This window comes from Microbacterium aurantiacum, from assembly GCF_031625015.1.
In the GTDB taxonomy this organism is placed as follows: Bacteria; Actinomycetota; Actinomycetes; order Actinomycetales; family Microbacteriaceae; genus Microbacterium; species Microbacterium aurantiacum.
This window is the reverse complement of sequence record NZ_JAHWXH010000001.1, coordinates 738739-795274: the sequence shown is the minus strand read 5'-3', so window position 1 is coordinate 795274 and position 56536 is coordinate 738739. Positions and strand designations below refer to the sequence as shown.

The following is a 56536-nucleotide window of genomic DNA, read 5'->3' as shown; positions in this document are numbered from 1 at the left end:
CGGCGTGCGGTTCGAGAACGTCATCGGCGGATATCGTCGAGCGGCCGTTCGTGCGGCGGACGAGCTGGGGATCACGGCGGAGCTCATCCTGTGCTTCCTGCGCGACTTCTCGGCCGAATACGCCATGGCCACCCTCATGGAGGCGCTGCCCTATCGTCGGTGGATTGTCGGCGTCGGTCTCGATTCGGACGAGCGCGACAACCCGCCCGGGAAGTTCGCGGCGGTCTTCGCGCGCGCCAAGGCCGAGGGGTTCTTCCTCACGATGCACTGCGACATCGACCAGGTCGGATCGATCGACAACATCCGCGCCGTCATCGACGAGGTCGGGGTCGATCGCATCGACCACGGCACCAACATCGTCGAGGACCCCGCACTCGTCGCGATCGCGAAGGAACGCGGTCTCGGGTTCACGACGTGCCCCGTGTCGAACTCGTTCGTGACGGAGCAGATGAAGTCCGACGAGATCGTCGGGCTCCTCCGCGAGGGCGTGCGTGTCACGATCAACTCCGACGACCCCGCGTACTTCGGGGCGTACGTCGGCGACAACTACGTCGCGCTCGCCGAGCAGGCGGGCCTGTCGCACACCGACCTCGTGCAGCTCGCGATCAACTCGTTCGAGGTGTCGTGGATCACGCCCGCCCGGCGCGCGGCGTACGTCGCCGCCGTCGAGGAGTACGCCGCCGCCCACGACGTTCCGCTCCCCGACTGAGGCCGGGAACCGCGCGTCGATGAGCGATTCCACGATCACCGACGACGCCGCCGCCGCGCGACGGCTCGGTGCTCACGTGCGGCGGCTGCGCCACGCGCGCGGGCTCACGCTCGTGCAGCTGGCCGAGCGGATCGACCTGTCGCATCCGTTCCTGAGTCAGCTCGAGCGCGGGCTCGCGCAACCGAGCCTCGGATCACTCCGCCGCCTCGCGGTCGCGCTCGAGACCAGTCCGATCGAGATCATCGCCGCCGCGGACGAGGATCCCGACACGACTCCCGCCGTGCAGGTGGTAGGCCCGGATTCCGGTGCGGTGCCCGAGGGATTCGCCTCCGGCACCGCACGGATGCTCGCGCACCGCCCCGGCACGTTCCGGCCGATGGAGATCTCCGGCGACGCGGTCGAACCGGGGGAGCACTTCGTGCACGCGGAGGACGAGTTCGTCTACGTCCTCGCCGGTCGCGTGCGCATCGAGCTCGACGGGCGCGTGCACGACCTCGAGCCCGGGGCGTCGGTCTCCTCGCCCGGAGGGACGTCGCACCGCTGGTGGTCGGCGGACGGTGCGCCCTTCCGGCTGCTCGTGGTCAAGCAGGCGTGGTGACGCGGGACCCCTGGCGCGGGACCTGGCCTCAGCTCTCGCCGCGGGCGTTGTAGACGACCGCGTCGCTCGCGCCGTATGCGCGATACACCTCGAGCGCTTCGTCGCGGAGGATGTCCTCGGTGACGCGGATGCCGCGCGCGGCGAACTGGGCGGCCCAATCGGCGACCATCGGGCCCTCGTCGAAGCCGCTGAGCTCCTCGAGCTCCGGTCCGGAGCCTGCGACGACCAGATGACGGATGCCGCTCCACATCGTCGCGCCGTAGCACTGCACACAGGGGCGCCAGTTGACCACGAGCGACAGCTCGGCGCCGGCGCCGAGGTCCCAGCGGCCGAGAGCGGCCTGGGCGAGGCCGAGGGCCATCACCTCGGCATGGCCGGAGGTGACCCCGGTCGACAGCACGACGTTCACACCGACGGAGACGAGGGTGCCGGTCGCGTCGTCCACGACGATCGCGGCGAAGGGTCCGCCGTTGCCCTCGCGCCAGTTGCGGTCGGCGAGGCGGTTGACCAGCGCCATCCGGTCTTCGAGGGTCGGGAGGGTCTCGGGCAGGTCGTCGATCTCGGCGACGAGCCAGTCGGGAAGGCTCATGGTGAAGGTGGTGGCAAGCGACATGGCTACTCCGAGGGGGTGCGGGTGGGGGTCGGGACGCCCTGCGCGGTGCGCCAGACGCGCTGCCGGGTGAAGGGCTGGTGGAAGACCCGGGCGCCGAGGGCGCGCGAGATGGCGTTGCCGATCGCGGGGGCGACGGGGTTGTAGGGCGACTCGCTCATCGACTTCGCCCCGAACGGACCGACCCGGTCCGAGGTGTCGGCGAGGAGGATCTCCGTCTCGGGGACGTCGGCGAACTGCGGCACGCGATACAGCCGGAACATCGGGTTCTGCACGCGCCCGTCCTCGACGAGGACCTCCTCGTAGAGCGCACTGCCGACGCCCTGCGCCACACCGCCCTCGATCTGGCCGCGCAGCTGGGCGGGGTTCATGACGGTGCCGGCATCCGCCGACTGCACGGACTGCAGGATCCGCACCGAACCGGTCTCGGGCTCGACCGCGACCCGGACCGCGTGGACGTTGAAGGCGACCGAGCGGAGGTCGCCGTCCTCGCCGCCGAGCGCGAACAGGCCGTTCTCGTCGCGCTCGTCGTCGCCGGCACGGGCGACGACGTCGGCGAACGACACGACGCGCGCCGGGGTCGAGACGCCCGCGTCGGTGAGGGTCGCGTCGGCGACATCGACGCCCGCGATCTCCGCGGCGAGGGTGCGCATCCGTTCGGCGAGGGCGTGGCAGGCGGCGGTGAGGGCCTTTCCGGCCACGGTGATGCCGGTCGACGCGAAAGCGCCGGTGTCGTGCTCCACGGCATCCGTGTCGGCGTTCCACAGCCGCAGCCGCGAGAACGGGGCGTGCAGAACGGATGCCGCGATCTGTCGCAGGACGGTCGTGGTGCCGTTGCCGAACTCGGCCGTGCCGACGCGCACGACGTAGTCGCCGTCGGAGCGGAGCGAGACGCGGGCGCGGGAGAAGTGTCCGCGCGGAGCCATCGTGGCGATCATCGCCAGCGCCATGCCCTCACCGACGCGCCAGCCGTCGGGAGCGGTGACGCCGTTGCCGCGGCGAAGGGCGTCTTGCGCGAGGTCGAGGCACTGGTCGAGCCCGTAACTGCCGATGACCAGGTCTTCTTCGTACGGGTCGTCGTCGGGGTGCAGTCGGTCGTCGGCACGGATGACGTTGCGGCGGCGGAGCTCGAACGGGTCGATGTCGAGGCGCTCGGCGAGCATGTCCATGGCCGATTCGACGCCGAGCATGACCTGTCCGAGCCCGTACCCGCGGAACGCACCCGAGGGGATGTTGTTGGTGTAGACGACCTCGGCGTCGATGCGGCGATGCGGCACGCGGTACACCGTGGTCGACTCGGCCACGCCGTGGAACATGACGCCGATGGCGTGGTTGCCGTACGCGCCGGTGTCGCTCAGGACATCGAGGCTCATCGCGGTGAGCGTGCCGCCGGCGTCCGCGCCGAGGGTGACCCGCACGCGCATCGGATGCCGGAGCGAGGCGCGCGTGAACTGCTCGGTGCGCGAGAACTCGTAGGTCACGGGTCGGCCGGTGCGGAGGACGGCGAGCATGACGAGGTCTTCGGTGAAGATCTCCTGCTTCCCGCCGAAGCCGCCGCCGACGCGCGCGGCGAAGACGCGCACGCGCTCCCGCGGCATGTCGAAGACGTGGGCGAGTTCGTCGCGCGTGAGGAAGGGCACCTGGGTGGAGGAGCGGATGACGACACGTCCGTCGCCGTCGAGCCAGCCGACGCTCGCGTGGGTCTCGAGCTGCGCGTGCGTCACGCGCGAGGTCTGCCATTCGCCGGAGACGACGGCGGCGCTCGCGGCGAAGGCGGCGTCGACGTCGCCGGTGGTGTCGTGCATCGAGGCGATGACGTTGCGGTCCGCCTCGGACACGCGGTCCTCGGGGGTGCGCTCGGGGTGGAGGAGCGGAGCGCCGGGCGTGCGGGCCAGTTCGGGATCGAACACCGCCGGGAGTACGTCGTACTCGATGCGGACGAGGCGGGCTGCGGCATCCGCTGCCGCGGCGGTCTCGGCGACGACGGCGGCGACGCGCTGTCCGATGTGGCGGACGACGTCGTCCAGGACGCGGGTGTCATCGGGGTCGTCTTCGCGGTGTTCGTGGCGGCCTGTGGAGTAGCGCGTGGCGGGGGCGTCCTCGTGGGTGAGGACGGCGACGACGCCCGGGACGGCGAGGGCCGCAGTTGTGTCGATGGAGAAGATGCGGGCGTGGGCGTGCGGGGAGCCGACGACGCGCAGGACGAGGGTGTCGACGGGAGGCCCGGCGAGGCCGGTGTCGTGGTCTCCGCCGGTGTCGAGGGTGAAGGGCTCGAGGCCCTGGACGATGCGGCGGGCCGCCTCCGGGATGACCGAGGACCCGATGCCGCCGCTGGTGCTTCCGGTCTCGCGGACGGCGCCGAGCGTCGATGCGCAGCCGTCCGGGGGAGCGCCGACGGAGGCCTCGATGGCGTCGCGGATGGGGCGGTATCCCGTGCAGCGACAGAGGCTTCCCTTCATGCGACGGTCGAGCTCGGGGAGGTCGTCGGGGGTCAGAGTCGAGGCGGTGACGGCCATGCCCGGTGTGCAGAAGCCGCACTGGAAGCCGAAGCGTGCGACGAGTTCTTCCTGGACCGGATGCAGGTCGCCCTCGGGGGCGAGGCCGGCTGCGGTGGTGACGACCGAACCGTCGACGCGTGCGGCGGGGACGATGCACGAGTGGACGGGTTCGCCGTCGAGGATCACCGCGCAGGCGCCGCAGTCGCCGGCGTCGCAGCCCTTCTTCACCGAGATGGTGCCGGTGGAGCGGAGGAGCGTCTGGAGGCACTGGCCGGGGGCGGCGTCGCCCTCCCATTCGCGGCCGTCGACGGTGAGTCTCATCGGTGTTCCTCCAGGGCGCGGCGGACGCGCTCGGCGAGGACGGCGGTGATCTCACGCCGCCAGTCGGCGTCGCCGAGGGCGTCGGTGAAGAAGTCGTCGGGGCGCCGGACGTCGGTGGCGAGCACGTCCGGGTCGGGGAGGGTGTCGTAGGCGAAGACGTGCGGTGTGAGGGTGGATGCCGTCACGGCGATGGTGGTGGCGCCGTCGGTGTCGCGGCGGCCGACGACGACGATCCCGGAGCGGCCGAGTTCGGCGAGGGCCATCTTGTGGAACGACACCTTCGCTTCCAGGGCGGACGCCGGTACCTCGATCGCTCGGAGAACTTCCCCGGGCGCGAGGGTGTTCGTCATCTGTCCGGTGACGAAGTCCGCGACGGGCTGCCGGCGTTCGCCGCCGTCGGGGGTCCAGATGATCGCGTCGGCGTCGAGGGCGGTGAGGAGGGAGACCATCGCGGCGGCGGTGAACGACTGGCAGACGTTGCCGCCGACGGTGGCGGTGTTCCACACCTTGAACGACATGAGGAGGGCGTGCGCGGCATCCGTCACGGCGGCGAGGGCGGGCCAGGTCGGTTCGTGGGTGTCGATCGCGTCGCGTGAGAAGTCGACGAATCGGCGGATGGTGCACGTCGCGGCGATGCGCAGACCGCCGGGGTGCACTTCGAGGTCGGGCCAGTCCATGCGGGTGATGTCGACGAACCCGGTGATGTCCGGCTGGGGTTCGCTCATGAGCCAGGTGCCGCCTGCGAGGACGCGCTCGCCGGGGGCGAGCGCGAGGTCGGCCCGCGTGCGCGCGAAGCGGTAGGAGGTGACGGAGGTGATGTCCATGCGCCTTCCTTCCACGGATGCCGGATCGGGGACTCCCCGAGTGAACCAGGCCCGGATTTCGCGGGTGTTAAGCGCGCGAGGGACAGGCTAAACCCCCGCAATTTTCGCCTCGGGGTTGCGTGTGGACTTTGGATTCACTTACTTTGAGCACACGATCACATGTGTAAATGCTGAGAAGACGCGCACATGGTGCCCGCCTCGGGGGAAGTCCTCGGCGCTCCCCGACCTGGACTCTCAATGATTGCGCAGAACCTCGCCGCTCGCCCCCGTTCCGGGGGGCGTCGGTCGTGGGTTGCGGCGATCGCGATCATCGTGCTTCTCCTCGGATTGCTGAACGGGCACGGAGTAGGCATCGCCCGCGCGGCGGAGGCGAGCACGGTCGACGAGGCGGAGGAGGAGTCCCCATCACCCGCGACGCCGAGTCCGAACCCGGCTGATTCGCCGATTCCCTCGCCCCCCGCCGGCGAGTCCGCGACACCACAGCCGGCCGAGACGCCGGCCCCGGCCGAGACCGCGTCGCCCAGCCAATCCCCCGTGCCGCCCGAGAGCCCGACGTCATCCCCGACCGCGTCGCCGACGCCGACGCCGACGCCGACGGCTCCCGTGACCACCGCGCCGGAGGCACCTCGGACGAAGGCTCTGAACGAGGCACCCGACGAGGAGTCGATGTCGGGTCCGGAGAGTCGATCCGCGGTGTCGATCCTCGCGGCCGGTGTCCCCGCCGACCCCGGCGAAGTGTGGATCGAGACGTTCGAGCAGGGCCTCAACACCACCGCGCCCTCCGGGATCGCGACCTACGCCGGTGGGCGGTATACGGCGTCCTCGAGATGGGCTGCCGGAACGAACTGCACTGGAGTCCTGGTGAACTACACCGCCACCTATCCGAACGCGCAGTTCTGCCCCAGCCAGGCCTCGGGCACGAACACCTCGGCAGCACGCGAGGTCCGCCGGCTCGCCGACATCCTCGGTCAGCTCAACGCGGGTACCCCAGGCTCCACGTCTGCGTCAGCGCCCGCGAGCGCCTCGAGCGACGTGACGCGGGGTAACCACGCGCTCGTCGCGCGCCCCTACGCCCCGATCGGCACCGGGACGACCGTCGTGCAGAGCGCGTCGACGCTCGGCATCACCGCGAGCGGCTCGCGCTACTACACGCTCCGCTTCGACGCGGCGGCTAATCCGTGCGGGACGGGTGCCCCCGCTCTGTCTCTGAGCCTGTTTTCCGGCGGGACGACGCTGCTCACTGCCTTCCCCACGGCGGTGACCCCGTGCACGGCGACAGGCGCGGTCTACTACACCTCCACCCCCGTCCTGACCCCCGCGGCCGGCGACCCGGCCCTCTCGACGTCCGCGCGCGCGATCACCTACACCGGTACGGCTGCGACCCTGCTCACGTCCGCGCAGATCGCCGCGGCGCGGATCCGCCTGACGAACAGCGCCACGGCCACCGGAAGCGGGTTCGGCGTCGACAATCTGCGGGTGCTGGACGTGACTCCGAGCCTCGATTGGGCCTTCGGCCCGGACAGCGTCCCCGAGGGAACGCCCAGCACGCTCACCTACACCATCACCAACACAACGGACCTGATCGCGAAGAACGACTGGTCATTCACGAACACCCTTCCCGTCGGCATCGTCGTGGCCCCGACCCCGGCCGTCGGAGGAACCTGCACACAGGTCGCCGGAACCGCGTTCGCGGTCACCGCGGCCGCAGGGGGGTCGAGCATCGCCGCGGTGGGCGGCGACCTCGCGACCGGGGCGACCTCGTGCACGATCACCGTCGATGTGGTCGCGACGGTCGAAGGCTCCTTCACGAACGCGCCGGACGATGTGGTCACGGTCCTGGACCCGCCGGAGGCGACGTCGCTGACCGCGACTCCCGCTTCGCGTCTGACGGTGCGCAAGGACCTTCCGGCCCGCGCGGCCTCGACCGATCAGTTCACCCTGTCGGTGCGCAGTGGCTCGACGGTGCTCGCGTCGGCGACGACGACGGGGACGGCGACGGGTATCCAGCCCGCGCAGGTGTCTCGGCTGATCGTCACCGCCGGGCAGACCTACACGATCAACGAGACGCCCACCTCCGGGGCGGCGATCGGCTACGCCAGCTCGTACGACTGCGTGCGGGACGGCACGGTCGTCGCAACGGGCACGTCCCGCTCCGGTTCGATCACGATGCCCGAGGAGGACGGCGCCGAGATTGTCTGCACGTTCCGGAACACCCTGCAGCAGCAGCGCTTGGCGTGCGACAGCGGACTCTTCTACGGAGTGACCACCAACGGAGCCCTGATCCAGGGCGACATCGTCGGCGGTGGCCAGGCGACGGTCGGCTCGTGGTCGAACGTGACCGGCGCCAACTCGCTCGGCGTCGGTGCCGGGGGGACGCTCGCCTACGCACTGAACAGATCGGGTGATGCCGCCAACGTGCTGTCGATCCTGAAGTGGTCCACGACCGGCGGGTTCGAGACGCTTCCGGGTACCGGGTACACCACGGTCGGTGCCGGCGGCGCAGCCGTGCCGGGCAGTCTGGTCGCCGGCGCCGTCGACCTGACCACGGGGCGCTTCCTCTTCGGCAAATTCAACGGCGGGGTCTTCCACCTGTGGAGCTTCACGGAGTCCGCCCCCACCGCGAGTCGCTTCGCGTATGTGGGCTCCTTCAACGCCGGCACCGCACCGAACGGCAACGGCGACATGGCCTTCGACTCTCGCGGCAACCTGTACGTCCTCGGTGCGGCGACGGTGAACAACGCCAGCAGCGTCGCGATCTTCACGGTGACTGCGCAGACACTCGCCGCAGCGAGCGGCGGCACCCTTGCCGTGAGCACGTCGACGCCGCGTGCGCTGACGGGCCTCGACGGCTCGCCGGCGTTCGGGAGCGCCAACGGGCTGGCCTTCTCGCCGCGGGGCACCGTCTACGTCTCCAGCAACACCAGCACGTACGAGTTCGATCCGACCTCGTGGGTCCGCATCGCAGGGTCGCCCCGGCTGGACTTCGCTTCCACCGACCTGGCCACCTGCACGTCCCCGGGCACCGTGACGGTGCAGAAGAACGTGGTCGGGCGTGCTGCTGCCGCCGATCAGTTCACGCTCACCCTGTCGGGTGAAAGCGGGACCGTCGGCACGGCAACGACCACAGGCTCGACGACGGGGCGGCAGACCGCTCAGGTCGGGCCGTTCCCCGCTCGCGTCAACACGGTTCTGACGGTCTCGGAGGCCATGGCGGCCGGCTCCACGTCGGCGATCGGCGCCTACACCGTGCGGCTGGAGTGCTGGACGGACGGTGTGCGCATCGTCAACACGACGACGATCTCGGCGAGCGTCACGATGCCCGACCGCCTCGGAGCGAACGTCGTCTGCACGTTCTTCAACTCCCCCAGTCCCGTTGCGACGGTGACCGTCACCAAACGGGTGCTCGACCCGGCGACCGGCCAGAGCGCGCCCGCGGCCGGGTGGAGCCTCGGCGTCGCGGGGACGGCGACGGTGGGGACCGTCACGGTGCTGCCGAGCGAGGCGCCGCGACAGAACAGTGACGCGTCCGGTAATGCGGCGTGGACCGTGCTGTTCGGCTCCGCCGCCTCCCGCGCGACCCTCATCGTCTCGGAGGTGCAGCAGACGGGGTTCTCCTTCGTGAGCGGCGCGTGCACCGTCAACGGCAGTGCTGTGGCGGCATCCTTCACCACGGTCGGTGGCCTCGTCTCCGCGTCTCTGCCGGGCATCGCTCCCTCCGCCACGGTGGCCTGCACGCTGACCAATCAGCCGATCACCACGCTCACCCTCGTGAAGTCGGTGTCTTTCGGGACCGCGGCGCCGACGGCCTGGCTCCTGTCCGCGCAGGCGCCCCAGGGTGCTCTGCCGGGGCCGAGCGGCACCACCGGTGTCGCGGCGACGACCAACGTTCCGGTCAGCCCGGGGCGCCCGTACCGCCTGAGCGAAACCGGCGGAACGGCCGCGTACGTCCAGGTCGGCGCGTGGCGATGCGTCGAGTCGACCGGCGCGGAGGTTGCCGTCACTCCCGCGGGGGATGTGACCGTGCATACCGGCGCGGCTGTCACGTGCACGGTGACCAACGCGACGGCGACGATGACGCTGCTCAAGGATGTCGTCACACCGAGCCCCGGGTTCGAAGCGTCGACCTGGACCCTCACCGCCACACCCGCGATCCTGCCCGGGGCGTCTCTGCCGGTACAGAATCGCGTCGGCGCGACGTACACCGTTGCGGGCAATCCGGCCAACACCTTCGAAGTGCGACCCGGTCACGAGTACACCCTCTCCGAGGCGCCCACGGTGCCGGGAACTCGGCTGGCGTATCAGACCCTCCGGCTCGAGCGCCTCGACGGCACGACGTGGACGCCGGTGCCCAGCAGGACCATCACCGCGCCTCCCGCGGGATCGAACGTCGTCTACCGCTTCGTGAACGCGCCCGTGGTGGGCCCCGACCTGCCCTTGACGGGCGGTCTCGGCGCAGACGCCTTCGTCATCGCCGGCGGCCTGCTCCTCGCCCTGATGTTCGCGGGTGCGCTGATGAACGGGAAGCGGCGTCCGACGCGGCTCCGTTTCGGTTTCGTCTCCGTCTTCTCGCGTTCTCCCGCCTCCTCCACCCCTTCCGCCTCTTCCGATCCTCATCGCAGTGCAACTCCTTGAAAGGAACACAATGTCCATCCGCAGAAAAGCAGCCGCTGTCTTCAGTGTGCTCACATTCGGGGTCATCGCGGCCGTCGGAGCCGTCGCTCCGGCATCGGCCGTCACCCTCCCCGGCAACATCGATTCCGCCCAAGACCGTTCGCTGACGATCCACAAGCACGCGCTCGGCCCGTCCACCCCGTTGAATCCGTTCTCCACGGGTCAGGAGCTGGCGAACCCGCCCGCGGACCCGCTCCCCGGTGCGCAGTTCACGGCCACGCTGGTCTCGGGTGTCGACCTGACGACCCCTGAGGGGTGGACCACGGCCGCTCAGCTGACGCCCGCACAGGCGGCGCAGCGTCCGAACACGGTCGTCTTCACCTCGACCGTGACCGACAGCGCGGGCATCGCGACGTTCCCGGTGGACGCCGCGACCTACCCCGACGGACTGCCGATCGGCCTGTATCTGGTCACCGAGACGCAGCTCCCCCCGGGGGTCACGAACCCCGCCGCACCGTTCCTGGTGACGCTCCCGCTTCCGACCGGAGTGGCCGGCGCGCCGGCGAACCAGTGGATCTACGACGTCCACGTCTACCCGAAGAACGCGGTGACGCAGCTGACGAAGACGCGCGTTCCGGCGCCGGCGGGCTCGGTGGAGCGTCGGAACCCCGACCTGATCCGCTGGGCCGTGGCCTCGACGATTCCGACGCTCGCAGCCGGAGACGCGATCGATGTCTTCAGCCTCACCGACCAGCTCCCGAGCGAGCTCACGTACCTCGACGCGGTGACGACCCCCGAGGGTGTGACGCCGTCGAACGTCTACGTGACGAACGCGGCGGGGGTCCGCCAGAGCTTTGCTGAGGGGGCGGACTACACGATCGTCAACCAGGACGGGACGGTGACGGTTTCGTTCACCTCCGCGGGTCTGATTCGCCTCACGGCTCTGCAGGGCGGAACGGTCACTTTCGAGGTCCTCACGCGGGCCACCTCGATTCCGGGGTCGGGTGTCATCGTCAACAACGCGTCGGCCAACGTCAACGGATCCACCGAGACGGTTGTCGGCAGCACGCCGATCGGTCAGCTGACGATCAACGCGTACGCGACCAGCGACGGCGCTCGCAGCCCGCTGGCGGGTGCGGTGTACCAGGTGTTCCTGACCGAGCAGGACGCGATCAACGGGGCGAACCCGATCTCGATCAACGGTGAGACGACCTGGACCACCGGGCCCGACGGCAATGTCGTCATCCCGATCGTCACCCCCGGCAACTACTGGGTGCGCGAGATCACACCCCCGGCCGGGTTCCAGCTGCCTTCGCCGGATCGCGTCCTCACCGCGGTCGTTCCGGGGCCGACCTCGACGGTGGCGCCGGTGCGCAACTATGTCGAGTTCGCGCACAACCAGGTGCCCGCGTTCGTCCTGCCGATCACCGGTGGTGACGGCGGCGTGTGGTTCGCCGCGGGTGGCGCTGCTCTGCTCTCGGTGATGCTGGGCTCGGCGCTGTTCGTGGCGCGCCGCAACGCCCGCACGGCGCGTGCCGAGACCGCTGCCGTCTGAGTTACCGTCGCACCGTGAGGAAGGGGTCGACGATGCGGGATTCTCCCGTGTCGTCGACCCCTTCCGTGCTTCCATTGCGCAGGGATCGACGGCGGGCTCGGTGGCGTCTTCCTCGCCTTCCTCTCTTTTTCGCGGTCGGAGCGCTGCTCGGAGTGGGGCTCCTGATGTATCCGACGGTCGCTGCGTGGTTCGCCCAGTACGTGCAATCGCAGGAGATCGACTCGTACTCCGATCAGGTTCGCGATCTCGGGGCGGACAGCCTCGAAGCTCAGCTCGAGGCGGCGCGGGAGTACAACGCCGGGCTCGTGGACGGGGGCGCGGAGATCGCCTCGAACGAGCGGCTCCCGTTGGCCAATGTTCCCGATCAGTCGAGCGTGTATGCCGAGCAGCTGCGGTCGGATGCGACCGGCATCATGGCGCGGCTGAAGATCCCGGCGATCCGCGTCGATCTGCCGGTCTATCACGGGACGAGCGAGCAGGTCCTGTATGAGGGCGTGGGGCATCTGGAAGGAACCGCGTTGCCGGTGGGCGGGGCAACGACGCATTCCGTCCTCACCGCTCATCGCGGTCTTGCGACGGCGGAGCTGTTCACGAACCTGGACCAGGTCGAGGTGAGGGACACTTTCACGATCGAGGTGTTCGGCGAGGTCCTCTCCTATCGTGTGATCAACACCCAGGTGGTCGAGCCCGAGGACACCGAATCCCTGGTTCCCGTCGTCGGTGAGGATCTGGTCACGCTCGTGACCTGCACGCCGTTGGGCGTGAACAGTCACCGCATCCTGGTCACCGGAGAGCGGATCGTTCCGACTCCCCAGGGCGATCTCGATGGTGCCGGTGCACGTCCGGAGATCCCGACGTTCCCGTGGTGGATCGTGATCCTCGCCGGATCGTTCGTCCTCGCCGCGGTGTACGTCTGGTGGTCGGGTCGACCGCGCCGCAATTCACTCTGACGCGTCTGCCGGAGCACAACAAGGGGGGTCAGAAGGGTGCGGGGTCGGGCGGCGGTGCGCCGCCACCCTCGTCCGGCGGTGGTGCCCCACCTCCGGAGGGCATGAATCTCACCAGTGGCGCCGGGGGATGGTCGATGTAGACCCGTCCCGTCGGTGAGGTCCATTCCAGGACTCCGCCGCCGAGCTGTCCGACACCCCAGGACGTGAATTGCTTCATCGAATGGTGTCGTTGGCATAGATGGCAGAGATTGCGGATGTCGGTGGGGCCACCCAACGCGTAGTCGAGGGTGTGGTCGAGCTCGCAGCGGATGGCGGGGCGGCGGCATCCCGGGAACCGGCAGTGCCGGTCGCGGGCTTTCAGGAATCGCGCCATCGACGCCGTCCGCCGGTAGGAATCGGTGCACAGCACCTGCCCCGACACCGGGTGGACGACGAGACGCTCCCACGAGGCAGTGACGCCGGCCAAAGCCCGGGCGGTGGCGGGGTCGATCGGCGCCGATCCCACGAGATCGACCGTCGTCGCGTCACTCGCCGGGTCATCGTCTTTGCCCAACAGTGCGAGGGCGGGGACGACGACCTGCACCTTGGCGCGGATCATCCCCAACGTCCCGTTCCCGTCATCATCAATGGTCGGGTCCGCCAACGGCGAGCCCGTCAGGAGCATGTCGCAGAACACGTCCGCGCGGATCTGATCCCGCGTGCGTCCGTCGGGGTCGGCGTCGATGATCGTCGAGGCCTGTTCGTTCAACCGGTCATCGATCGCCGCGGCGAGGATCGCGGGGACGCGGGCGATGACATCCGACATTCCGTCGCCGGCGGGGATCGACCCGACGCGGCGTTCGCATCGCGCGTCCCGGTGCCGCTCCGCCAACGTGCGGGGGTGCAACTCCTGGGCGAGATGGTCGAGGCGGTCCTTCACGCGCCCCAGAGATTGCCCGACACACAACTCCGCGGCGGCCGCGTCGAAGTCGGCCCGCGCGTCCCGGGGCAGTACGGTCCCGCACCGCAACACGGCGGTGGCGTGCCCGCGGGTGATCCGCCCCGCTTCCCACGCGGTCAACGTCGCCGGGTAGCACTCGACCCACTCCACGGCCTGGGTGATCTGGGCCTGCATCGACCGGTCGGTGGTGAACGTCACCCCAGCGAGTTCCGCGGCGACGGAGCGGTAGACCATCTCCTGAGACCGCACCGACGCGGGCTGACGCCGCGACACGCGTTCCGCGATCGCGCCGGCGCGATCGCGGTTGCGGACGTTCTCGACCTCCATCGCCCCCAATGCGGGGGTGATCCGCTCGGCGGCGTGCTCGATCAACCGGCTCGTATTCATGTTCGAAGACTAGCGACAGCCTCCGACATCCAAGAGGAAGATCTCACCGATATGGAAAACAATCCGAGAAAAAGTCGCCGCCTTCAGAGCTCCAGCTCGACAGCGGTCTCCAGCGCCGCCTCGATCGACCGCATCCAGCCGTCCGACAGGGCCGGCTTGACGCCCGAATAGAGCGACGCACCGTCGATGAGGTTGCTGGAGCACGCGCAGACCATTGCGGCGCGGAGGCCCCGCAGACGCGCGACGATGAACAGGGCCGACGCCTCCATCTCGACGTTCAGGATGCCCATGCGGTTGAGCTGTTCGATCCACTCCGGCGTCTCGGCGTAGAACGCGTCGTCGCTCACGCTGATCCCGCGGTGCGAGGTGGTTCCGGCATCCGTCGCGATCCGTTCCGAGTGCCGCGCGAGTGCGGTCGTCAGCTCGAGGTCGGGGACGGCGGGGAAGCCCTTCGGGAGGTAGGCGTCGGTGGTGCCGTCGTTGCGGAAGCTGCCCTCGCTCACCAGCAGATCGCCGGGGACGATGCCGGGCTGGACCGCCGCCGAGCTGCCGACACGGATGAACGAGGTCACGCCCACGCGCGCGAGCTCTTCGACCGCGATCGCCGTGGAGGGGCACCCCATTCCGGTGGAGGTCGCGGTGATGTGGCGGCCTTTGTACCAGCCGGTCATGGTGCGGTGCTCGCGGTTGTGGGCGACTTCCTTGACGTCGGTGAGGAACTCCGCGACGAGCGGCACGCGGAACGGGTCCCCCGGCAGCAGCGCGACCGACGAGACCTCTCCGGGTGCGAGGGCGACGTGGTACTGGCGGGTGTTGACGCCGGCGGTGGATTTGTCGACGGTAGCCATGGTTTCTCCTGAGGGTCTGAGACGACGGAATCGTCGCAGTCCCCGCCCTGCCCGCCGGGGGAGTCCCGACCGGCGGCCATGGTTGATAGGACGCGCGGATGCCGACGCTACAGTCGTCGTGTTACAGCCGTGTTCCGGCCATTCCCGCGGCGCACGGGCGTCGATAGGCTTCGCGCATGACAGACCAGGCATCTCTGCGGGATCGGGCCGTGCAGCGGCTGAAGGCGAAGCGCCACTTCTGGTCCGCGCTCGTCACATGGATCGCGCTGTCGGCGATGTTCATCGTGATCTGGGCGGTGACGGGCATGGGCGGGTTCTGGCCGATATGGCCGATCGCCGGTATCGCCATCGGCGTCGTCGCGACCGGCATCCGTGCCTTCGGTCCGGGCAGCACAGGACCGAGCGAGTCGGATATCCAAGCCGAGATGCGCCGCCTGTCCTGAACGCGCGGGGTCCTCACCGCGCCTGCCCGGGCGGCGCGATGCGCACGAGCACTGCGCCGTTCTCCGTCCCGACCGAGGCGACGAGCTGGTCGTCATCGATCCAGGTGACTCTCGCCTGCCCGCAGAGGAAGGGGAGCGAGCGTTCCGTGGCGCCCGTCGCGAGGGTGAGCACGTCGACGGCGGACTCGGAAGCGTTCGGGCCCGCGGCGCACTCCGAGTACGTCGCGATGATGTCTCGCGCCTCGCCCGAGCCTCCGCGCACGAACGACGGGACGTCCGCGGATGCCGGTGCCTGACCGGTCCAGACCGCATCGCCGTCACCGTTGACCGCCACGGCGGGCCGGACGCTCGGGACGTCCTCGCGGTGCAGAATCGTGCCCTCGTCGGAGATCACGATCCGCTCGCTCTCGGTGGCCACGTAGACGGTTCCCGCATCGTCGACGTCGATCGCCAGGGGACCGTGCCCGTCGAAGGCGGGGCCGATCTGCCGCGGGGTGCCCGGTGCACTCGCCGAGAGCGTCTCAACAGTGAACGTCGGTTCGCCGAATCCGTAGACGGCGAGGTACACGTCGCCGCCGTGTGCAGCGAGGGCGCCGATGGTGCGCGTGTCGTCGGAGAGGTCGCTGAACGTCATGGTGTCGGTGTCGAACAGCACGACGGAGCTCGTGAACCGGGCATCTGTCTGGCTCGTCATCACCAGCGTCGTCGGATTGAGCGCGACGGTCATGCCGGAGGGTGCGCCTGGGTCGAGGTTGAAACGCCTGACCGCGGTGCCGTCGGCGTCGATGTGCACGAAGGAGCCGGCGGAGTGTCCCCAGAAGCCGCCCGCGGTGTCGCCGGTCAAAGCCATGGGATACGTCAGGTCGATGTGCTCGGGGGCGCCGCCGTCGCCATCGAGCCGATTGTCGTACGAGATCGGCGTCAGGACCCACGCGTCCGTCGGTGGCTCCGGGGCACACGCGACCAGGCCCCCCGCCGTCGCGGCGGTCACGAGGGCCGCTGCCACGAAACGACGACGCCGACTCATTTGAGCGAACTTATCGGAGCCCGTCGCACGAGAACACTGCGCGCGCCGGCGTCGCGCGCTTGACTCTGCCGCTGCGTCAACCGGCAGAGTGAGGGCATCGAACGCGCGCTGAGGAGGAGACCGTGACGGAGTGGGCGATCAAGGACCTCGCCAAGGCGACCGGCCTCACCAGCCGGGCGCTGCGGCACTACGAGCAGATCGGCCTGCTGCACCCGTCACGCGTCGCGCACAACGGATACCGCTTCTACGGCGATGCCGAGGTCGCGCGGCTGTACCGGATCCTGTCGCTCCGGGCCCTCGAACTCCCGTTGCCGACCATCCGGCGCGCGCTCGATGACCACACGACCCTCGCCGACGCGATCGAGGGGCACCTCGCGCTCCTCGAGGAGCGGCGAGAACGAATCACAGAACAGATCACTGATGTCCGCCGTGTGCGGGACGCGGTGAGGAAAGGACGAGAGATGCCCATCGACGACGTGTTCTCCGGTGTTGACGAAAGTCGCTATGAGAAGGAGGTGCGCACCCGGTGGGGTGACGCGGCGTGGGAACGCTCCGCGAAGCGCCGCGCCGAGATGAGCGAGGAGCAACGCGCAGAGGACGACAAGCGGAGCCTCGATGTCAACGCTGCTCTGCGCGCGGCCGCCGATGACGGTGAGGCTCCCAACAGCTCACGATTCCAGGAGCTGATCGCCGTCCATCACCGCTGGGTGACCGAGCAGTGGGGCGGGAAGGCCCCGAACCGCGCGGCGTACACCGGCCTGGCGGAGATGTACGTCGCCGACGAGCGCTTCGCCGCGGTCTACGGCGGTGAGGCGAGCGCCGCGACGATCCGCGACGCGATCCGCATCTGGACCGACGCCCACCTCGCCTGACCCCGCGCCCCGCCCCCTTCCCCTGACGCCGAGACTGCATCCTCCGGTCGAGACTGCACGCCGCGCACGCAGTCTCGACGGGAGGATGCAGTCTCGCGGCCAATGGGGGGCGGGGTAGCGTCGAGGGGTGGATGAGCGGGGCGTCGCGGGGGTGGTGCTGGCCGCGGGCGCGGGCACGCGCTTCGGCGGACCCAAGGCGCTCGCCCGGACGCCCGACGGCGACCCGTGGGTCGCGCGCGCGGTCGCGACGCTCCACGAGGGCGGATGCCGAGAGGTCATCGTCGTGCTCGGCGCGAGCGCCGTCGAGGCTCGCCCGCTCGTGCCTGACCAGGCGACGATCGTCGTCGCCGCGGACTGGGCGGAGGGGCTCTCGGCCACACTCCGCACGGTCATGAGCGCGCTCGACGACCTCCCCGCCGACCGTGCGGTCGTCATCCCTGTGGACATCCCCGCTCTTCCCGGCGCCGCCGTCCGCCGCCTCATCGCGGCATCCGCAGATACCGGCTCGCAGACGCTCGCGCGAGCGACCTACGACGGCCGCCCCGGGCACCCGGTCGTGCTCGGACGCGCCCACTGGCACGAGCTCGCCGCAACCGCCCGCGGCGACCAGGGGGCCAGCCCGTACCTCCGCACGCACGGTGCGGCCGAGGTCGAGTGCGGCGACCTGTGGGACGGCGCCGACATCGACCGCCGTCCCTGACGCGGCGCCGCCCCTGACGCGGCCGCGCAGCCCGAGGATGCGGCTCAGCCGCGCAGCACCACGTTCAGCGGCTCGTCGCCCGCGCGCAGGCGGTCGATCTGCTTCCGCACGAGGCGCGCGATCCGCGGCGTCATCGCCGACGAGGCGCCCCCGACGTGCGGGGTGATGAGCACACCCGGAAGCGACCAGAGCGGATGCCCCTCCGGCAGCGGCTCGGGATCGGTGACGTCGAGAGCCGCGCGCACCCGACCGCGCTCCACGTGCGCGACGAGGGCATCGGTGTCGACGAGCGAGCCGCGCCCCACGTTGACGATGAGCGCGCCGTCGGGGAGCGCCGAGAGGAACGCGTCGTCGACGAGGCGGTGCGTGCTGTCGCCGCCGGGGAGGGTGAGGATGACGATCTCGGCAGCGCCGAGGAGCGCCGGCAGCTCGTCCACCCCGTGCACCGGCATCCCGTCCTCGACGCGCGCGCGGGAGGCGACGACCGTGAGGTCGACCTCGAACCCGGCGAGCCGGGCGGCGACGGCCTTACCGACCCCGCCCCAGCCGAGGAGCAGCACGCGCCGGTCGGCGAGGCTCTCGGTGAACATCGACTCCCAGCGACCGGCGGCTGTGTCGACGGCGAACCGGTCGATACGGCGCTGTGCCGCGATGGCGAGCCCGACCGCCAGCTCGGCGGTCGAGGTCTCATGGACGGTCGCGGCGTTCGCGAAGAGGTGCCCGGCGGGCAGCAGGTCCTCGACGCCCTCGTAGCCGATCGACTGGCTCTGGATGAGCCCCGTCTCCACGCCCTCGAGGCGCGACAGGACGGTCTTCATCGACATGTACGGGGGCACGACCATGTCGATCGCCTCACGCGGGGCGGGCCCGTCCATCGGCCATACCACCAGCTCGACGTCGTCGGGCAGCTCGCCCAGGTCGGCGGCGAGGCGGTCGGAGGGCACGGTCACGACGATGCGGCGGGAAGTCACCCGCTCCACGCTACCCGCGACTGCCGACGCGGCCGCTCCGGCTCAGACCGCCGCGGCGGCGAGGGCCGAGATCGCGGAGGTGAAGAACGGCAGACCGTCCACGCCCGAGCGCATGGCGGCCGGGGTGTTCGGGCCGAAGCCCTCTTCGACGGCGTGCTCGGGGTGCGGCATGAGGCCGACGACGTTGCCGCGGTCGTTGGCGATCCCGGCGATATCGCGGAGCGACCCGTTCGGGTTCACGCCGAGGTAGCGGAACGCGACGCGTCCTTCGCCCTCCAGGCGGTCCAGTTCGTCCTCCGACGCGATGTAGCCGCCGTCGGCGTTCTTCAGCGGGATGACGATCTCCTGGCCGTCGGTGAAGTCCGACGTCCAGGCGGTGTCGGCGTTCTCGACCCGCAGGCGCTGGTCGCGCCGGATGAACTGCTGGTGCGCGTTGCGGATGAGGCCGCCGGGGAGGAGGTGCGCCTCGACGAGCATCTGGAAGCCGTTGCAGATGCCGAGGATCGGCATCCCCTTCGCGGCGGCATCCTTCACCTCGGCCATGATCGGCGCGAGGGCGGCGATGGCCCCGGCGCGGAGGTAGTCGCCGTAGCTGAAGCCGCCGGGGAGGACGAGGGCGTCGACGCCCTCGAGGTCGTGCGATCCGTGCCACAGGGCGACGGGTTCGGCGCCGGCGATGCGGATCGCGCGCTGCGCGTCGCGGTCGTCGAGCGATCCGGGGAAGGTGATGACGCCGATGCGCGCGGTCATTCGACGACCTCGATGCCGACCACGTCCTCGATGACGGAGTTGGAGAGGATGTCGTCGGCGATGCGCCGTGCCTCGGCGAGGATCTCGTCGGTGACCTCGCCCTCGACGGTCAGTTCGAAGCGCTTGCCGATGCGCACATCGGTGAAGGCGTCCTTGCCGAGTCGCGACAGTGCGCCCGACACGGCCTTCCCCTGCGGGTCCAGAAGTTCGGCCTTGGGCATGACGTCGACGACGATGGTGGGCATGATGAAGGCTCCGGATGTCGCGGGCAGGGGTGGGCCCAGTCTACGGCCGCCGCCCTCCCGACCGCGATCGTGCGACGAGCCTGGTCGGATCACGATCGTGCCCGGGCTGTGATCGCACCGTGACCAAAAACGTGGGAGCGCTCTCTTGACATCGTGGGAGCGATCTCATAGCGTGTGATCACGTTCGGTGGGAACGCTCCCACGACACCGAGGTCTCCCGCACCATTTTGAGGCCGAATCCTCTGCAACACCAATTGACCTGAACACACAAAGGAGTGACAGTGAACTCACGAGCCATGCGCAGAAGCGCTGCCGCGGTCGCCGCGTTCTCGGCGACCGCCATCGTCCTGGCCGGCTGCACCAGCGGTGGCGACACCGGTGGCGGCGACGCCGGTGGCGACGCGGGCAGCGACACCCTGACCCTCGCCACCTTCAACGACTTCGGCTACACCGACGAGCTGCTCGCGGAGTTCACCGCAGAGACCGGCATCGAGGTCGTCCACAACAAGGCATCGACGTCCGACGACGCCCGCGCGAATTTCTTCCAGAAGCTCGGCAACACCGGTCTCGCCGATGTCGAGGGCGTGGAGATCGACTGGTTCGCCGAGATGATGCAGTACTCGGACCTGCTCACCCCGGTGCCGGACGACGTCAAGGGCCGCTGGATCGACTTCAAGGAAGCCGCCGCGACGGACGCCGAGGGCAACCTCGTCGCCTACGGCACCGACATCGGACCCCAGGGCATCTGCTACCGCGAAGACCTGTACGAGGCCGCGGGGCTTCCGACCGACCGTGAGTCCGTCGAGGCGCTCTTCCCGACCTGGGACGCCTTCTTCGACGTGGCCGACGACTACACCGAAGCCACCGGTCAGCCCTTCGTCGACTCGGCGAACGCGGTGCTCCAGGGCATCATGAATCAGCTCGAGTACACCTACGAAGAGCCCGACGGCGCGATCATCGCCACCGAGAACCCCGACGTCCGCGAGTCGTACGACACCGTCGTCGAGCGCGCGGTGCCGATTTCGGCCTATGCCGGACAGTGGAGCGACGACTGGTTCGCCTCGCTCGCCGGTGGCGAGTTCGCCACGATGCTCTGCCCGGGCTGGATGCTCGGCATCATCGAGGGCAACGCCCCTGAGACCGAGGGCTGGAACATCGCCAACGCCTTCCCGGGCGGCGGCGGAAACTGGGGCGGATCGTACCTCGTCGTCCCGGCCAACGGCGCCAACGTCGAGGCCGCGCAGCAGCTCGCCGACTGGCTGACCGCTCCCGAGCAGCAGCTGAAGGCGTTCGAGAACGCGGGCACGTTCCCCAGCCAGAGCGAGGCGCTCGAGAGCCCGATCCTGCTCGACTCGACCAACGAGTACTTCAACGACGCCCCGACCGGCCAGATCCTCACCGACCGTGCGGACGCGATCACCGTGACGCCGTTCAAGGGACCGCAGTACTTCCAGTACCACAACGCCCTCCAGGATGCGGTGACCCGCGTCTTCGACGGCCTTGAGGACCCGGAGACCAGCTGGGAGACCTGGGTCACCCAGGTCTCGGGCTTCTGATCTGATTCCTCTTCGACGCGGGCGGCCAGCGCCCCTGGTCGCCCGCGTCGAGCCACCCACTTTCGAAGGACGATCGTGACTGTCACCGAACCGCGCCCGAAGACGCGCGCCGGCGCTCCGACGCCGCCCCATCGCCAGCCCCGCGTGCTGTCTTTCTCGCAGCGGCTGAGCAAGTGGGACCTCAAGGTCTCGCCGTACCTCTACATCTCGCCGTTCTTCATCACCTTCGCGGTGGTGGGACTCTTCCCCATCATCTACACGGCGATCATCTCGTTCATGGACTGGGACCTCATCCGGGGCTCCGGCACCTTCGTCGGGTTCGACCAGTACATCTGGATCCTCTCGCAGCCCCACTTCTGGACCGCGCTGCGCAACACCTTCTCGATCTTCCTGCTGTCGACGATCCCGCAGATCATCCTCGCGATCTTCATCGCCTCGGTCCTCGACCGCAATCTCCGCGCCAAGACCTTCTGGCGGATGAGCGTCCTCGTGCCCTTCGTGGTCGCGCCGGTCGCCGTCGGCCTCATCTTCAACGCGATCTTCGCCGACCAGTCGGGTCTGGCGAACGCCTGGCTCCAGGCCTTCGGCCTCTCGGCCATCCCGTGGCACGTCGACCCCTTCTGGAGCCACGTCGCCATCGCGACCATGGTCAACTACCGCTGGACCGGCTACAACGCCCTGATCCTGCTGGCCGCGATGCAGGCCGTGAACCGGGATTACTACGAAGCCGCCACCGTCGACGGTGCGGGTCCGATCCGCCAGTTCTTCAGCATCACGCTGCCGTCGCTGAAGCCGACCCTGATCTTCGTCATCATCACCGCCACGATCGGCGGCCTGCAGATCTTCGACGAGCCGCGCGTGTTCGACCAGTTCGGTCGCGGTGGAGCGGCTCAGCAGTGGCTCACGATCACGCTGTACCTCTACCAGATCGGCTGGGGCCAGTGGAACTTCGGTCGCGCTGCGGCGATGGCCTGGATCCTCTTCATCATCATCCTCGGGATCGGGTTGCTCAACCTGCTCATCACACGCACCCTCGTGCGAGATGAGGGCCTCAGATCCGAGATCAGCAAACGGCAGGCGAAAGAGCTCGCCCGGGCCGCAAAGAAGGACGTGGAGGCGAAGCGATGAGCATCGGATACCCCACTCCCCTCGCCGTCGTCGAGGAGAACATCCCCAACCGCAAGGCGCGCAAGCGCGGTTCGCGTACGACCCGCATCCGCGGATCGCGTCCGGGCTTCTGGGCCTACGGGACGCTGGTCGTCATCATCATCTCGGCCGTCTTCCCGCTGTACTGGTCGTTCATCATCGGTTCCGGTGATTCCTCGACCCTGCGCGGACCGTTCCCGTGGGTCCCGGCCGGCAACTTCTTCGACAACGCCGCCGCGGTCGTCAACAACCCCGCGGTGAACTTCTGGACGGCGCTGTGGAACTCCATCTACAGCTCGTTCCTCATCGCGGCCGCGGTGGTCATCACCTCCACGCTCGCGGGCTGGGCGTTCGCGAAGCTGAAGTTCCTCGGGGGCCCGGCTCTGCTGGTCTTCGTCGTGGCGACGATGGCCGTCCCGCAGCAGCTCGGCGTCGTGCCGCTGTACATCCTGTTCTCCGAGCTCGGCTGGACCGGTCAGATCGGGGCGATCATCATCCCCGCGCTCACCAGCGCCTTCGGAGTGTTCTGGATGACGCAGTACCTCCGTCAGGCGGTGCCCGATGAGCTCATCGAGGCGGCCCGCATGGACGGGGCATCCATGATCCGCACCTTCTGGACCGTCGGCGTCACCGCCGCCCGCCCCGCCGCGGCCATGCTGTTCCTGTTCACGTTCGTGGGCGCCTGGAACAACTTCTTCTGGCCCTTCATTGTGCTGGACCGCCAGAACCCGACCCTGCCGGTCGCGCTGTCGCTGCTGCAGTCGAACTACTTCGTCGACTACTCCATCGTCCTCGCGGGCGTCATCCTCGCCACGATCCCGCTGCTGATGCTGTTCATCTTCGCCGGCAAGCAGCTGGTGAGCGGCATCATGGCGGGCGCCGTCAAGGGCTGAGCCCCGGCATCCCTCACCCGCACACACCTCGTCCGTTTCCCCCCATATCCAGAGAGGATGCCGCCCGCATGAGCGAGAACTCTGAGCGCGCCTTCCCCGCGAATTTCCTTTTCGGTGCCGCCACCGCCGCCTTCCAGATCGAGGGCGCCGCCTTCGAGGACGGGCGTCGGGCGTCGATCTGGGACGCGTTCAGCCGTGAGCCCGGCGCGGTCATCCACGCCGACAACGGCGACGTCGCGTGCGATCACTACCACCTGTACCGCGACGACGTGGCGCTGATGAAGCGCATGGGGCTGCAGACGTACCGCTTCTCCACTTCGTGGTCGCGCGTGCGGCCCGACGGGGGAGACCTGAACCCGAAGGGTGTCGACTTCTACAGCCGTCTCGTCGACGAGCTGCTCGAGGCCGACATCCTGCCGTGGCTGACGCTCTACCACTGGGACCTTCCGCAGGCGCTCCAGGAGCGCGGCGGCTGGACCGTGCGCGAGACGGCGGACCGCTTCACCGAGTACGCGCTCGACATGCACGACGCCCTCGGCGACCGGGTGAACGTCTGGACGACGCTGAACGAGCCCTGGTGCTCGTCGTTCCTCAGCTACGCCGCCGGCATCCACGCACCCGGGCACTACAGTGACGCCGAGGGCATGCTGGCCGCGCATCACCTGCTGCTCGGGCACGGGCAGACGGTGCGCGAGCTGCGCGCCCGCGATTCCTCGCTCAACCTCGGCATCACGCTGAACCTCACCGTCGCCGATCCGGCCGACGCGAACGACCCCGCCGACATCGACGCCGCGCGCCGTATCGACGGACAGTTCAACCGATGGTTCCTCGACCCGATCTTCCGCGGGGCGTACCCGTCCGACATCATGGCGGACTTCCGCCGGGTGGACGCCGCGGCCGCCGACGCGCTGCAGGCCGCAATCCTCCCCGGAGACCTCGAGGCCATCTCCACGGCCATCGACACGCTCGGGGTGAACTACTACCACGGCGAGCTCGTCAGCGGTCACGCGCCGGTCGTCCCGCCGCCCGTCGGCGAGGCGCCGACGGATCGTCCCGGCCGGTCGCCCTTCCCGGCATCCGACGGCATCTTCTGGCACGAGCGAGGCCTGCCTCGCACGCCCATGAACTGGGAGGTCCAGCCCGAGGGTCTGACCCGCCTGCTCACGCGCGTGTGGCGCGAGTACGCCCAGCCCGCCGACGTGACCCTCTACGTCACCGAGAACGGCGCCGCCTACGACGACGAGCTGGTCGTCGATGCCGGCGAGCCCCGGGTCCACGACGCCGAGCGCGTCGAGTTCGTCCGCGATCACCTCGCGGCGATTCTGGACGCCCAGGATGCCGGCGTCGACGTCCGCGGATACTTCTACTGGTCGCTGCTCGACAACTTCGAGTGGGCGTGGGGCTACGAGAAGCGCTTCGGCATCGTCCGCGTGGACTACGACACGCAGGTGCGCACGGTGAAGGACAGCGGGCGGGAGTACAGCCGTATCATCGCGGCGCGGGCACTCGCGCCGCACGCGGTCCCGGCATCCTGACAGACTGGCGATCGCACGAGGGAGGTTCCACATGAGCGCAGACACCGTTCGAGGTTCTGTCACGATCGAAGAGGTCGCCGCGGCGGCCGGGGTCTCCCGATCGACGGTGTCGCGCGTGGTGAACGGCTCGACGGCCGTGAGCCCGGAAGCGCTCGACGCGGTCAACCGTGCGATCGCCGATCTGAACTACGTGCCGAACCGTGCGGCTCGTTCGCTCGCGAGCCGTCAGACGCACGCCATCGCGCTGATCGTGCCCGAAGACACGACGCGGTTCTTCGGCGACCCGTTCTTCGCCGCGATCGTGTCGGGCATCAACGCCCGACTCAGTCGTTCGGACTACGTGCTGAACCTCTTCATCGCCAATGACGACCCCGGCGACAAGACCACCAGCTACGTCCGCAGTGGTGCCGTCGACGGCGCAATCGTCGTGTCGCACCACACCAGTGACACGTTCATCGACCGGATCGCCGCCGTCGTCCCGGTCGTCTACGGTGGTCGCCCCGTGCGCGAGCGCGAGCGCGACTACTACGTCGACGTCGACAACGTCCGGGGCGGACGGGATGCCGTGGCGCACCTGATCGCCCACGGGCGGCGCCGCATCGCGACCATCACCGGCCCGCTGAACATGCCCGCCGGCGTCGACCGCCTCCGCGGCTACCGCCAGGCGCTGCAGGAAGCCGGCCTCCTGGAAGGACAGATCGAGGACGGCCGGTTCACCTCCGACGGCGGTACCGCGGCGATGCGTCGCATGCTCGAGCGCGGCGGCGACCTCCCCGATGCGATCTTCATCGCCAGCGACCTGATGGCGCGCGGCGCGATGAGCGTGCTCACCGCCGCCGGCATCCGTGTTCCCGAGGACATCTCGATCGTCGGCTTCGACGATTCACCGGTCGCCACCTCGGTGACACCGGCGCTGACGACGATGCGTCAGCCCTCGTTCGCGCAGGGGGAGCGGATGGCCTCGATCCTCCTCGACCTCCTCGCCGGACGCGAGGCGCCGCACGTGACGATCCTCGAGACCGAGCTCATCCCCCGCGACTCGGTCTGACGACCGTCGCCGGGCGCGTCCTCACCAGCCGGTGAGGCGCTGAAGCAGTTCGCGGTAGCGGTCGGCCGTACGCTCGACGATCTCGAGCGGCAGGGTCGGCGGTTCGCCGGTGCGGTCCCAGTTGGCGGCGAGCCAGTCGCGGACGATCTGCTTGTCGAAGCTCGCCATCCGCTCGGCGGCGCTGTGGCCGGTCTTCCACGCTTCGGCGTCCCAGTACCGTGACGAGTCGCTCGTGAGCACCTCATCGGCGAGCGTCAGGACGCCCGCGTCGTCCAGGCCGAACTCGAACTTCGTGTCGGCGAGGATCAGCCCGCGCTCCTCGGCGGTGCGGGCGGCGCGGTCGTAGATCTCCAGCGACAGGTCGCGCAGCTGGGCGGCGAGGTCGGCGCCGACGAGCTCGACGGTCTGCTCGTACGAGATGTTCTCGTCATGCTCGCCGAGCGGAGCCTTGTACGCGGGCGTGTAGATCGGCTCCGGCAGGCGGTCGCCGTTGGAGAGGCCCTCGGGGAGATGGATGCCGCACACGGTGCCGTTGGCGCGGTACTCCGCCCAGCCCGACCCGGTCAGGTAGCCGCGGACGACGCACTCGACCGGCTGCATGTCGAGGCCCTTCACGATCATCGACCGGCCGGCGACGGCCGGCGGGATGAGGCCGCGCACCGCGTCGGCATCCGTCGTCGATGCGGTGGTGAGCACCCGGCTCGCCGCAAGGTGGTTCGGGATGTCGCGGCCGCCGTCGCCGCCCGCGAGGCGGTCGAACCACCACAGGCTCAGCGTCGTCAGCAGAACACCCTTCTCGGGGATGCCGGGGGAGAGCACGTGGTCGAAGGCGCTCACCCGGTCGCTCGCGACGACGAGCATCCGCTCGGCGGTGGTCGCGTCGCGGGCGGCGTCTTCGGGGACGTAGAGGTCGCGGACCTTCCCCGAGTACACGTGACGCCAGCCGGGGAGGTCGAGGGTTTCACTCACCCGCCCATCCTCCCATTGCGCGCATGCCGCCCGCGCTAGCGTGTCTTCCGTGACCCGCACCCGCTTCCCCCGTTCGGTGTTCCGCGTGGGCACCGAGCCGGATGCGCGGTTCACGCTCGCCAACGAGCGGACGTTCCTCGCGTGGACCCGGACCGCGCTCGCCCTCATCGCCGGTGGCGTCGCCCTCGAGGCGCTGGGGCTCGACCTGCAGGCGGGGTTCCGCCTCGCGGCGTCCCTCGTGCTGGTGGTCGCGGGGCTCGCCCTGCCGATCTGGGCGTGGGTCGAGTGGATGCGCACCGAGCGCGCCCTCCGCGCCGGTCACCCGCTCCCCGGCGCGCACACCAGCGCCGCGCTCGCGATCGTGGTCGTCGTCGTCGGGCTCCTCGTGCTGCTCGGCATCCTGTGGCGATGAGCACGCCCCTGTTCGATCCGGGTCTGCAGCCCGAACGCACGGCCCTGGCCTGGCGGCGGACGGCACTCGCGATCGGGGTCGGGTCGCTGATCGCCTTGCGGGTGCTGCCGGAGGCCCTCGGTTCGCTCGTGTGGCTGACGCCGGCCGTGCTGGGGCTGATGTTCGCCGGTTGGCTGTGGTGGCGCGCCGATCGGCGCTACCGCGCCACTGCCCGCGTCTTGGCCGCCGACGGTGACCGCGCGGCACTCCCGGGCGGTGCGCTGCTGGCGGTGCTGCTCGGCTTCGTCGTCGCCGCGGGTCTCCTCGCCCTCGGCGTCGTGATCGCCGTCGCGCTCGGGTGCTGACCGGAGCGCGAGCCGTCAGCCGCCGGCGACGGCGGCGGCGATGTCTCGGCGGTACTGGCCGCCCTCGAGACCGATGCGCTCGACCGCGGTGTACACCGCGGTCCGCGCCTCGCGGAACGTCTCGCCGACGGCGACGACGTTGAGCACGCGACCCCCGGTGGCGCGGAGCGTGCCGTCGTCGTCGGCCGTGGCCGCGTGGGCGAGGTGCACGCCGTCGACGGATGCCGCGGCATCCGTTCCGGTGATCTCGCGGCCCGTCTGCGGGGCAACGGGGTACCCCTCGCTCGCGAGCACGACGGTGACCGCGGCGCGATCGGAGAAGACGGGGCGACGCTCGTCCTCGAGGTGACCGGATGCCGCCGACAGCAGCAGCTGCGACAGCGGATCGACGAGTCGGGGGAGGACGACCTGGGTCTCGGGGTCTCCGAAACGGGCGTTGAACTCGATGACCTTCACGCCCGCGTCGGTGAGAATGAGGCCCGCGTAGAGCAGTCCGATGAAGGGCGTGCCCTCGGCATCCAGCTGACGGATGACGGGTTCGGCGACGTCGTGCGTGACCAGGTCGACGAAGGCCGCCTCGCTGCCGAAGCGCTCGGCGAGCCAGGGGAGCGGCGAGTAGGCGCCCATGCCCCCGGTGTTGGGGCCGGCGTCGCCGTCGCTGAGACGCTTGAAGTCCTGCGCGGGGCTGAGGGGGAGCACGCGGTCGCCGTCGCTGAGGAAGAAGAGCGACACCTCGGGGCCGGAGAGGAACTCCTCGACGAGCACGGCGCCTGACGGGAGGTACTCGGCGGCGTGGGTGAGGGCGGCCTGGCGGTCGGAGGTGACGATGACGCCCTTGCCGGCCGCGAGTCCGTCGGCCTTGACCACGTGCGGCGCGCCCAGGTCGTCAAGGGCTTTCTCGACCTCGGCGAGGGTGGCGGCGCGCACAGCACGGCCGGTGGGCACGCCCGCGGCATCCATGATGCGCTTGGCGAAGGTCTTCGATCCCTCGAGCTGCGCGGCGGCGCGCCCCGGACCGAACACCGGGATGCCGCGCTCGCGCAGCGCGTCGGCGACGCCCGCGACGAGGGGCGCCTCGGGGCCGATGACGACGAGGTCGACGTGACGCTCGTTCGCGAACGCCGTCACCGCGACCGGGTCGTTCGCATCGAGTGCGACGATCTCGGCATCCCGGGCGATTCCGGCGTTGCCCGGAGCGGCATAGATCTCGTGCGCGACGTCCTCCCCCCGCAGTGCGAGGACGATGGCGTGCTCGCGCGCGCCCGAACCGAGGACCAGGATTCTCACCCCGCCAGCCTAGCGAGGGGGTCGTCGGGCGCGAGTACGGTGAAGAGATGCCTCCGCGGAAGATCACCACCGACGACGGACGTGCCGCGCTCGCCGCCCTCGCCTCGGGGTCGACCGACCGGCCCACGCGCGCGACCGCGGTCCGCTATCTCCTGCAGCTCCTCGCCGAGAAGGCGCCCGGCAACAGCGTCGAGGTGCGCGTGCCGCCGTTCGGTGCGGTCCAGGTGCTCGAGGGTCCGCGGCATACCCGCGGGACACCGCCGAACGTCGTGGAGACGGATGCCGACACCTGGGTCGCCCTCGCGACGGGTGCCGAGTCCTGGGCGGAGGCGTTCGCCGCCGGCCGCATCGCCGCCTCCGGCGTCCGCGCCGACCTCTCCGCCCTCCTGCCGCTTCGGCCCTGACGCGCGGCATCCGTGAACACCGCCGGAACGGATGCCGCGCGACCGGCCCGCGCCGCCCTGCCCGGTGCCACAATGAACCCATGGCACGCGCGCGCACCGGCGCAGCAGACGATGACGACCGCTCTCGGCACGAGCACGTCGTCGACGAGGAGTGGGTCTCGCTCGGTGTGAGGCGCGCGCCGCGGGTCGGACGGTTCCTGTTCATCGGGCTCTTCGGCGGTCTCGCGACGGCGATCATCCTGACGATCGTGGCCGGGTTCACCGCGCCTCCCGGGGGTCCGCTGTCGAACGGTCCGTCGGGGTATCTCCGGGTCTTCGGCGTCCTCGCGGCCCTCTGCATCGGGCTGGGGCTGCTCGTCATGAGCGTCCTGGCGATCGTGCTCGACCGCTTCGTGGGCGTTCGCACCTCGCCGGTCATCGCCGAGCACGCCACGACCCTGCACGACGATCTCACCTCGCCCGTCGGCGACGACCCGCCCCGCTGGGTGCGCGACGCCGCCGACCTCGCGCCACCCCCGCCGCGTCCCCCACGGGCGCCCCGTCCTGACGGCCCTCCCGCCGGCGGCCCGGCTCCCGACGCCCCGAAGGGATAATGGAGGCATGGCCGACGACCCGATGCACCCGCGCGACTCCGCGCCCGAGCCCTACCGTGCGCGGTCCGAGACCCTCCAGCTCCGGCGCGCACCGAAGATCTCGGTGTTCCTCATCGCCGGCGCCGGACTCGGCATCCTCGCCGCCCTCATCCTGACCTTCGCGTTCAACGGCACGGAGGCCGTGAGTCGCAACACGGGATTCGAGTACTCGCAGACCCAGGTCTTCGGCTTCATCGCGCTCATCTGCATCCCGATCGGTGTCGCCCTCGGCGGCGTCGTGGCGCTGATCTTCGACCGCGCCTCCAACCGGCGCGCGCGGGAGGTCACCGTCGAGCACGACGCGATCCAGATCGCCCCGGACGACGACCGCGCCTGACGGATCGTTCCCGTCAGGCCAGCTCGGCGATGATCGGGTGGATCGCCGCGTCGAACGCGACGACGTCCCCGCGCAGCGAGTCGGTCACCGCGATCGTGAGTGAGCCGATCCACCACACGCCGCGCTGCGCGAGGGGCAGTACCTGCACGTTCAACTCGAACGAGTGCGCCCGGCGACCGATCTGCCGCTCGTACTCGGCGATCGCGCTCGCGTAGGCGCGGTAGGCGCTTCCGCTGCCGACGTGGCCGTCGCGTCGGTAACGCGCGTGCGCCGACTGCGCGAACGCGAGGGCTTCGGATCCGTGCCCGCTGAGCTCCGCGCGCAGCTCGTCGAACCCCTCGACGGGCAGCGCGAGGAGGGTGTCGTACTCGTCGACCAGATCCAGGGGCACGGGGGAGGGGTGGGCCTGCGGCTCGACCGTCATCGCCCAGTACTCCCGCCACTGACGCTCGAGGACCGCCTGCGCGTCCTCGTCGCGCTCGACCGGTCGCGGCGGGATCCCGCGCAGGTGCGGAAGCTCGTCCGGAGAGCGGATGCCGAGCACCTGGCGCAGGTAGAGGGCGAGGAGCACCGGCTGACCGGCATCTTCGCGGATCAGCCACTCCGGAGCCCCGGCCGCGCCCATGCGCACCAGTGTATTGCCCGCCTCCCTCTCGCGGACGGTAGCGGGACGGCAAGGGTCCCGCGCCGCCGCTAGGCTGTAGCCCGTGGCCTCACCCTCTCGAGACACCCCCGAAAACCCTTACGCCCGAGCCGGAGTCGATACGGCAGCGGGCGATCTCGCCGTGGAACTGATGAAGTCCGCGGTGCGTCAGACGCACGGACCCGAGGTCCTCGGCGGTGTCGGCGGCTTCGCCGGCCTGTTCGACGCCTCGGCGCTCCGCGGCTACACCAAGCCGTTGCTGGCCACCAGCACGGACGGCGTGGGCACGAAGGTCGCGATCGCCCAGGCGATCGACAAGCACGACACGATCGGGCGCGACCTCGTGGGCATGGTCGTCGACGACATCGTCGTGGTGGGGGCCGCTCCGCTCTTCATGACCGACTACATCGCGTGCGGCAAGGTCTTCCCGGAGCGCATCGCCGACATCGTCCGCGGCATCGCCGAGGGCTGCGCCGAGACCGGCACCGCCCTCGTCGGCGGCGAGACGGCCGAGCACCCGGGCCTCCTCGGGGTGAACGACTACGACGTCGCGGGCGCGGCGACCGGCGTGGTCGAGGCCGACAAGGTACTCGGCGCCGAGCGCGTGCGCACCGGCGATGCGGTCCTCGCCATCTCCTCCAGCGGCCTGCACGCCAACGGCTACTCGCTCGTGCGTCACATCGTGGCCGGCGCCGGCATCCAGTACGGCGACAACGCCGCCGACTTCGGTATGACGTGGGGCGAGGCGCTCCTCGAGCCCACCCGTCTGTACACCTCGCCGCTCCTGCGCCTCCTCGACGAGACCGGCGACGCCGTGCACTCCCTCAGCCACGTCACCGGAGGCGGCATCGCCGCCAACCTCGCCCGCGTGCTGCCCCGCGGCTCGTGGGTCGACGTCGACCGGTCGACCTGGTCGCCGTCGCCGGTCTTCCGCGTGCTCGCCGACCTCGGCGGGCTCGACCTGGCCGCGACGGAAGGCACCTGGAATCTCGGCATCGGCTTCCTCGCCGTCGTCGACGCGGATCGGGCGGATGCCGCGATCGCGCAGCTGGCCACCTCCGGTCTCGACGCCTGGCAGGTCGGTGTCGTCCGCGACGGGGCCCTCCCCGACGGCGACTTCGAGCAGGGCGCCAAGGGCGTCGACGGCGGAGCGGTGCGCCTCGTCGGAACGTATTCGGACGGCGCCGCCGGCGCCACCCGCTGACCCAACCATCGGAGCGAAGCAACACCCATGTGCGGAATTGTCGGGATGGTGGGCCGCGGGTCCGTCAACCAGGAGATCTACGACTCCCTGCTCCTCCTCCAGCATCGCGGCCAGGATTCCACCGGGATCGCCACGGCCGAGCCGAGCGGCGTGTTCCACGTCCACAAGGCGAAGGGCCAGGTGCGTGAGGGCTTCCGCACCCGCGACATGCGGGCGCTCCTCGGAAACCTCGGCCTCGGCCATGTCCGGTACGCCACCAAGGGCACGGCATCCAGCGAAGAAGAGGCGCAGCCCTTCTACGTCAACGCCCCGTACGGCATCGTGCTGGTGCACAACGGCAACCTCACCAACACGCGTGAGCTGACCGAGGAGCTGTTCCGCAAGGACCGGCGGCACCTCAACACCAGCTCCGACACCGAGCTGCTCGTGAACGTCCTCGCGAACGAGCTCCAGACGGTGATCTCGGGACCCGATCTCGATCCGGAGCAGGTCTTCCAGGCCGTCACCCGCGTGCACGAGCGCGTCGAGGGGTCCTACGCGGCGATCGCGCTCATCGCGGGATACGGCCTGCTGGCGTTCCGCGATCCGTTCGGCATCCGTCCGCTGATCCTCGGCACGCGACGCAACGCCGACGGCTCGTACGAATGGGTCGTCACCAGCGAGTCGCTGGTGCTGGAGAACGGCGAGTTCGAGGTCGTCCGCGACGTCGAACCGGGCGAGGCCGTCTTCATCGACCTCGAGGGCAACCTGCACACCCGGCAGTGCGCGACCGACCCGAAGCTCGTTCCGTGCTCGTTCGAGTACGTCTACCTCGCCCGTCCCGACTCGATCATGAACGGCATCTCGGTCTACGAGGCGCGTTTGCGGATGGGAGAGCGCCTGGCCGACACGATCGCGAAGTACACCCCTCCCGGAGTGATCGACGTGGTCATGCCGATCCCCGACTCGGCGCGGCCGGCCGCGATGCAGGTCGCTCGGAAGCTCGGCATCGAGTACCGCGAGGGCTTCTACAAGAACCGCTACGTCGGCCGGACGTTCATCATGCCCGGGCAGGCCGTGCGCAAGAAGAGCGTGCGCCAGAAGCTCAACGCGATGTCGAGCGAGTTCAAGGGCAAGAACGTCCTCCTCATCGACGACTCCATCGTCCGCGGCACGACGTCGAAGGAGATCATCCAGATGGCGAGGGATGCCGGTGCCGCCACCGTCACGTTCGCCTCGGCGGCACCTCCCGTCCGGTACCCGCACGTGTACGGCATCAACATGCCCTCCCGTCACGAGCTCGTCGCCCACGGCCGGACGATCCCCGAGATCGCCGAGGAGCTCGGCGCGGACTACATGGTCTACCAAGAGGTCGAAGACCTGAAGGCGGCGATCCTCGAGGGATCGCCCGACGTCGAGGACCTCGACATGAGCTGCTTCGACGGCCGCTACATCACCGGCACCGTCAGCGACGAGTACCTCGCCTGGGTCGAGGGCTCGCAGGAGTCCTGACCCCCGCCCGGGAATAGCGCGTGCGACGCACGCGTTGCGGAACGGGTCGTCTTCCGGCGATCGAGGGGGATCATGGCGCACGTGACGAAGACGGTGATCGAGCAGCTCGACATCCTGGAGTCACTCGGACTGTTCGATGCGGCGCGCCGCGACCACGCGGCGGTCGCGGAGGCGGCCGCGATCCTGCGCGCGGCGCCGCCGAGGGGCGAGACGTCGCTCGTCGGGCTCCATCCGGCGTGGTTCCCGGCATCCGGACTCGCGCCACTGATGACCCGGGAGGGAAAGCCCGGCTTCGTCGTGGAGGACATGACGGATGTCGACGACTTCCTGCCCTCGGGATTCGAGCTCCCCGGTCATCCGTTGTACCTCGTGCACGGCGTCGAGCGGGGAGACGACCTGCGGAACGTTTCGCCGGAGGAAGCGCTGCCTCGGATCACGGCGGCAGGGCGACGCGGTCTCACGCTTCACGAGGGTCTCAGCTGGGCCATCACCCACCCGGAGATCATCGAAGCCGACCATTGCGTCATGACGATCGGCTCGAGGAGAGCGAAGCCGCTCGCGCGCGCCGGCGACGGTGTCGCATACGACGCACGGACCCCCGCCCTGTGGAACGCGTCGGGCACCGGTCGGGACGGGAAGGACCGCCGGGGTGCGCCGAAGCTCGGCTGGTGCTGGTGGAGGAACCGGCACACGTGGCTCGGAATCGCCTCCGCCGAGCGGTAGCCGTGGAGGTCGCGGATCGGCGGGTCAGCCGCCGGTGCGGCGGCGGCCGGCGAAAGCGCTCAGTCCGTCTCGCAGCGGGGCGAGTTCCGCGGCATCCATCCCCACGGCCTCGAGCACCTGGGCGGGAACCCGCACGGCCCGGCGGCGGAGCTCGCGCCCCTCGGAGGTGAGCGAGATGTCCAGGACGCGTTCATCCGCGGGTCGGCGCGCACGGGTGACGAGTCCCTGGGCTTCGAGCCGCTTCACCAGCGGTGACAGGGTCGCCGGCTCCATCGCCAGTTCCAGGGCGAGGTCTCCCAGCGATCGGGGCGACTGCTCCCAGAGGGCCAGCATCACCAGGTACTGCGGGTGCGTGAGGCCGAGCGGTTCGAGGATCGGCCGGTAGATCGCGACGACGTTGCGCGCGGCGGTGACGATGGCGAAGCAGAGCTGGTTCTCCAGCCGCAGCAGGTCGTCGGTATCGGCACCGGCGGGGGCGGGATTCATGGAACGATCCTATAGCCCGTAGATGTTTAGTACGCTAACGATATGCGCAGAGACAAGAAGCAGGAGGGCGAACAGCCCTCCCTTCGTGACCGGGTGAAGGCCGCCGGCGGCTGGTACGCCTACGTGAACGCCCGGCTCATCCAGGTCGCCGGTCCGGCATCCGTCGGTCCGTACGAGACCACGCCGCCGCCCTCCGCGGAAGTGCGGGCGGAGCGCGCCTGCCCGCTGTGCGGTCACCCCGTCAGCGCGCACACCTTCGACCGCTCGGGCCCGAAGCCGCTGATGTACTGCCCCTGACCCCGTTCGGAATCGTCGGTCGCGCCGAGCGGTGTCGGCGCGAGGGGGTACAGGCTGCACTGGATGCCGACCCGAAGGTCGCCGCGGCATTCGCGGCGCAGTCGGCTCAGAACCGATTCGCGATGTCGTTCCGCGTCGGCAACCTCAAGCGCCCCGAAACGCGCGCGGCCCGGGTCGCCGAATACATACAGATGCTTCAGCGGGGAGAGACGCTGTACGGCGCGTGACGTGTGCCTCTCGCTACAGGTCTTCGTGGAATTCGGTGATGAGGCTGTCGACGACAGCTGCCATCGCGGCGCCCGGATCGGAGCCGGCGGTCTCCACGCCGGCGGCGACGGCGCGCTGTCGCGTGGCTGATGTGCCGGTGTCGGCGATCTGCTGGATCCGCTGCACCTCCTCGGTGCAGCCGAGGGCCTCGGCATCCTCCTCGACGAGCTCGATCAGCTGCGTCGCGAGCTCCGGGAAGGGGATGATCTCTCCCGCGCCGAAGTCGATCAACCCCTCGGTCACGCCGTATCGCTGTGCGCGCCATCGGTTTTCGCCGACGAGAAACCGGTCATAGACCCGCCAGCGCTGGTTCTTCGTGCGCAGTCGCCACAGCATCCGCAGAAGTGCCTGATCGAGCGCGGCGAGGGCCAGGGTGTCTTCCATCCGCGGCGAGACGTCCATGATGCGCGTCTCCAACGTCGGGTACCGGTGGGAGGGTCGGATATCCCACCAGATCTTCGTCGGGTCCTCGATCACACCCAGATCGGTGAGCACCGCGACCGATCGCTGGTACTCGACCCAGCTGACGTACTCGGGCGGCAAGCCGGTACGCGGCAGGTTGTCGAAGACCGAGAGTCGATAGGACGCGAGGCCGGTGTCCTGCCCCTGCCAGAACGGCGAGGATGCCGACAGCGCGAGCAGATGCGGCAGGAAGTACGACATCTGGTTCATGAGGTCGGCTCGCAGCGCGTTGTCGCCGATCCCGACATGGACGTGGTTGCCGCAGATCAGCAGGCGCCGTGCGACCCCGGCGAGGTCGCGCTCGAGGCCGCGGTAGCGCTCCTTGTCGGTGTGGTGCGCGTGCTTCCAATCCGCGAACGGATGACAGGCCGCCGCGATCGGCGAAAGCCCGTGCTTCTCGGCGTGGGTCGATACCGCGGAGCGGAGACGTCGGAGATCGTCGCGGGCGTCGCCGATGGTCGCCGACACCCGGGTGCCGATCTCGACCTGGCACTGCTTGTACTCGGGGCTCACCTGGTCGCCGAGCTCGGCGACCAGACCGTCGAGGAAGCCCTCGGGGGCCTCCGCCAGAGATCGTGTCTCGCGGTCCACGAGGAGGTACTCCTCCTCGATGCCGATGGTGAAGTCAGGATCGTGCACGGCTCTCCCCTCGCCCGAGCCTCCATCGAACAGGTTCGGGCGGGGTGGCGGCAACCACTTGACAGCGAGGGTCGCCGTCCGGACATCACGCGGCCACGAGAAAAGCCGCCGTCACCGGTGGTGACGGCGGCTTCTCGCGAAGATCAGGCTTTCTCGAGCTCGTCTTCGTCTTCGTCTTCGTACTGATCGGCCCACTTGTCGACGTACGCGTCGTCGTCCGACGGGTGACCGAGTTCACGCTCCAGCGCAGCGTAGTTCACGCTGTAGGTGTCGTACTTCAGTTCACGGGCGATCTTTGTGTGCTTCGCCTTCTGACGGCCACGCCCCATGCGAGACCCCCTCACGATCTGAGTCGCGGGCGCGGGCTGAAGAGCCGCTGACCCGGGTATTCACGAATCCGGATTGGACCGGTAAGAGTAGCGTTCAGGATATCACGGAGCCCCGGGGTCACCCGCGGCTGCGCACACCATACCGGAATGGGGCGATGACGCATGAGTGACGAGGCATCCGTCGATCGGGGAGAGGCCCTGGACGTCGAGGCTCTGCGGGGTGCGGTGGTCGTGGGGGTCATCCCCGACCAGCCGTCGCGCGTGCTCAAGGAGGCAGCGAGATACGCGCGTCTGCACGGGGCGCCCCTCGCGGTCGTGCACGTCGACGTCACCCGCTTCGTGACCTACGAGGACCCCGACGGCTACGTCCACTCCGCCCCGATCGACCTGAACATCACCGGCGACGGCGACGACCTGATGCGGATCGAGGCCGCCGCGGCCGATCTCCTCGTCGGTGCCGGCATCCGCTGGTCGGCACACGAGCTCGTCGGTGACCCGGCGATGGCGATGCGCCAGTTCGCGGACCGGATCCAGGCGCGGATGCTCGTCGTCGGCACACGCAGGCGCGGTCTCGGCGAATCGATCCGCGAGTTCTTCACCGGCTCGGTCGCCGCCCGGCTCGCGCATCGGCAGCAGCGGCCGATCCTCGTCGTCCCGCTCGGTGAGCCGTTGCGGGACGACGAGGATCTCTGGCCTGCCTGAGGACGCTCAGCCCCGCAGCGTACGCGAGATGTCGCGTGCGATGCGGTCGAGCTGAGCCGCCAGGTCGTCGACGACGTCGGCGGCGAGGTCTCCGCCGCGCGCGACGTGCGCCCGGAGGTCGCTGCGCACCCGTGCCCGGAACTCGTTCACCGCGGCATCCGCCCGGCTCACCTGTTCGCGGCTGCGGGAGCGCGGGTCGTCGTCGCGGGCGCTCGGCGCTTCCTGCGTCTGCTGGTCGCGACCGGCGGCGGCGAGGTCGGCGCGGAGGCTCCGCATCGCCTCGCGGACGCTTCCGCGCACCTCGTCGGCGATCAGCCGGACCGAGTCGGCGAGGCCCGCCTCGATGCCCTCGAGCTCGTGGGCGCGGGAGGCGACCTCCGCGCGACCGGCATCCGTGATCGCGTAGACGGTCTTGCGGCCGTCGACGCTCTTCGTCACGAGCCCCTCCTCCTCGAGCTTCGCCAGCCGCGGATAGATCGTCCCCGCGCTCGGGGTGTACGTGCCGCCGGTGCGATCGGCGAGGGCCTGCATGATGTCGTAGCCGTGCCGAGGACCCTCGTCGAGGAGGTTCAGCAGGTAGAGCCGCAGGTCGCCGTGCGAGAACACGGGGCTCACGGCTGACCTCCGTCGTCGGCTCCGTCGTCGGCGACGTCGTGCGGCATGTCCGGCACGACCGGATCCGTCACGGGCGGACGCCGCAGGACCGTGATGGCCCCCGCGACGGAGTTCGCCCGCACGTCGGCGAACGAGCCGCTGAGCTCGCCCACCGATCCGGCGTAGCTGGTGGTCGGAAGCGAGCCCTGACCGGAGTGGACGATGCCGTCGATCTGCACGCGTCCGCTGACGCTGCGCACCACGTAGTTGGCGGGGTACCCCTCGTCCATGCGGACGGTCGACTCGCCGCCGACGGTGTTGAGGCTGATGCGCTGGACGGGGCCGCTCGTGTCGACGAGTATCGCGCCCGACACGGTGTCGATCGTGGCGGAGCGCAGGATTCCAGTGGCCGCGACGTCGCCCGACACGCTGTTGGCGGTGAGGGCGCCGACGAGCTCCCGCACCTGCACGTCGCCGGAGACGGCGTTGACGGAGAGGTCGCCGTCGAGGCCGTCGACGATGATGTCTCCGGACACGGTGTTCAGGCGCGCGTCCTCGCGGAGGCCGGCGACGAGGGCACTGGCCGAGACGACGCCGAGGGTGAGGGCGATCGAGCGGGGGACGGCGACGCTGATCTCGGCTTTCGCGCCGCCGGCGCCGAAGTTGCGGAACACCTCGAGGAAGTTGTCCCACCGCAGCTGCGGGTGGTCGATCTCGACGGCGTCGCCGGTGGCCTCGATGCGCAGATCCTTCACCGTGACGTTGTGCACCTCGATGCGCATCCCGGGCTCGTCGTGGCCGATGACATCGATCTGTCCGCCGACGAGGCCGACTTTGAGCGTGCGCACGTCGTCGATGTCGATCACGCGCGTCTCGCCCGGGTGGATGAGCCACTTCTCCAGGGTCATGTTCTCTCCCATGTGTCGCGCCGCGGTCCGATCGGAGCGGCATGCATCGCGATGTATCGCGTGTGAGAAGTAGAACACGATATATCGCGTTGGTCAAGGGGCTCCGCGCAAACGACGGATGCCGCCCCCCGAAGGGGACGGCATCCGTCGTCTCGAGACCGAGGTCAGGTGCGGGCGCCGCCGCGGATGACTCGGAACAGGAAGACGATCAGCGCGATGACGCCCACGATGAGGGCGACCCACAGCAGCCACTGGAGGGCGCTGTTCAGCCCGCCGACAATGGCAAGGACGATCGCGACCACGATGATGACGATGAGTGCGAGGTTCATGGAAGTTCTCCTTCTCCGGCGGAGGCACGCGGGTTGCGTACCGGCGTGCCTCGTGGGCACTGAGAAGACTCTGGCATCGCCGTGAGTGCGCCGGGAGGGGCTTGACGACGGATCCCTGCCGGTGATATCGCGCGATAATGCCGGTCCAAGAGTAAGGGCCGAGCGCTTGTCAAGGCCCTCCCCGCTCGCGTCGACGGATCTACCGTGTGGATCATCGGGACGCCGTGGGTGCGTCCCGGGAAGGAGCGGAATCGTGCCCGACGATCGCGGATCGAACAGTCTGAAGGATCCGGAGCTCTACGAAGAGCTCCGTAAGGACGGAGCCTCGAAAGAGAAGGCCGCGCGCATCTCGAACGCCGCCGCACGCGACGGACGCGGCGCCGTCGGCGAACGCGGCGGCGCCGCCGGCTCGTACGAGGACTGGACGGTGTCGGACCTCCGCGCCCGCGCGAAGGAACTCGGTCTCACCGGCTACTCGGGCAAGAAGAAGGCGGAGCTGATCGACATGCTCCGCGATCACTGAGCGGGATCCGGATGCCGAAGCTCGTCCGGGTGCGTCCGTTCGACGATCCCGGATACCGCCGCATGAAGGCCGGCGAAGGATTTCGGTTCGTCGACGCCTCGGGGAAAGCCGTCCCGGAGCGGGACCGCGCCCGTCTGCAGACCCTCGTGATCCCGCCGGCCTGGCAGGAAGTGTGGATCTGCTGCGAGGCTCGGGGCCACATCCAGGTGGTCGGCACCGACGATGCCGGGCGGCGCCAATACATCTACCACCCGGACTGGACCGCCGGCCGTGACAAGGGCAAGTTCACGCGTGCCCTCGCGCTCGCCGAGGCGCTTCCGCGCGCGCGGGCGCGGGTCACCGCGTCGCTCCGCCGGGACGCGCTGGACCGCGAACGCGTGCTCGCGGCATCCTTCCGCCTCCTCGATCAGGGGGCGCTGCGCATCGGATCCACGCGGTACTTCACCAAGCACGGCAGTCGCGGCCTCACCACCCTGCAGCGTCGGGACGCCGCGGTCGAGGCGACGCTCGTCGCGCTGCGCTTTCCGGGGAAGAGCGGCCAGCGCCAGAACATCGAGATCGACGACGCTGACCTCGCGCTCGCCGTGGCGCTGATGGCGGCGGGCCGCCCGTCGTCCCCACTGCTCGCATGGGAGCGCGGGCGGCGGCGGGTGCCGGTGACGCCGACCGAGGTGAACGCCTACGTCCGGACCCTCACCGGCGGGTCGTTCACGGCGAAGGACTTCCGGACTCTCCGCGGCACGATCCTCGCGGCCGACGCGCTCGCGCGCATCGGCGAGGTCTCCACCGCCCGCGAGCGCAAGCGTGCCGAAGTGCTCGCGGTGAAGGCGACCGCGACCGCCCTCGGGAACACGCCCGCGGTCGCGCGGAGTTCCTACATCGACCCGCGGGTGTGGTCGCGGTACAAGGACGGGCACCTGCTGGACACATCCGTCTCGCCGGAGTCCGCGATCCGGGCGTTGCTGCGTCCGGGGCGGTGACGGGGCGAAGCTAACGTGGGCGCGTGAGCTCCGTCGTCAGCGTGCGCACCCTCGGTCTCGTGATCGCGGGGGGAGCGGTCGGCGTGCTGGCACGCGAGATGCTCCTCGTTCCGGTCGACGCCCGATCCCTGCCGTGGGCGACGCTTGCGGTCAACATCGCCGGGTCCCTCCTCCTCGGCGTCGTCGTGGGCTGGCTCGATGACCGGCATCCGCAGGCCCGCGCGTTCCTCGGCACCGGCGTGATGGGCGGGTTCACGACCTACAGCGCGTTCGCGGTGGCCTCCGCCGCCTTCATCGGCGCGGATCCCGGAGCGCTCGGTCCCGCGGCGCTGCTGATCGCGGCATCCGTCCTCGGGGGAATCCTCGCCGCGTTCGTCGGCCTCGTCATCGGGCGTCGCATCGCCGACGTGCCGGGCGAGCTCGAGGATCCGGAGGATGCGCGGTGAACCTCGGGCTCATCCTCCTCGCCGCCCTCGCCGGAGGACTCGGCGCGGGCGCACGCTACGTCCTCGACCGGCTGATCACGACGCGCACGCGCACGGTGTTCCCCGTCGGCATCCTCGTCGTCAATGCGACGGGATCGTTCCTCCTGGGTCTCCTCACGGGCCTCGGCGCCGCGATCGTGCCCCCCGATCTTCTCCTCGTGCTCGGCGTGGGCCTCCTCGGCGGGTACACGACCTTCAGCACGGTCGCGGTCGAGTCGGTGCTCGCCGCCGAGCGTCGGGAGTTCGTCGTCGCCGCCGGGAACCTGCTCGGGACGCTCGTCCTCTCCGTCGCGCTCGCCCTGGGCGGAATCGCCCTCGGTGCCGGAATCGCCGTGGGATACTGAACCCTCGATACATCCGCGTATCGAAACGCCCCCGCACCACCCGCACACGCACCCGAAGGCTCCCGTGTCGAACCTCGCCGTCCTCAGCCTCAAGAACCGGGCGCTCATCGCCCTGGTCACGATCGTCGTCGCCATCTTCGGTGGCATCGCGCTGAACTCCTTGAAGCAGGAGCTCATCCCCTCGATCGAGTTCCCCGCCCTCATCGTCGTCTCGACCTACCCGGGCGCTTCGCCCGAGGTCGTGAGCAACGACGTCTCGTCGCCGATCGAATCGGCGATCCAGGCGGTCCCGGGCCTGGAGTCGACGACGGCGACGAGTACGACCAACGCCTCGATCGTCCAGGCCTCGTTCACCTACGGCACCGATCTCGGCACGGCCGAGCAGAAGATCACGCAGGCGATCAACCGCATCCCGGGCGGGCTGCCGGACGGCGTCGAACCGAACGTCATCTCCGCGAGCATCGACGACTTCCCCGTCATCCAGCTCGCCGTCACCGGTTACGACGACGAGGAGACCATCCAGTCCACCCTGGATTCGACGGTCATCCCCGAGCTCGAGGACATCGACGGCGTCAACGCCGCGCAGGTCGTCGGCGGCGTGGGGCAGCGGATCACCATCACCCCGGATGCCGAGGCCCTCGCCGCGGCCGGCTTCAGCCAGCAGGCCATCACCGACGCGCTGGAGCAGAACGGCGTGCTCTTCCCCGGCGGCGAGATCACCGAGGACTCCCAGACCCTCACCGTGCAGACGGGGTCGAAGATCACGTCCCTCGAGGAGGTCGCGAACCTTCCGCTGGTCCCGAGCGACGAGTCGCAGTTCCAGGCGGGGCCGCAGACGATCGGCGACGTCGCGGATGTCGTGCAGGAGCGGGACCCGGTCACCACGGTCTCGCGGGTGAACGGCGACCCGGCCCTGACCATCGCCATCACCAAACTCCCCGCCGCGAACACCGTCGAGGTGTCGCAGGCGGTGGTCGCCGCACTCCCCGGGCTCGAAGACCAGCTGTCGGGCGTGGAGCTCTCCGTCATCTTCGACCAGGCCCCGTACATCGAGAAGTCGATCGAGACCCTCGCGGTCGAGGGAGGATTCGGTCTGCTCTTCGCGGTCCTGGTGATCCTCGTCTTCCTCCTGTCGGTGCGCGCGACGCTCGTGACGGCGATCTCGATCCCCACGAGCCTCCTGGTCACCTTCATCGGCCTGCAGGCCTTCGGATACTCCCTGAACATCCTGACCCTCGGCGCGATCACGATCTCGATCGGTCGTGTGGTGGACGACTCGATCGTCGTCATCGAGAACATCCGTCGCCACTACGTCGGCAACGCGCCCAAGCTCGCGAGCATCATCCGCGCCGTCCGCGAAGTCGCCTCGGCGATCACGTCCTCGACCATCACCACCGTCGCCGTCTTCCTGCCGATCGCCTTCGTCGGCGACGTCACGGGTGAGCTCTTCCGTCCGTTCGCCCTGACGGCGAGCCTCGCGCTGCTGGCCTCCCTCGTCGTGGCGCTCACCATCGTGCCGGTGCTGGCGTACTGGTTCCTGAAGCCGGGGAAGCCGCTCCTCGACGCGCAGGGTCGCGAGATCGACCCCGAGAACCCCACGGCGCCGATGGATCGTCTGCAGAAGGGGTACGCCCCGGTCCTGCGCTGGACGCTCCGGCACTCGTTCGCCACGCTCGGCATCGCGATCCTGGTCCTAGCCGGCACAGTCGCCCTCGCGCCGCTGATGAAGACCAACTTCCTCGGAGACTCGGGGCAGAACACGTTCACCATGACCCAGTCCATCGGCGAGGCCCCGAGCCTCGAGGCCGAGGCGGCGGCCGCCGAGCCCGTCGAGGCCGCGATCGTCGACATCGAGGGCATCGAGACCGTCCAGGTGTCGATCGGGTCGAGCGGCAACGCGCTGCGTGACGCCTTCGCCGGCGGGGGCAGCGGCATCACCTACTCGATCACCACCGAGACGGGCGTCGACCAGGTCGCGCTCCGTGAAGAGGTCCAGCGTGCGATCGACGGGCTCGACGACGTCGGCGACGTGACGATCGCGGGCGGCAACGGCGGGTTCGGATCGACCGACATCGAGATCGACGTCACCGCTCCCGACGCGACCACCCTGCAGGAGGCGACCGACGCGGTCGTCGCGAGCCTGGACGGGCTCGACGACGTCAGCCAGGTCACGAGCAACCTCTCGGCATCCCTTCCGTTCATCTCGGTCGTCGTCGATCGGGAGCGCGCCGCCGAGCTCGGACTCTCCGAGGTGGCCGTCGGCGCCCTGGTCTCCAACACGATGCAGCCGCAGAGCATCGGCAGCGTCGAGATCGACGATGCGGGACTGACCGTCTACCTCGCGGTCGTCGACCCGCCGACGACGATCGACGAGCTCCGCGACCTCGAGGTCTTCACCGCGCAGGGACCGCTGCCGCTGTCCGACGTCGCAACGGTGGAGGAGAGCCAGGGGCCGACCTCGATCACCACCGAGCGCGGCGTCCGCACCTCGACCGTGACGGTGACCCCGGCGACCGACAACCTCGCTCAGGCGACGCAGTCGGTGACCGAGGCCCTGGAGGGCGCCGACCTGCCGTCGGCGGCCGACGCGACCCTCGGGGGCGTGGTGTCCGACCAGAACGAGGCCTTCACTCAGCTCGGCCTCGCGCTGCTCGCGGCGATCCTCATCGTCTACGTCGTCATGGTCGCGACGTTCAAGTCGCTCCGCCAGCCGCTGCTGCTGCTGATCTCGGTGCCGTTCGCGGCGACCGGCGCGATCATCCTGCAGGTCATCACCGGCATCCCGCTCGGCGTCGCGTCGCTCATCGGCGTCCTGATGCTGATCGGCATCGTGGTGACGAACGCGATCGTCCTCATCGACCTCGTCAACCAGTACCGGGAGAAGGGGCTGTCGGCGTACGAGGCGACGGTTGCCGGTGCGGTGCGTCGACTCCGCCCGATCCTCATGACCGCGCTCGCGACGATCCTCGCCCTGACCCCGCTCGGTCTCGGAATCACCGGCAGTGGTGGGTTCATCTCGCAGCCGCTCGCGATCGTCGTGATCGGTGGTCTCATCTCCTCCACGCTGCTGACGCTGCTCGTGCTGCCCGCGCTCTACAACCTCGTCGAGGGGGCCAAGGAGCGTCGCCTCGCGCGGCGCACGGGCGGTGCGGACTCCTCCACGAACGCCGAGGGTGACGCCGCGGGTGCGAGCGGGGCGCCGGTCGCTCCGATGAGCCGCCGCGAGCTGCGCGCGCGCGAGCGCGGGGTCGCCGACACCGCGGGCGTTCCGGTGGTGGCGGGTACTGCGACGGCGCTGGCCACCGTCGCCGTTCCCGTCATCGAGGAAGCACCGGACGTCGAGGTGCCGTCCACGGATGCCGAGCCCCCGGCGGGAGCTGCCGAGGCCGCCGCCGAGGATGCCGAAAGCGGTGGAGCGCTCGAGTCCCCGGTCGACGAGGGCCCCGGCTCGCTGTCCGCGCTCGCGGCGGCCGATCCGGTGATTGAGGAGGCACCGGACGTCGAGGTGCCGTCCACGGATGCCGAGCCCCCGGCGGGAGCCGCCGAGGCCGCCGCCGAGGATGCCCTCACCGGAGGGGTGCACAATCCGGAGACGCCGGAATCGGACGAGGACGAGCAGGACACGCAGGACGACCAGGACAGCCAGGACGAGGAACGGCAGGACTGACCCACCCGCGAACCGGGGTACGGCCGAGTCGGCGTCGCGTCAGGGTCGGCGCGACGCCGAGGGTCTGTGGCTGCGGTCGCGACCGGCAGTCGTCATCCCCGCCGCCCGAGCGCGGGTGCGGCGTGGTGCTCCGCTCAGCGTTGCGTGGGCCGGGGCCGTGGGACGCGTCGAGCCCTGGGTCGACCGGGCGGCACTGATGGTGCGAGGCGTGTTCGGCATGTAGGCGCGGTTCCGCGGGCGGCGCACACGGCGGCGGATGGGTCGGTGAGGTGCCCGCCGCGAGGGCTCGTCGGCCTCATCACCGGGGACGGCACGCGCTGTGCGGTGGCCGGCCGCGCTGCGGTTCGTGTGCGGCATCCATCCGCGTACGACGCGGTTCAACGCCGGGAGCCAGATCCCGACGATGCCGAAGGCCATGGCCTCGTACGCGGCGAGGGTGATGACCTGGAGAATCAGCAGAACCATTCCCGAGGCGATGATCAGCACGCCGAACGCGGTGCCGAGGCGGAAGCGGAGGCTCACCTTCCGAAGACCGAGCGCGAACGCGAACATCGCGAGGAACGACAGGGCGAGGCCCGCCGCCGCGCGGTCGTGCATGTCCATGCTGACGGGGATGGGGATGAGGCCGACGACCGTCAGATGCAGGCCGGCCGACGCGATCGCCCAGCGAAGACCGCGTGAAGCGCGGATGGTCATGACGTGGGAGAGATCGGCGGCGAGGAAGACCGCGTAGAGCACGAGGAGCGCTCCGGCGATGATGACCGCTCCGTTGAAGGACGAGCTGGAGAAGTCGCCGAAGGTGCCGAGCTGCGAGAAGTGCAGCTGCCACCACAGGTGGTCGCGGGTCGTCAGGATCGCCAGTGCGACACCGGCCACGAGGACCGCGATGGCGAGGGTGGAAATGCGCTGCGAGAGATTGATCGGTGCGACGGCGACGGCGACGACGGATCGACGCGGCATCCGTCCGGGCGCACCCACAGGGGGGAGCGTCTCGAGCGGAACATCGGATCGGGTCGTCGTGTGCACTTCGCTCACCGTGAGTCAGCGGCCAGGGGGATCGAGGAGCGCCGCGTCCCCCTATCGGCACGTCCGCGAAGCGCGTCTCCGGCGGCTGTTCCGCTCGCCTCCGTCATCCGGCACTCTTCAAGTGGTATAGAGTACCGCGCTGCTGTCGCATTCTCCCAAATGGTGCGTCGCCGCCTTGACGGCGCACCGCAGTGAGCGCCAAGAGTGCGTGCGTCCGCGGGCATGGGTTCATTCTGGCGCGCGTATGTGTCATCGAGGTTGCGAGCTGCGAGAATCTTCGCCTCCGTTGACGGTTCCGATCCGTGGATGGGCCTCTCAGGCGCGTGGACTAGGCTCGTGCGGTCGGCTCTGGACAAGCGCGTACTGCGCTCCGAGTTCTGTGAGTCCCTGGGGCCGATGGTGAGCGTCGATCGACGCGCATGAACCATCACATGAATGGCCCCCGGCCCACGAGCGCCCGGGTTTGACCGCGATCCGACTGAGATGTCGTCGGGCGCGGCGCTGTTCTCGTGCGAGAACCGAAGGAACAACCATGCCCAAGAACAAGAAGCCCGCCGGCGGCCGCCCCGCCAAGAACTTCGAGCCCCGCTACGGCGAGCGTTCGCAGGGGTCCTACCAGGATCGCAAGCGCCGCACCGAGTCGTCCGCTCCCGGCCGCTCCGGCGCTCCCGCCGGCAGCCGCAGCCCCGGACACCGCGGATACCGCCCCGAGACCGAGGACGCCGCCCCCAAGCGTCGGTGGAGCGCGCAGGAGAAGGTCGGCCGCGACGAAGCGCGCGGCATCCGTACGCATGGGAGCGCGGATCGCGCCGGTCGCCGTCCGGCCGACGCCCGCCCCGAGCGCGGCCGCACGGACCGGATGGACCGGGTGCCGCGCGACGACCGCCGCACGTTCGGCGACGCGCGCCCGTCGACGCGCGATGACCGTCCGCGTCGCTCGTTCGATGACGACCGTCCGCGCAAGTCGTTCGATAACGACCGTCCGCGCAAGTCGTTCGATAACGACCGTCCGCGCCGTTCGTTCGACGAGGACCGTCCGCGCCGTTCCTTCGAGGGCGACCGTCCGCGGAAGTCTTTCGACAATGATCGTCCCCGGAAGTCTTTCGACAACGACCGGCCTCGCCGTTCGTTCGACAACGACCGTCCGCAGAAGTCGTTCGACAGTGACCGTCCGCGTCGTTCCTTCGACGAGGACCGTCCTCGGAAGTCGTTCGACAGCGACCGTCCTCGGAAGTCGTTCGACAACGATCGTCCGCGTCGTTCGTTCGACAGCGACCGTCCCCGTCGTTCCTTCGATAATGACCGTCCGCGCAAGTCGTTCGACAACGACCGACCTCGGCGCGACCAGTCGACCCGCCCGGTGCGCACGCGCGCTCAGGATGACCGCGTCGACGTCGTCCACGATCGCCTCCAGGCGCAGGCCGTCCAGGCCACCGTCGTCGAGGGGGCGACCTTCTCCGATCTCGGTCTCGGTGACAACATCGTGCGGGTCCTCGCGGACCTCGGCGCGGCGTCCCCCTTCCCGATCCAGGCCGCCACGATCGGGCCGATCCTCGCCGGCACCGATGTGCTCGCCCGCGGCCGCACCGGCTCCGGAAAGACCATCGCGTTCGGGGCGCCGCTCGTCGAGAGCATCCTCCGCTCGCAGGCCGGCAAGCGCCGGGCCTTCGGCCGCAACCCGCGTGCCCTGATCCTCGCGCCGACCCGTGAGCTGGCGCTGCAGATCGACCGCACGATCCAGCCCATCGCGCGCAGTGTCGGCCTCTTCACCACCCAGATCTACGGCGGTGTGCCCCAGGGGCGTCAGGTCGGCGCGCTGAAGAAGGGCGTCGACATCATCATCGGCACCCCCGGCCGCATCGAGGACCTCGTCGAGCAGGGCAAGCTCGACCTGTCCGACATCGAGATCGCGGTCCTCGACGAGGCCGACCACATGTGCGAGCTCGGGTTCCTCGAGCCGGTGCAGCGGATCCTCCGCCACACCGCGGACGGATCCCAGAAGCTCCTCTTCTCCGCAACGCTCGACCGCGAGGTCGCCGCGCTGGTGGACGAGTTCCTCGTCGAGCCGGCCGTCTACGAGGTCGCCGGTGAGGACCAGGACTCCGGCACGATCGACCACCGCGTCCTGGTGATCGATCACCGCGACAAGGCCGACATCCTCGCGTCCTTGGTCGAGCGGGAGGGCAAGACGTTGGTCTTCGCCCGCACGCGCGCCTACGCCGAGACGCTCGCCGAGCAATTCGACGATGCCGGGATCCGCGCCCTCGCGCTGCACGGCGATCTCAACCAGGCCAAGCGCACCCGCAACCTCGAGCGCCTCACGTCCGGTCGCGTCCAGGTGCTCGTCGCGACGGATGTCGCCGCCCGCGGCATCCACGTCGACGACATCGACCTCGTGGTGCAGGCCGATGCGCCCGACGAGTACAAGACCTACCTCCACCGCTCGGGCCGCACCGGACGTGCCGGTCGCGCCGGTACGGTCGTGACGCTGATCACCCGTCAGCGCCGCCGCCGCATGAGCGAACTCCTGGACCGCGCCGAGATCGACGCGCCCTTCGAGGACGCGCGGCCCGGCGACGATCTGCTGGAGGAGCTCTCGGGCCGTCAGGCATCGAACGTCGACGCCTGAGTCAGAAGAGCATGGCCGGGGCGGATGCCGCGGCGCGGCCTCGCGCGGTGGTGACCACCGTCGCGGCGGTCGAGCGCCGCTGCGCGAGCCCCGGCATCCCTTCGCCGCGAGGGCTGTCGTCCTCCGACTGTCCGCCGAGGCCATGTCGGCGTAAGAGCGGCCGGACCCGTTTGGCGAGCCAGGTGCGGTACGCCTTCGACGCGTACGCCGCCGCGCCCGGGTAGAGGCCGCGGTACGACGACACCAGTTCCGGATGCTCGCGCTCGAGCCACTGCAGGAACCACTCCTTCGCACCCGGCCGAAGGTGCAAGGCGCCGAAGACCACCCGTGTGGCGCCGGCGTCGGCGATGCGGCGGAGCGCGTCGTCGAGCGCCGGGATCGAGTCGGTCAGGTGCGGCAGGATCGGCATCAGGAAGACCGTCACCCGGAAGCCTGTCTCGGCGGCAGCGCGCACGGTGTCGAGCCGCGCCGCGGTGGACGGCGTCCCGGGCTCGATCGCCCGTTGCAGGACGTCGTCGAAGACGGCGATCGACAGGGCGATCGTCACGGGGACCTCGCGTGCGGCATCGACGAGGAGCGGAAGATCGCGGCGGAGCAGCGTCCCTTTCGTCAGGATCGAGAAGGGCGTGCCCGCGTCGGTCAGGGCGGAGACGATCCCCGGCATCAGGCGGTACCGTCCCTCTGCCCGCTGGTAGGGATCCGTGTTCGTCCCGAGCATCACCGGATCGTGCAGCCACGTCGGGCGCGCGAGCTCGCGCCGCAGCACCTCGGCGACGTTGACCTTCACGACGATCTGACTGTCGAAGTCGTGGCCGGCGTCGAGCTCGAGATACTCGTGCGTTCCCCGGGCGAAGCAGTAGGTGCAGGCATGGCTGCACCCGCGGTACGGGTTGACGGTCCAATCGAACGGGACCCCGGATGCCGTCGGCACGTGGTTCAAGGCGCTCTTGGCGAGCACCTCGTGGAAGACCACGCCGGCGAACTCGGGTGTCGTGACGGATTGCACGAACCCGCCCAGATGCTCCATGCCGGGGAGGGCCCCGGCATCCGTCTCGCCCAATCGCTGTCCCTGCCATCGCATATTCTCAGGGGAACAAAAATTCGACGTTAAGTCAAGGGGGTGCGATTCGAATTAGAACAGTCGCGATGAGATTGGGTCCCGGGTCGTGCGAGACCCCGTGGGCAGGGCACAATGGCCGACGTGCTCCAGGCCGGATCCCCCGAACCCGCCGCCCGCCACGCCGGTGCGCCGCGTGGCGCGCGGATCGGTGTGGGCGCGGCCGTGCTGGCCGTCGCGGCCCTCCTCGTGGGGGCGTCGGCGACGCTGACCAGCCTCACGGCTCCGGCTCCGGCTCCGGCGAGGACGGAAGGCTCGACCGCCGAGGTCGTGGAGTCCGCCGCGCTCTCGGTGGCGGAGGTGCCCGCGTTCGCCGGGCCGATCGCGGCCCTTCCGGTCCCCGAACAGACGGCGCTCGCCGCGGCGGTCGACCCGTGCGCGCTGCCCGAGGTCGTCGCTGCGCTGGGCGCCGGAGACGACGAGGCGGTCATCGCGGGCTTCGGTGGCGCCGAGCCGTTCCGGGTCGCGGTGACGGAGGACCGGGCGCCGTGCGTGAGCCTCGACGACCCGGCGCGCACCTGGATGGTCGTGAACAAGGTCCGCCCCTACGCGCCGATGTCGTTCCGGCCGACGGCCCTCGCACTGCCCGACGGGGTGCGTTCGCTCAGCGGTGGTGCGCTGCACGAGAAGTCCGCGACGGCGCTGGCGACCATGGCCGCCGATGCCCGCGACGCCGGGGTGGGCGAGATCGCCCTCGCCAGCGGCTTCCGCTCGTACGAGACGCAGACGGACACCTACCGCAGCCACGTCGCCGGCCGCGGGGTGGAGGGCGCCGACCTGGTGAGCGCCCGCCCGGGGTTCAGCGAGCATCAATCGGGGTTCGCCGCCGATGTCGTCGCGTGCGACGGCGGATGCGGCACGCTCGACGACCTCGCGGCGACGCCGCAGGGGCGATGGGTGCACGACAACGCCTGGCGCTACGGCTGGATCGTCCGGTACGGCGAAGGCATGACGGACGTGACGGGCTACGTTCCGGAGGCGTGGCATCTGCGCTACATCGGGCCCGCGCTCGCCCAGGAGTATCACGACGGCGGGTGGGAATCGCTCGAGGAGTTCTTCGGCCTTCAGCCCGCTCCGGACTACATCGGCTGATTCGCGGTCACGGATGTCGGTGGAACTGAGTACCCTGGCATCCGGGATGCGATTTCACGGCATCCGTTTGCTCGAGGACGAGAGGACCACGCCATGGAGCGCGACATCTACGACGAGGATCACGAGGCGTTCCGCGACGTCGTGAAGGAGTTCGTCAAGCGGTACGTCACGCTCGCCGACATCGCCCGATGGGATGCCGACGGCGAGGTCGATCGCGACACGATGCGCGCGGCGGGCGAGTCCGGCCTCATCGGGCTCTCTGTCCCCGAGGAGTTCGGCGGCGCAGGCATGCTGCAGGACTACCGCTTCCGCGCGGTCGTGAACGAGGAGATCATCGCGGCGGGTGCGGGAAGCCTCGCGGGGGCCTTCGGGATCCAGGACGACCTCGCCGTCCCCTACCTCGTGCACATGGGCACCGACGAGCAGAAGCAGACCTGGCTTCCGCGCATGGCGACGGGCGAGGTCATCGGCGCGCTCGCGATGACCGAGCCGGGCGCCGGGAGCGACCTGCGCGGTATCAAGACGACCGCGAAGAAGGTCGACGGCGGCTACATCGTCAACGGCGCGAAGACCTTCATCTCCTCGGGCGCCACCGCCGACATCGTCGTCACGTTCGTCAAGACCGGCGAGGGCGACCGCCCCGACGCGTTCAGCCTCCTCATCATCGAAACGGCGTCGGAGGGCTTCGACCACGGCAAGAAGCTCCACAAGATGGGCTTCCAGGGGCACGACACCGCGGAGCTCAGCTTCAGCGACGTCTTCGTTTCCGACGCGAACCTCATCGGCGGGCGCGAGGGCCAGGGGTTCGTGCAGCTCATGATGAACCTGCCGCTGGAGCGCCTCTCGATCGGCGTCGCCGCCGCGGCCGCGGCGCAGGCGGGGCTCGATTGGACGCTGACCTACACGAAGGAGCGCGAGGCGTTCGGCCAGCGCATCATCGACTTCCAGAACTCCCGCTTCGCCCTGGCCGACATCGCCACCACCGTAGACGCCCTGTGGGCGTACCTCGACCGCGCGCTCCTGGCGTACCGCGACGGCAAGCTGTCGGCCGAAGAGGCGGCGAAGGTCAAGTTCTGGGCGACCGAGCGCGAGTGGGACGTGCTCGACGCGTGCGTCCAGCTCCACGGCGGCTACGGCTACATCATGGAGTACCCGATCGCGCGCGCCTTCCTCGACGCCCGCGTCCACCGCATCTACGGGGGCACGAACGAGATCATGCGCGAGATCGTCGGGCGACAGCTCGCCGGCAAGCGCTGAGAGGTCCGTTCTCAGGGCTCCGGGTCAGGCGGATGCCCACGGGAAGGTCGTGGTGAACACCGCGGCGGATGCCGCCCAGAAGAGGATCGCGAAGACGACATCGCGCGCGCGGAACGGCACCAGGTGCCGTTCCGTGCGGCCCGCATAGGCGCCGAAGGCGCGGGCATCCATCGCCAGCGCGACGCGCTCGGCGTGCCGGATTGCACCGGCGAGGAGCGGGACGACGTAACTCGTCCAGCGTCGGACGGCGGCGATCGGTCCGCGCCCGCGGTTCGCGCCGCGGACCCGGTGGGCTTGGCGGATGACCTCGAGCTCGTGCCCGAAGCGCGGGACGAACCGGAACGCGGCCAACGCCGTATACCCGATCCGATACGGAACCCGCAGCTGCTGGATGCTCGCCCGCACGAGATCCGGCCCGGTCGTCGACAGGCCCGGGATGAGCGAGAGGGCCAGGATCGCCGCCAGTCTCAGCCCCGTCGCGAAGCCGATCTCCAGCGCTCCCGCGTAGAGGGTCCACGCCCCGATCTGCAGGACCGGCGCGGTGTCATCGACCAGCGCGGCATCCGTCCACAGCGAGAGCCCCAGGCCGATCGCCAGTGCCACCGCGGGGACGGCGAGCCCGAGGATCAGCGCGAGCCGCACCGACATCCGGACCCCCACAAGGAGGACGAGGTATCCGAGGGCGAGGAAGACGAGAGGCGTCCGCAGGTCGCGGACGAACACCAGCAGGACGATCGGCGGAAGGACCGCGGCGACCTTCGCGAGCGGGTTCAGCCGGTACAGGAACCGCCAGGGCGCGGCATCCGTGATCTCGCGGTACGGATCGACGACCGCCGTGGGGGCGGTGGCGGGGAAGCTCACGACGGAATCCCGTCCGTGCGGGATCGGACACCGGCACGGGCGCCGACCGGGGTCCCGGGGAGGTCGGAGACACGGGTCGCCTCCGCGAGGTGCGGATGCCTCGCCACCCCGTGCAGTGCGCGCGCGAGTGGCGGCATGCGCAGTCCCGCCCGGCCGATGAGATCGGGGTCGGCGAACACCTCCGCCGTCGGGGCGTCCGCGAGGATCCGGCCGTCCGCCATGACCACGACGCGCTCGGCATGGTCGGCGACGAGCTGCATGTCGTGGGTGACGACGATGATGGTCGTGCCGTCGTCGTGGAGGTCGCGGAGGAGAGACAGGAGCTCCTCGGCGCGCGCCCGGTCCTGACCGAAGGTCGGCTCATCCAGCGCCAGGACGCCGGCGCCCGCGACCAGCGCGGTGCCGACGGACAGGCGTCGCTTCTGCCCGCCGGAGAGCAGGAATGGATGGACGTGCGCGCGTTCGGCGAGGCCGAAGCGCTCAAGAAGCGCCGTCGCGCGTTCCCGCACCTCCTCCTCCGAGGCGGCGGTGCGGCGCAGACCGTGCGCGATCTCTTCGAAGACGGATGCGGTGATGAACTGGTGCTCGGGATTCTGGAAGACGAAGCCGACACGTTCGGCGCGCGTGCGCTCGTCGAGCCGGGCGATGTCGTGGCCGCCCACGCGCACGGTCCCCTTCGGTGACGGGAGGACTCCGGCCATCGCCTGGACCAGTGTGGTCTTGCCCGCTCCGTTGGCGCCGACGACGGCGACGAACGAGCCGCGGGGGATGTCGACGGTCACGTCGTGGAGGACCGGCGTCTTCCCCCGTCGGAGGGTCAGATCGCGCACCTCGATCGCCGCGCCGGCGGTCTCGGGTGAGAGGCCGGGGGTCGAGGAATCGGCGACGAGGGCGGACGCGGCATCCGGCGCCGGCTGCGCCTCGAGGGCCGCCCGGAGCTCATCCGGTGTGAGCGGCAGGGGGGCGAACGCGTAGCCCGCCCCCCGCAGCCGCAGCGCGGCGAGCGTGGAGGTCGGAAGCCAGACGCCCAGCGCGGCCAGTCGCTCGGCATCGCCGCGGAGGACCGCGTCGGTCGGTCCGTCGACGAGCACGACGCCGTCGGCCCCGAGCACCACGACGCGGGTGACGAGGGCGACCGCGGCGTCGAGGTTGTGCTCGATGAGCACGATCGCCCGTTCGGGATCGCCCGCGACCTCGGCCAGCGCCTCGTAGACCTCGTCGATGCCGCGCGGGTCGAGGTTCGCCGTCGGCTCGTCGAGCACCATCAGGCGCGACCCCATTGCGAGGGCGCACGCGATGGCGAGACGCTGGCGCCCGCCGCCGGACAGGCGGTCGGGGTTCTCGGAGCGCCGCTCCCAGAGGCCGACGCGTCGCAGGGACGCCTCGGCGCGGGCGAGGACGTCGCCGACCGGCAGGCGCAGGTTCTCCGGTCCGAATGCGACCTCGTCGAGGAGCGTGCCCGTCACCAGCTGCGCGTCGGGATCCTGGAACACCATCCCGACGTGACGGGAGAGGCGCGCCACGGAGCTGGCGGCGGTGTCGAGGCCGGCGATGACGACGGATCCGTCGAGGGTCGCCGGAACGGCGTGCGGGATGAGGCCGTTGAAGGCGAGCGCGAGGGTGGACTTCCCCGACCCGCTGGGCCCGAGGACGAGTACCACCTCGCCGGGCGCGACGTCGAACGAGACCCGGGCCGGTGTCGCGGCATCCTCGCCCTCGTGGGTGATCGCGACGTCACGCAGGCGCGCAAGCGGACCGGGCCCGGAAGGTGAGCCGGAACCGGGCGCGGGAAGCGGGTGTGCAGTCACGGCGGGCCTCGGTAGGTGAGTGTCACCTAACCTATCGCGGCGGGCTCGTGTTGCTCCGGGTCAGCGACGGGCGACGCCGGCGCGGCGGAGGGCGACGCCGATGCCGAGCCCGAGGGCCGTCCAGGCGACGGGGCCGAGCACCGAGACGACGAGGTAGATCACCTGTGCCCAGGTCGGGAGCGACGCGAGGTCGGCGGCGAAGGCGACGACGACGGCGACGAGGATGCCGATGACGATCGCCGAGATGAAGAACCGCCACGCATCCCACACCCGGTAGCGGGTGAGGGCGGCGACGAGCTCCTGGATCCCCCCGAACAGCAGCGCGGTGCCGATGAAGCGCAGCGCCCACTGCGGCGCCATCGCGCTGGCGACGAGCGCGGCGAAGACGTGGGAGAGGAGCGCCACCCACGGGAGTCGGACGACCTCCTGCGCGATGATGCCCGGCAGCACGTGGGAGCCGAGCACGATGCCGTACAGGATCGGCACGGCCAGGAGCACCACCGGGGTCACCCATCCGGCGATGCCGCCGAGGAGACCTGTCGCCACGCCGATCGCGGCGCTCGTGAGCAGCACGCGCGTGGAGAGGACGGAGGTTCGGGCCACGTCCCTCAGCGTATCGCCGGTGGACGGGGGCGCGGATCGCGGGCGGCCGGGAGAAACCGGGGCGGGAGCTGTCCGCGTCGAAAACGCGTGATCGACCGGGGGTGCTGCGGCGCGTCGAGGCGATCGGTGTCGGGATGTCCCGCGTTTTCGACCGCGGCGGGCGAAGACCGGCGCTGGGGCGGTGTCAGACGCGGCGCTTGCGGCGCGTGAGACGGACGGCCGGCATGGGCGGGGCGGGGATGCGCTCGTCGCCGTGGTCGACGACCGCGCCGAACCGGTCGGCACCGGCCTCCCACGCCTCGCGCGCTTCGACGATCTCGTCGTGGCTGCGGCCGACGAAGTTCCACCACATGACGATGTCGTCCTCGAACGGCTCACCCCCGAGGAGGAACACCCGGGCCCCATCGGTGCTCTCGATCTCGATGTGATCGCGGGTGAGTCCGAGGTACAGGAGGTGCTCGTCGTCCAGGTCGACCGGGTCGTCGGCGCCCTCGACGTGCGTCGCGACCCGCAGATCCCCCTCGACACCCATCAGCGCGTGCTCCCACGCGGGATCCAGGGGGACGCGGACGCGGGATCCGGGCGGCACGACGATCTCTGCGCCGACGATCGGGGTGTAAGTCGTGGCGGGGGAGGAGACGCCGCCGA

56 protein-coding genes (2 of these 56 running past the window's edge) are annotated in these 56536 nt (G+C 70.1%); 32 read left to right on the top strand and 24 right to left on the bottom strand.

What is annotated here, in order from left to right; translation table 11 throughout:
- Both add and KZC50_RS03725 read left to right on the top strand, forming a co-directional pair.
- Positions 1-709, top strand: the 3' portion of a protein-coding gene (gene add / locus KZC50_RS03730) for an adenosine deaminase (protein WP_310890660.1). It extends 326 nt beyond the left edge of the window; the window shows 709 of its 1035 coding nt (coding positions 327-1035); its start codon lies beyond the left edge, outside the window; its stop codon occupies positions 707-709.
- Positions 710-728: 19 nt separating this feature from the next.
- A complete protein-coding gene (locus KZC50_RS03725) occupies positions 729-1307 on the top strand; it encodes a helix-turn-helix domain-containing protein (RefSeq protein WP_310890659.1) in 579 nt (192 codons plus the stop codon).
- Between the two features lie 28 nt (positions 1308-1335).
- Here KZC50_RS03725 and KZC50_RS03720 read toward each other — a convergent pair whose 3' ends face one another.
- From KZC50_RS03720 to KZC50_RS03710, 3 genes are read right to left on the bottom strand one after another with little or no spacing between them, the layout of a single operon-like run.
- The gene (locus KZC50_RS03720) at positions 1336-1920 is read right to left on the bottom strand and encodes a nucleoside deaminase (RefSeq protein ID WP_310890658.1); all 585 of its coding nucleotides are present in this window, start codon (positions 1918-1920) and stop codon (positions 1336-1338) included.
- Positions 1921-1922: 2 nt separating this feature from the next.
- The gene (locus tag KZC50_RS03715; protein ID WP_310890657.1) at positions 1923-4736 is read right to left on the bottom strand and encodes a molybdopterin-dependent oxidoreductase; all 2814 of its coding nucleotides are present in this window, start codon (positions 4734-4736) and stop codon (positions 1923-1925) included.
- Positions 4733-5560, bottom strand: a complete 828-nt coding sequence (locus KZC50_RS03710; RefSeq protein WP_310890656.1) for an FAD binding domain-containing protein — start codon at positions 5558-5560, stop codon at positions 4733-4735. Before KZC50_RS03710 ends, KZC50_RS03715 begins: the two co-directional genes overlap by 4 nt.
- 603 nt (positions 5561-6163) lie before the next feature.
- On the opposite strand from KZC50_RS03710, the gene KZC50_RS03705 reads away from it, so the two are divergent.
- The 3 genes from KZC50_RS03705 (at position 6164) to KZC50_RS03695 (ending at position 12676) form a co-directional block, all read left to right on the top strand.
- Positions 6164-10192 (top strand): DUF7933 domain-containing protein, encoded by a 4029-nt coding sequence (locus KZC50_RS03705; RefSeq protein WP_310890655.1) that lies wholly within the window; start codon positions 6164-6166, stop codon positions 10190-10192.
- A 10-nt stretch (positions 10193-10202) separates the two neighbouring features.
- Complete coding sequence (locus KZC50_RS03700; protein WP_310890654.1) at positions 10203-11726, top strand: SpaH/EbpB family LPXTG-anchored major pilin; 1524 nt, start codon at positions 10203-10205, stop codon at positions 11724-11726.
- 164 nt (positions 11727-11890) lie between these two features.
- Positions 11891-12676: a class C sortase gene (locus KZC50_RS03695; RefSeq protein WP_310890653.1), complete on the top strand. Its 786-nt coding sequence runs from the start codon at positions 11891-11893 to the stop codon at positions 12674-12676.
- 28 nt (positions 12677-12704) lie between these two features.
- On the opposite strand, the gene KZC50_RS03690 is transcribed toward KZC50_RS03695, so the two are convergent.
- The gene (locus KZC50_RS03690; protein ID WP_310890652.1) at positions 12705-14003 is read right to left on the bottom strand and encodes an HNH endonuclease signature motif containing protein; all 1299 of its coding nucleotides are present in this window, start codon (positions 14001-14003) and stop codon (positions 12705-12707) included.
- An 83-nt stretch (positions 14004-14086) separates the two neighbouring features.
- A complete protein-coding gene (locus KZC50_RS03685) occupies positions 14087-14851 on the bottom strand; it encodes a nucleoside phosphorylase (RefSeq protein ID WP_053546609.1) in 765 nt (254 codons plus the stop codon).
- A gap of 176 nt (positions 14852-15027) precedes the next feature.
- Between KZC50_RS03685 and KZC50_RS03680 the strand changes: the two genes are divergently transcribed.
- Positions 15028-15294, top strand: a complete 267-nt coding sequence (locus KZC50_RS03680; protein WP_310890651.1) for a 2TM domain-containing protein — start codon at positions 15028-15030, stop codon at positions 15292-15294.
- A 13-nt stretch (positions 15295-15307) separates the two neighbouring features.
- Here KZC50_RS03680 and KZC50_RS03675 read toward each other — a convergent pair whose 3' ends face one another.
- The gene (locus KZC50_RS03675; protein ID WP_310890650.1) at positions 15308-16321 is read right to left on the bottom strand and encodes a hypothetical protein; all 1014 of its coding nucleotides are present in this window, start codon (positions 16319-16321) and stop codon (positions 15308-15310) included.
- 122 nt (positions 16322-16443) lie between these two features.
- Between KZC50_RS03675 and KZC50_RS03670 the strand changes: the two genes are divergently transcribed.
- Both KZC50_RS03670 and KZC50_RS03665 read left to right on the top strand, forming a co-directional pair.
- Entirely contained in the window at positions 16444-17193 is a 750-nt protein-coding gene (locus KZC50_RS03670) for a MerR family transcriptional regulator (protein ID WP_310890649.1), read from the top strand.
- Positions 17194-17320: 127 nt separating this feature from the next.
- A complete protein-coding gene (locus KZC50_RS03665; protein ID WP_310890648.1) occupies positions 17321-17893 on the top strand; it encodes a nucleotidyltransferase family protein in 573 nt (190 codons plus the stop codon).
- A gap of 44 nt (positions 17894-17937) precedes the next feature.
- Here KZC50_RS03665 and KZC50_RS03660 read toward each other — a convergent pair whose 3' ends face one another.
- From KZC50_RS03660 to purS, 3 genes are read right to left on the bottom strand one after another with little or no spacing between them, the layout of a single operon-like run.
- On the bottom strand, positions 17938-18864 hold the full coding sequence (locus tag KZC50_RS03660; RefSeq protein ID WP_310890647.1) for a 2-hydroxyacid dehydrogenase: 927 nt from the start codon (positions 18862-18864) through the stop codon (positions 17938-17940).
- A gap of 42 nt (positions 18865-18906) precedes the next feature.
- Positions 18907-19614, bottom strand: a complete 708-nt coding sequence (gene purQ, locus KZC50_RS03655) for a phosphoribosylformylglycinamidine synthase subunit PurQ (RefSeq protein ID WP_236967771.1) — start codon at positions 19612-19614, stop codon at positions 18907-18909.
- Positions 19611-19859 (bottom strand): phosphoribosylformylglycinamidine synthase subunit PurS, encoded by a 249-nt coding sequence (gene purS, locus KZC50_RS03650; protein ID WP_236967772.1) that lies wholly within the window; start codon positions 19857-19859, stop codon positions 19611-19613. The genes purQ and purS overlap by 4 nt, the downstream gene beginning before the upstream one ends.
- A 281-nt stretch (positions 19860-20140) precedes the next feature.
- Here purS and KZC50_RS03645 point away from each other — a divergent pair, with 281 nt between their 5' ends.
- The 5 genes from KZC50_RS03645 to KZC50_RS03625 all read left to right on the top strand — a co-directional run bounded on the left by KZC50_RS03645 (position 20141) and on the right by KZC50_RS03625 (position 26037).
- The gene (locus tag KZC50_RS03645; protein WP_310890646.1) at positions 20141-21415 is read left to right on the top strand and encodes an ABC transporter substrate-binding protein; all 1275 of its coding nucleotides are present in this window, start codon (positions 20141-20143) and stop codon (positions 21413-21415) included.
- Between the two features lie 75 nt (positions 21416-21490).
- A complete protein-coding gene (locus tag KZC50_RS03640; RefSeq protein WP_310890645.1) occupies positions 21491-22543 on the top strand; it encodes a carbohydrate ABC transporter permease in 1053 nt (350 codons plus the stop codon).
- Positions 22540-23454: a carbohydrate ABC transporter permease gene (locus KZC50_RS03635; RefSeq protein WP_310890644.1), complete on the top strand. Its 915-nt coding sequence runs from the start codon at positions 22540-22542 to the stop codon at positions 23452-23454. The genes KZC50_RS03640 and KZC50_RS03635 overlap by 4 nt, the downstream gene beginning before the upstream one ends.
- Positions 23455-23522: 68 nt before the next feature.
- Positions 23523-24989: a glycoside hydrolase family 1 protein gene (locus KZC50_RS03630; protein ID WP_301131879.1), complete on the top strand. Its 1467-nt coding sequence runs from the start codon at positions 23523-23525 to the stop codon at positions 24987-24989.
- 31 nt (positions 24990-25020) lie between these two features.
- Positions 25021-26037 (top strand): LacI family DNA-binding transcriptional regulator, encoded by a 1017-nt coding sequence (locus KZC50_RS03625; protein WP_310890643.1) that lies wholly within the window; start codon positions 25021-25023, stop codon positions 26035-26037.
- Between the two features lie 21 nt (positions 26038-26058).
- Here the strand turns inward: KZC50_RS03625 and KZC50_RS03620 are convergent, their stop codons facing one another.
- Positions 26059-27006, bottom strand: coding sequence for a phosphoribosylaminoimidazolesuccinocarboxamide synthase (locus tag KZC50_RS03620; RefSeq protein ID WP_301131881.1), 948 nt, complete (start codon positions 27004-27006; stop codon positions 26059-26061).
- Positions 27007-27055: 49 nt separating this feature from the next.
- Between KZC50_RS03620 and KZC50_RS03615 the strand changes: the two genes are divergently transcribed.
- Both KZC50_RS03615 and KZC50_RS03610 read left to right on the top strand, forming a co-directional pair.
- Entirely contained in the window at positions 27056-27418 is a 363-nt protein-coding gene (locus tag KZC50_RS03615) for a YidH family protein (RefSeq protein WP_236967778.1), read from the top strand.
- Entirely contained in the window at positions 27415-27762 is a 348-nt protein-coding gene (locus KZC50_RS03610; RefSeq protein WP_310890642.1) for a DUF202 domain-containing protein, read from the top strand. The genes KZC50_RS03615 and KZC50_RS03610 overlap by 4 nt, the downstream gene beginning before the upstream one ends.
- A 15-nt stretch (positions 27763-27777) precedes the next feature.
- Here the strand turns inward: KZC50_RS03610 and purD are convergent, their stop codons facing one another.
- On the bottom strand, positions 27778-29049 hold the full coding sequence (gene purD, locus KZC50_RS03605; protein WP_236967780.1) for a phosphoribosylamine--glycine ligase: 1272 nt from the start codon (positions 29047-29049) through the stop codon (positions 27778-27780).
- A 47-nt stretch (positions 29050-29096) separates the two neighbouring features.
- Here purD and KZC50_RS03600 point away from each other — a divergent pair, with 47 nt between their 5' ends.
- The 3 genes from KZC50_RS03600 (at position 29097) to KZC50_RS03590 (ending at position 30422) form a co-directional block, all read left to right on the top strand.
- A complete protein-coding gene (locus KZC50_RS03600; protein WP_310890641.1) occupies positions 29097-29453 on the top strand; it encodes a sterol carrier family protein in 357 nt (118 codons plus the stop codon).
- 80 nt (positions 29454-29533) lie between these two features.
- The gene (locus tag KZC50_RS03595) at positions 29534-30046 is read left to right on the top strand and encodes a hypothetical protein (RefSeq protein ID WP_053546588.1); all 513 of its coding nucleotides are present in this window, start codon (positions 29534-29536) and stop codon (positions 30044-30046) included.
- A gap of 7 nt (positions 30047-30053) precedes the next feature.
- The gene (locus KZC50_RS03590; RefSeq protein WP_053546587.1) at positions 30054-30422 is read left to right on the top strand and encodes a hypothetical protein; all 369 of its coding nucleotides are present in this window, start codon (positions 30054-30056) and stop codon (positions 30420-30422) included.
- Between the two features lie 13 nt (positions 30423-30435).
- Here KZC50_RS03590 and KZC50_RS03585 read toward each other — a convergent pair whose 3' ends face one another.
- The gene (locus KZC50_RS03585; protein WP_053546586.1) at positions 30436-31047 is read right to left on the bottom strand and encodes a hypothetical protein; all 612 of its coding nucleotides are present in this window, start codon (positions 31045-31047) and stop codon (positions 30436-30438) included.
- An 82-nt stretch (positions 31048-31129) separates the two neighbouring features.
- Between KZC50_RS03585 and purM the strand changes: the two genes are divergently transcribed.
- The 3 genes from purM (at position 31130) to KZC50_RS03570 (ending at position 34483) form a co-directional block, all read left to right on the top strand.
- Positions 31130-32269, top strand: a complete 1140-nt coding sequence (gene purM, locus KZC50_RS03580) for a phosphoribosylformylglycinamidine cyclo-ligase (protein WP_053546585.1) — start codon at positions 31130-31132, stop codon at positions 32267-32269.
- Positions 32270-32296: 27 nt separating this feature from the next.
- The gene (purF, locus tag KZC50_RS03575; RefSeq protein WP_310890640.1) at positions 32297-33760 is read left to right on the top strand and encodes an amidophosphoribosyltransferase; all 1464 of its coding nucleotides are present in this window, start codon (positions 32297-32299) and stop codon (positions 33758-33760) included.
- Between the two features lie 72 nt (positions 33761-33832).
- Positions 33833-34483, top strand: a complete 651-nt coding sequence (locus KZC50_RS03570) for a DUF5701 family protein (RefSeq protein ID WP_343823337.1) — start codon at positions 33833-33835, stop codon at positions 34481-34483.
- 24 nt (positions 34484-34507) lie between these two features.
- On the opposite strand, the gene KZC50_RS03565 is transcribed toward KZC50_RS03570, so the two are convergent.
- On the bottom strand, positions 34508-34969 hold the full coding sequence (locus KZC50_RS03565; RefSeq protein ID WP_236967787.1) for a MarR family winged helix-turn-helix transcriptional regulator: 462 nt from the start codon (positions 34967-34969) through the stop codon (positions 34508-34510).
- A 42-nt stretch (positions 34970-35011) separates the two neighbouring features.
- Here KZC50_RS03565 and KZC50_RS03560 point away from each other — a divergent pair, with 42 nt between their 5' ends.
- Together KZC50_RS03560 and KZC50_RS03555 are read left to right on the top strand one after the other, a co-directional pair.
- Complete coding sequence (locus KZC50_RS03560) at positions 35012-35266, top strand: hypothetical protein (protein ID WP_310890638.1); 255 nt, start codon at positions 35012-35014, stop codon at positions 35264-35266.
- Positions 35197-35493 carry a YdeI/OmpD-associated family protein gene (locus tag KZC50_RS03555; protein WP_310890637.1) on the top strand — a complete coding sequence of 99 codons (297 nt, stop codon included), beginning with the start codon at positions 35197-35199 and terminating at the stop codon, positions 35491-35493. Before KZC50_RS03560 ends, KZC50_RS03555 begins: the two co-directional genes overlap by 70 nt.
- Positions 35494-35506: 13 nt before the next feature.
- Here the strand turns inward: KZC50_RS03555 and KZC50_RS03550 are convergent, their stop codons facing one another.
- Positions 35507-36634 (bottom strand): carboxylate-amine ligase, encoded by a 1128-nt coding sequence (locus KZC50_RS03550; protein WP_301131893.1) that lies wholly within the window; start codon positions 36632-36634, stop codon positions 35507-35509.
- 143 nt (positions 36635-36777) lie between these two features.
- On the bottom strand, positions 36778-36963 hold the full coding sequence (locus KZC50_RS03545; RefSeq protein ID WP_053546579.1) for a DUF3073 family protein: 186 nt from the start codon (positions 36961-36963) through the stop codon (positions 36778-36780).
- 162 nt (positions 36964-37125) lie between these two features.
- Between KZC50_RS03545 and KZC50_RS03540 the strand changes: the two genes are divergently transcribed.
- The gene (locus tag KZC50_RS03540) at positions 37126-37665 is read left to right on the top strand and encodes a universal stress protein (RefSeq protein ID WP_310890636.1); all 540 of its coding nucleotides are present in this window, start codon (positions 37126-37128) and stop codon (positions 37663-37665) included.
- Between the two features lie 6 nt (positions 37666-37671).
- On the opposite strand, the gene KZC50_RS03535 is transcribed toward KZC50_RS03540, so the two are convergent.
- From KZC50_RS03535 to KZC50_RS03525, 3 genes are all read right to left on the bottom strand, one after another.
- Positions 37672-38280: a helix-turn-helix transcriptional regulator gene (locus KZC50_RS03535; RefSeq protein ID WP_310890635.1), complete on the bottom strand. Its 609-nt coding sequence runs from the start codon at positions 38278-38280 to the stop codon at positions 37672-37674.
- Complete coding sequence (locus tag KZC50_RS03530; protein ID WP_310890634.1) at positions 38277-39167, bottom strand: DUF4097 family beta strand repeat-containing protein; 891 nt, start codon at positions 39165-39167, stop codon at positions 38277-38279. Before KZC50_RS03530 ends, KZC50_RS03535 begins: the two co-directional genes overlap by 4 nt.
- A 164-nt stretch (positions 39168-39331) precedes the next feature.
- Entirely contained in the window at positions 39332-39496 is a 165-nt protein-coding gene (locus KZC50_RS03525) for a hypothetical protein (protein WP_197272925.1), read from the bottom strand.
- A 253-nt stretch (positions 39497-39749) separates the two neighbouring features.
- On the opposite strand from KZC50_RS03525, the gene KZC50_RS03520 reads away from it, so the two are divergent.
- From KZC50_RS03520 to KZC50_RS03500, 5 genes are all read left to right on the top strand, one after another.
- On the top strand, positions 39750-40019 hold the full coding sequence (locus KZC50_RS03520) for a DUF7218 family protein (protein ID WP_053546577.1): 270 nt from the start codon (positions 39750-39752) through the stop codon (positions 40017-40019).
- An 11-nt stretch (positions 40020-40030) separates the two neighbouring features.
- A complete protein-coding gene (locus KZC50_RS03515) occupies positions 40031-40999 on the top strand; it encodes a DNA topoisomerase IB (protein WP_053546576.1) in 969 nt (322 codons plus the stop codon).
- A 23-nt stretch (positions 41000-41022) separates the two neighbouring features.
- Positions 41023-41445, top strand: a complete 423-nt coding sequence (locus tag KZC50_RS03510; RefSeq protein ID WP_231717884.1) for a fluoride efflux transporter FluC — start codon at positions 41023-41025, stop codon at positions 41443-41445.
- Complete coding sequence (locus tag KZC50_RS03505; protein WP_301131899.1) at positions 41442-41828, top strand: fluoride efflux transporter FluC; 387 nt, start codon at positions 41442-41444, stop codon at positions 41826-41828. The genes KZC50_RS03510 and KZC50_RS03505 overlap by 4 nt, the downstream gene beginning before the upstream one ends.
- 64 nt (positions 41829-41892) lie before the next feature.
- Positions 41893-45495, top strand: coding sequence for an efflux RND transporter permease subunit (locus tag KZC50_RS03500; RefSeq protein ID WP_310890633.1), 3603 nt, complete (start codon positions 41893-41895; stop codon positions 45493-45495).
- Between the two features lie 39 nt (positions 45496-45534).
- Here KZC50_RS03500 and KZC50_RS03495 read toward each other — a convergent pair whose 3' ends face one another.
- Positions 45535-46521 (bottom strand): DUF998 domain-containing protein, encoded by a 987-nt coding sequence (locus tag KZC50_RS03495; protein ID WP_310890632.1) that lies wholly within the window; start codon positions 46519-46521, stop codon positions 45535-45537.
- A gap of 532 nt (positions 46522-47053) precedes the next feature.
- Here KZC50_RS03495 and KZC50_RS03490 point away from each other — a divergent pair.
- On the top strand, positions 47054-49150 hold the full coding sequence (locus tag KZC50_RS03490; protein ID WP_310890631.1) for a DEAD/DEAH box helicase: 2097 nt from the start codon (positions 47054-47056) through the stop codon (positions 49148-49150).
- 1 nt (position 49151) lies between these two features.
- On the opposite strand, the gene KZC50_RS03485 is transcribed toward KZC50_RS03490, so the two are convergent.
- Positions 49152-50231, bottom strand: a complete 1080-nt coding sequence (locus KZC50_RS03485; RefSeq protein WP_310890630.1) for an Rv2578c family radical SAM protein — start codon at positions 50229-50231, stop codon at positions 49152-49154.
- A gap of 111 nt (positions 50232-50342) precedes the next feature.
- On the opposite strand from KZC50_RS03485, the gene KZC50_RS03480 reads away from it, so the two are divergent.
- Both KZC50_RS03480 and KZC50_RS03475 read left to right on the top strand, forming a co-directional pair.
- Positions 50343-51359 carry a M15 family metallopeptidase gene (locus KZC50_RS03480; RefSeq protein WP_310890629.1) on the top strand — a complete coding sequence of 339 codons (1017 nt, stop codon included), beginning with the start codon at positions 50343-50345 and terminating at the stop codon, positions 51357-51359.
- A gap of 93 nt (positions 51360-51452) precedes the next feature.
- Entirely contained in the window at positions 51453-52616 is a 1164-nt protein-coding gene (locus KZC50_RS03475; RefSeq protein WP_301131906.1) for an acyl-CoA dehydrogenase family protein, read from the top strand.
- A gap of 24 nt (positions 52617-52640) precedes the next feature.
- Here KZC50_RS03475 and KZC50_RS03470 read toward each other — a convergent pair whose 3' ends face one another.
- The 4 genes from KZC50_RS03470 to KZC50_RS03455 form a co-directional block, all read right to left on the bottom strand.
- Positions 52641-53477, bottom strand: coding sequence for an energy-coupling factor transporter transmembrane component T family protein (locus tag KZC50_RS03470; protein ID WP_375294564.1), 837 nt, complete (start codon positions 53475-53477; stop codon positions 52641-52643).
- A complete protein-coding gene (locus KZC50_RS03465; protein ID WP_310890628.1) occupies positions 53474-55285 on the bottom strand; it encodes an ABC transporter ATP-binding protein in 1812 nt (603 codons plus the stop codon). The genes KZC50_RS03470 and KZC50_RS03465 overlap by 4 nt, the downstream gene beginning before the upstream one ends.
- Before the next feature lie 60 nt (positions 55286-55345).
- On the bottom strand, positions 55346-55888 hold the full coding sequence (locus KZC50_RS03460; protein ID WP_310890627.1) for an ECF transporter S component: 543 nt from the start codon (positions 55886-55888) through the stop codon (positions 55346-55348).
- A gap of 184 nt (positions 55889-56072) precedes the next feature.
- Positions 56073-56536, bottom strand: partial view of a pirin family protein gene (locus tag KZC50_RS03455; protein ID WP_301131909.1) — the final stretch only. The gene runs 532 nt beyond the window's last position; the window shows 464 of its 996 coding nt (coding positions 533-996); its start codon lies beyond the right edge, outside the window; the stop codon is at positions 56073-56075.

Bases quoted from the DNA above. Each gene is read 5' to 3' on its own strand.
- purS (WP_236967772.1), bottom strand. From the start codon at position 19,859: ATGCCCACCATCGTCGTCGACGTCATGCCCAAGGCCGAACTTCTGGAC.
- KZC50_RS03490 (WP_310890631.1), top strand. From the start codon at position 47,054: ATGCCCAAGAACAAGAAGCCCGCCGGCGGCCGCCCCGCCAAGAACTTC.
- KZC50_RS03700 (WP_310890654.1), top strand. From the start codon at position 10,203: ATGTCCATCCGCAGAAAAGCAGCCGCTGTCTTCAGTGTGCTCACATTC.
- KZC50_RS03590 (WP_053546587.1), top strand. From the start codon at position 30,054: ATGGCCGACGACCCGATGCACCCGCGCGACTCCGCGCCCGAGCCCTAC.
- KZC50_RS03475 (WP_301131906.1), top strand. From the start codon at position 51,453: ATGGAGCGCGACATCTACGACGAGGATCACGAGGCGTTCCGCGACGTC.
- KZC50_RS03680 (WP_310890651.1), top strand. From the start codon at position 15,028: ATGACAGACCAGGCATCTCTGCGGGATCGGGCCGTGCAGCGGCTGAAG.
- KZC50_RS03485 (WP_310890630.1), bottom strand. From the start codon at position 50,231: ATGCGATGGCAGGGACAGCGATTGGGCGAGACGGATGCCGGGGCCCTC.
- KZC50_RS03600 (WP_310890641.1), top strand. From the start codon at position 29,097: ATGCCTCCGCGGAAGATCACCACCGACGACGGACGTGCCGCGCTCGCC.
- KZC50_RS03570 (WP_343823337.1), top strand. From the start codon at position 33,833: ATGGCGCACGTGACGAAGACGGTGATCGAGCAGCTCGACATCCTGGAG.
- KZC50_RS03480 (WP_310890629.1), top strand. From the start codon at position 50,343: ATGGCCGACGTGCTCCAGGCCGGATCCCCCGAACCCGCCGCCCGCCAC.
- KZC50_RS03515 (WP_053546576.1), top strand. From the start codon at position 40,031: ATGCCGAAGCTCGTCCGGGTGCGTCCGTTCGACGATCCCGGATACCGC.
- purF (WP_310890640.1), top strand. From the start codon at position 32,297: ATGTGCGGAATTGTCGGGATGGTGGGCCGCGGGTCCGTCAACCAGGAG.
- KZC50_RS03635 (WP_310890644.1), top strand. From the start codon at position 22,540: ATGAGCATCGGATACCCCACTCCCCTCGCCGTCGTCGAGGAGAACATC.
- KZC50_RS03695 (WP_310890653.1), top strand. From the start codon at position 11,891: ATGTATCCGACGGTCGCTGCGTGGTTCGCCCAGTACGTGCAATCGCAG.
- KZC50_RS03720 (WP_310890658.1), bottom strand. From the start codon at position 1,920: ATGTCGCTTGCCACCACCTTCACCATGAGCCTTCCCGACTGGCTCGTC.
- KZC50_RS03560 (WP_310890638.1), top strand. From the start codon at position 35,012: ATGCGCAGAGACAAGAAGCAGGAGGGCGAACAGCCCTCCCTTCGTGAC.
- KZC50_RS03540 (WP_310890636.1), top strand. From the start codon at position 37,126: ATGAGTGACGAGGCATCCGTCGATCGGGGAGAGGCCCTGGACGTCGAG.
- KZC50_RS03725 (WP_310890659.1), top strand. From the start codon at position 729: ATGAGCGATTCCACGATCACCGACGACGCCGCCGCCGCGCGACGGCTC.
- KZC50_RS03625 (WP_310890643.1), top strand. From the start codon at position 25,021: ATGAGCGCAGACACCGTTCGAGGTTCTGTCACGATCGAAGAGGTCGCC.
- KZC50_RS03690 (WP_310890652.1), bottom strand. From the start codon at position 14,003: ATGAATACGAGCCGGTTGATCGAGCACGCCGCCGAGCGGATCACCCCC.
- KZC50_RS03565 (WP_236967787.1), bottom strand. From the start codon at position 34,969: ATGAATCCCGCCCCCGCCGGTGCCGATACCGACGACCTGCTGCGGCTG.
- KZC50_RS03685 (WP_053546609.1), bottom strand. From the start codon at position 14,851: ATGGCTACCGTCGACAAATCCACCGCCGGCGTCAACACCCGCCAGTAC.
- KZC50_RS03585 (WP_053546586.1), bottom strand. From the start codon at position 31,047: ATGGGCGCGGCCGGGGCTCCGGAGTGGCTGATCCGCGAAGATGCCGGT.
- KZC50_RS03545 (WP_053546579.1), bottom strand. From the start codon at position 36,963: ATGGGGCGTGGCCGTCAGAAGGCGAAGCACACAAAGATCGCCCGTGAA.
- KZC50_RS03710 (WP_310890656.1), bottom strand. From the start codon at position 5,560: ATGGACATCACCTCCGTCACCTCCTACCGCTTCGCGCGCACGCGGGCC.
- KZC50_RS03610 (WP_310890642.1), top strand. From the start codon at position 27,415: ATGAGCACGCCCCTGTTCGATCCGGGTCTGCAGCCCGAACGCACGGCC.
- KZC50_RS03630 (WP_301131879.1), top strand. From the start codon at position 23,523: ATGAGCGAGAACTCTGAGCGCGCCTTCCCCGCGAATTTCCTTTTCGGT.
- KZC50_RS03595 (WP_053546588.1), top strand. From the start codon at position 29,534: ATGGCACGCGCGCGCACCGGCGCAGCAGACGATGACGACCGCTCTCGG.
- KZC50_RS03525 (WP_197272925.1), bottom strand. From the start codon at position 39,496: ATGAACCTCGCACTCATCGTCATCATCGTGGTCGCGATCGTCCTTGCC.
- KZC50_RS03675 (WP_310890650.1), bottom strand. From the start codon at position 16,321: ATGAGTCGGCGTCGTCGTTTCGTGGCAGCGGCCCTCGTGACCGCCGCG.
- KZC50_RS03715 (WP_310890657.1), bottom strand. From the start codon at position 4,736: ATGAGACTCACCGTCGACGGCCGCGAATGGGAGGGCGACGCCGCCCCC.
- purQ (WP_236967771.1), bottom strand. From the start codon at position 19,614: ATGACCGCGCGCATCGGCGTCATCACCTTCCCCGGATCGCTCGACGAC.
- KZC50_RS03530 (WP_310890634.1), bottom strand. From the start codon at position 39,167: ATGACCCTGGAGAAGTGGCTCATCCACCCGGGCGAGACGCGCGTGATC.